Genomic DNA, 57,671 nt, shown 5'->3' on the forward strand with positions numbered 1-57,671 from the left:
CCCTCGGCCAGCGCACCCAGCGCCTCTTTGAAACCGGGCGCGCTACGCACGACGCCGTTTTCCAGCTTGGCAGGATGCAGATCACCGTTGCGATTGGTCGGCGCGATCACCTCGTCACACAGCCGCCCGGCCTCGGTCAGAATTGCCTCGATCATATCGGGCGTGGCCTCGGCGAACAGTTCGGTGTCAGAAACCGGCGCAATCGGCACGACATGATCAAGGATGAAGCGGATATCAGTCACGGGTGAGCGGTAGGTCATCGGGTCTCCTCCGGGGCGGCTTGGCAAAACCCCCGCCCGCGTCTATGTCCTGTCAGGGTTATAACCACCCTACCCGAGCCCCGCATTCCTTCAACCTCAACGCTGCGTCACGATTTCGCCATGAGCCATGAAACCCAGATCCTGACGCCCGATCCTGCGGGTTATGCCGAGGCGGCGCGACTGCTGGCGGCCGGTGAGTTGGTGGCGATGCCGACCGAGACGGTCTACGGGCTGGCGGGCGATGCGCGCAATGATCGCGCGGTTGCGGCGATCTTTGCGGCCAAGGGGCGACCGCAGTTCAATCCGCTGATCGTGCATGTTCCCGACATGGCGATGGCCGAGAAAATCGCTGTGTTTTCTGATGGCGCGCGCGCCTTGGCGCAGGCGTTCTGGCCCGGTCCGCTGACGCTGGTTTTGCCGCTGCGCGCGGGTTGCGGGATCAGCGATCTGGTCACCGCCGGAAACGATAGCGTGGCGATCCGCCTGCCCGCGCATCCTGTGGCGCGCGGCTTGCTCAGCGCATTTGGTGGCCCGCTGGCGGCCCCGTCGGCCAACCCCTCGGGCAAGATCAGCCCGACCACGGCGCGCCATGTGCTGGATGGCTTGGGCGGCAAAATCGCGGCGGTGGTTGATGGCGGCGCTTGCGAAGTCGGGGTCGAATCGACGATTCTGTCGCTTGATCCGCCGCGCCTGCTGCGCCCCGGTGGCTTGCCCGTCGAGGCGCTAGAGGCGGCGCTCGGGCATCCGATTGCCAGCGGTGGCGATGCAGCCAAGCCCAATGCGCCGGGTCAGTTGGTGTCGCATTACGCGCCGGGCGCGCAGGTGCGCATGAATGCCGATGCGGTGCGTCCGGGTGAGGTTTTTGTTGGCTTTGGACCAAGCGCTGAAGCCGATCTGACACTGTCGCAAAGCGGCGATTTGGTCGAGGCCGCTGCCGCCCTGTTTGCGACGCTGCGCGCCGCCGACGCACTGGCCCTCAGCCAGGGTGCAGACTGCATCGCGTTCGCGCCCGTCCCCGATCACGGGCTGGGCCGCGCGATCAATGACCGGCTGCGCCGCGCCAGCGCCCCGCGCGACTAACCTAGATCGTTGCGCCCAGCGTGAAACGATGGATCAGATGAAACCGACCGTCGCGCGCCTCGCCAAACAGGCAGAGATCGGCAATCGGGTGGGGGCGCGTCAGATGCGGCGCGAAATAGGCCTGCGCGATTGGCAGCAGAGCGTCGCGATCTGCCTTACTTAATGCGCCGCTCAGGGTCATGTGCATCTGATATTGCTCCAAAACATACGGATAGCCAAAGCGCGCCAGCAAATCGCACTGTCGCGCGTTCAACCTGTCGGGATTGCGTTTGGCGCGTTGTGCAGGCGTGAGCGGCGCGCGAAATGGGTCAAGCGCCTCAACGACTCGCGCAGCCATCGCCTGCAACGCGCGGACATCGCCAATCGGGCGCAGCGCGAGGAAATCGCCCAAAGCCGCGACCTCCAGCCCGGCCAAGTCGAGCGGGGCCAAATCCTGCGCCAAGCCTGCAAGCTCCGCCCTCACATCCTTGTGCGAAACACCCGCCGCCAGCGCGAAGGGCGCCTTGATCGTGGCGTGAAATCCGTATTTGCGCGGGGCCTCGGTCAGATCGGCCAAGGGGCGCGGCAGCCCGTCAAGCTTGGGATGCGCGCAGGCGATGCCCGCCGCCGCGTCCCAGCCCAGCCAATGCGCCCCCGCCTTGGCCAGGCCCGGCGCGCGCGGCGCATGATAGATTGCATATCGTTGAAATTCCGTCATGACCCTGTTTGACTGCCCCGTGGCCCAGAACCGCGACCCTCACCCAGCCCGCCCTGCAACGCAAGCCCACCGATCGGAGCCAGAGATGACCGACACGATCCTCGCCAATGCCACGCTGGTTTTGCCAAGCGAGGTGATCACCGGCTCGCTGCTGATCCGCGACGGCGAAATTGCGCAGATCGACCCCGGCGCGGGCGTTCAAAGCGGTGCAATAGATTGCGACGGCGATCTGCTGATGCCCGGCCTGATCGAGCTGCACACCGACAATCTTGAACGCCATATCGAGCCGCGCCCCAAGGTGCATTGGCCCCACGCCGCCGCGATTATCGCCCATGACGCGGAACTCGCCTCGGTCGGGATCACGACGGTGTTTGACGCGCTGCGGGTGGGCTCGATTACGGGCAAGAACGCGCGCACGGATTACGCGGAATATGCCCGCCCCTTGGCGAATGAAATCCTTGAAATGCGCGCCTCCGATGCGCTGCGCATCAGCCATTTCCTGCATCTGCGCGCCGAGACCTGCTCGCAAACGCTGATCGCGGAACTGGCGAAATTCGGCCCCGAGGATCGCGTCGGAATCGTCAGTCTGATGGATCACACGCCCGGCGAGCGCCAGTTTCGCGATCTCGACAAGATGCGCGATTATATTTGCGGCAAGCATGGCTTGAAAGAGGGAGATTTCGAGGCCCATGTCGCCGATCGGATTGCACTGAAAAAGCGCCTTGGCGCAGGACATTTAAAGGCCGCGATTGCGGCGGCGGCGCGCTATGGTGCGGTGCTGGCCAGCCATGACGACACCACCGACGAACAGGTTGCGCAATCGCGCGCGCAAGGCGTGCACTTCGCGGAGTTTCCCACCACATTCGAGGCCGCGCAGGCCTGTCGTGATCAGGGCATTGCGGTGATGATGGGCGCGCCGAACCTGATCCGGGGCAGTTCACATTCGGGCAATGTGGCCGCGCAGGATCTCGCGCGCGCCGATCTGCTGGATATCGTGTCGTCTGATTATGTGCCCTCTGCGCTGCTGGCGAGCGCGTTGATGCTGGGCGATCTTTGGGGCGATATGGCGCGCGGTATTGCCACCGTCACTGCCGCCCCGGCGAATGCCGTAGGGCTGGCGGATCGCGGGCGCATCGAGATCGGCAAGCGGGCCGATCTGATCCGGGTGCGCCGGATTTCTGGCACCGGCGCGCTGCGCGGCACTTGGGTCAAGGGCCAGCGCGTGGCCTGAGCGTTATCCGTCGATGCGGATACGCGCGTTGGTGGGGTCGTAGGGGCTGTCTTCGGTCACGACCGCATCCCATTCCTGAAGGAACATCCTGACCTTGAGCTTGGTGCCCGGTTCGGCCAGATCGGGGCGCACATAGCCCATGCCGATCTGCTGCCCGAAGGCGACCGAATAGCCACCCGAGGTCAGCCGCCCGATTTTCTCACCATTGAGCAACAGCGCCTCTTTGCCCCACGGATCGGCGTCAGAAGGGCCATCCATAAGCAGCGTCACGCATTTGGAACGGATACCGGTGTCGAGCATCGCCTGCTTACCGGTGAAGTCCTTGGACAGGTCGATAAAGCGGTCCAGCCCCGCCTCTTGCGGGGTAGCATCACGCCCCAGTTCATTGCCGAAAGCGCGATAGGATTTCTCCTGACGCAGCCAGTTCTGCGCCCGCGCACCGACCAGTTTGAGGTCGTGCTTTTCGCCTGCTTTCAGCAGCAGATCCCAAAGGTAGCGCGACATCTCGATGGGGTGGTGCAGCTCCCAACCAAGCTCGCCCGTATAGGCCACGCGCACAGCGCGCACGGGGCACATGCCAAGTTCGATATTGCGCATCGAAAGCCACGGGAAGCGCTTGTTGGACAGCACCGTTTCGGGCTGCGCATCCTTGACCACCTCGGCCAAGATCGCGCGCGCATTCGGGCCTGCCAGCGCGAAGACGCCCCATTGCGTGGTGATGTCGTGGCACTCGACATACGCGCCGCCCTCTGTGTGGAAATCCTCGATCGACTGGCGCAGGAAATCGCCATCGTAATCGGCCCAAGCCCCTGCGGAGATCAGGTAATATTCGTCCTCGCCCAGCCGCACGATGGTATATTCCGTGCGCGTGGTGCCGGCCTTGGTCAGCGCATAGGTCAGGTTGATCCGCCCCGTTTTCGGCAGTTTGTTGCAGGTAAAGCGATCAAGAAACGTAGTCGCGCCGGGGCCGCGCACGAGGTGCTTGGCAAAGGCGCTGGCGTCGATCAGCCCGGCCGTTTCGCGGATCGCTGCGGCCTCGGATTTGGCATATTGCCACCACGCGCCCCGCCGGAAAGACCGCGAGTCGTGATCGAAGCTGGCAGGCGCATCAAGCGGGCCGTAATAGTTCGGGCGCTCCCAGCCATTGACCTGCCCCATCTGCGCGCCCGCCGCGATCTGGCGGTCGTAATTGGGCGTGGTGCGCAGCGGGCGGCAGGCTTCGCGTTCCTCGTCGGGATGGTGCAGGATATAGACGTGCTCGTAGCATTCCTCGTTCTTGCGCGCGGCGTAGTCTGTGGTCATCCAATTGCCGTAGCGCTTGGGGTCAAGGCTGGCCATGTCGATCTCGGCCTCGCCCTGCGTCATCAGTTGCGCGAGATAATAGCCCGTGCCGCCTGCCGCCGTGATGCCGAAACTGAACCCCTCGGCCAGCCACATATTGCGCAGGCCCGGCGCGGGGCCGACCAGCGGGTTGCCATCGGGCGTGTAGCAGATCGGGCCGTTGAAATCATCCTTGAGGCCGACCTCCTCGGAACTTGGCAGACGGTGGATCATCGAGAGGTATTCTTCTTCGATGCGCTCCAGATCAAGCTGGAACAGATCGGCGCGGAAGCTGTCGGGCACGTCGTAGCAGAACCGCGCTGGGGCATTGCGTTCATACGGCCCCAATATCCAGCCGCCGCGTTCTTCGCGGACATACCATTTCGCATCGGCGTCGCGCAGAACGGGATGTTCGGGGTTACCATCGGCGCGCCATTTCACCAGCGCGGGGTCGGGTTCGGTGACGATGAACTGATGCTCGACGGGGATGGCGGGGATCTTGATGCCCAGTAGACGCGCGGTGCGTTGCGCATGATTGCCGGTGCAGGTCACGACATGCTCGGCGTGGATCTCGATTTCCTCGCCCGACCCGACCAGCCGGTTGCCCTTTTCCACCATCTTTTCCAGCGTCACGACCCATTCCGAGCCGGTCCAGCGATAGCCGTTCACCTGCAGCTTGCGCGCGATCGAAGCCCCGTGCTGGCGCGCGCCCTTGGCCATTGCCTGCGTCACATCGGCTGGGTTGATATAGCCGTCTTGGGGATGAAACAGCGCGCCTTTGAGGTCTTCGGTGCGCAACAGCGGCCAGCGCTCTTTCATCTGTGCGGGCGTCAGGAATTCATGGTGAACCCCGGCGGTTTCGGCCACCGAGGAATAGAGCATATATTCATCCATCCGTTCGTCGGTTTGCGCCATGCGCAAGTTGCCCACGACCGCAAAGCCCGCGTTGAGGCCCGTTTCCGCCTCTAGCTGCTTATAGAAATCAACTGAGTATTTATGGATATGGGTTGTCGCGTAGGACATATTAAACAGCGGCAGCAACCCCGCCGCGTGCCATGTCGAGCCCGAGGTCAACTCGTCGCGTTCCACCAAAAGCGTGTCCCATCCGGCCTTGGCGAGATGATAGGCGACACCGCAGCCAACCGCGCCACCGCCGACGACCAAAGCTTTGACATGGGTTTTCATAGCGGTGACTCCTGCAGGTTGCTTATGCAAACAATGCCCCGTTTCGGCGCGCACGCAATCCGTTACAGCCGACATTCGCGCGACAAAAGCGACATGGGCGCGGGATGATGAAGGGCATGCGAGGTGTCGTTTCCCGCATCGGGAGGGCGCAAAAAGTTCCACCAAAATACGAAAATATTTCCGATCTGCGCACAGGAACTGTTCAGCGACTCCCGTGTTGAGAGCACATCAACGGGCAACGGCGCAGCGACACGCGCCACCGCCCGATAGACTTCTAAAGGGAGAAGATGATGAACAAGCTAGTCACAACCACCGCAATCGGCCTGATGCTTGCACTGCCGGTTTCCGTGCAAGCGCAAACCAGCACCGATGGAACGGCCAAAACGGGCGACGCGCAGGTCAATGTGCAGACCCAAAGCGCCAGCGACATGTTCTTTAAAATGATCCCGCATTCGATCACCGCATCGGGCCTGACCGGCAAACGGGTTTATGTCTCGGAGAAAGACATGAGCACGAGCGAGCCGATCAAAGCCGCCGATCAGGACTGGAATGATATCGGTGAAGTCAGCGATGTCGTGCTTGGCATGGATGGCAATGTGGATGCCGTGCTGGTCGATGTTGGCGGGTTCCTTGGGATGGGCGAAAAAACCATCGCGATCTCGATGAACTCGCTGCGCCTGATCCCCGATGGCGACACGCAAAACGCCTATTTCGTTGTGGTCAAAGGCAACAAGTCGATGCTGAACGATGCGCCAGCCTATGAAGGTAGCATGAGCCAGCAGGTCATGGATTCCAGCGAAACCGAAGCCACTGCGATGGAGAACACGGCTGCAACCGCTGCTTCCAAGGCCAAAGCTGGGATGGAACAGGCCGGCGACAACGCCGAGGCAATGGCCACCAACGCCGCCGAGAAAACCAAGCAGATGGCCTCTGACACGGGTCAAACCGTGAAAAATGCCGCCGATGATGCGGGTGAGGCCACCAAGGACGCCGCTGCGGCAACCGGTTCGGCGATTGATAACGCCGTCGATTCGACTGCCGCTGCCGTTGGCACGGTGGGTCAGGCTGATGCAAAAGACGGCGTGGCGGTCGATATTGCCACGATTGATGCCGACACGCTGCATGGCGAAGGTGTCTACGGCCCCAATGACGACAAGGTCGGCGATATCTCGAAGCTGGTAAAGACTGCTGATGGCCAGATGGAAGGCGTTGTGATTGATGTCGGCGGCTTCATCGGGATTGGCGCAAAACCCGTTATGATCAAGGCTGATCAGTTGACCGTCATGAAAGACGACACCTCGATCACCGTGCACACCGGTCTGACCGAAGAGCAGTTGAAATCGCTGCCCGAATATAAAGAGTGATCGCACCACGCGATGACTTGAACGGCGCGTAAAGCGTTGGATTGCGAAGGCCCCGAGATCGCTCTCGGGGCCTTTTGTCGTGTTACACCATTGCCGGAACGACCAGATCCGGCGGTCGGTGCCCGTCGGCGAAGGTCTTAATATTGATCAGTACCTTTTCGCCCATCTCGACGCGTCCCTCAACCGTGGCCGAGCCCATGTGCGGCAACAAAACGACATTCTTCTGCGCCCGCAAGCGCGGATTGATTTCGGCCCCGTTCTCAAACACATCCAGCCCCGCCCCGCCCAGATCGCCTGCGCGCAAGGCCCGCGTCAGCGCGTTTTCGTCGATCACCTCACCGCGTGAAGTGTTCACGAGCACCGCCCCGGGCTTCATCATTTGCAAGCGGCGCGCGTTGAGCAGATGGAAGGTCGAGGGCGTATGCGGACAGTTCACCGAGATCACATCCATCCGCGACACCATCTGATCAAGGCTGTCCCAATAGGTCGCCTCGAACTCGGCCTCGATATCAGGATGGACCTTTTTGCGGTTGTGATAGTGGATCTGCATGCCAAAGGCGCGCGCACGCCGCGCCACCGCCTGACCGATCCGCCCCATCCCGAGAATGCCCAGCCGCTTTCCGCCGATGCGATGGCCCATAAACGCCGTGGGCGCCCAGCCTTCCCATTGACCGCTTTGCATATGCGCCAGCCCCTCGGGGATGCGGCGCGTGACGGCCAGAATCAGCGCCATCGTCATATCGGCGGTGTCCTCGGTGACGACGCCGGGCGTGTTGGAAACCAAAACCCCGCGTTGGCGCGCCGAGGACAGGTCGATATGATCGACCCCCGCGCCGTAATTTGCGATCAATTTCAAGCGATCACCGGCTTGGGCCAGCATGCTTGCGTCGATCCGGTCGGTAACACATGGCACCAGCACATCGGCGCGTTTCATCGCCTCGACAAGCTGCTCACGGCTCATTTTTGCGTCCTCGGCGCTCAACTCGACCTCAAACAATTCTTTCAGCCGGGTCTCGACGCTATCGGGCAAGCGTCGCGTCACGACAACACTCAGGCGCTCTGCGGGCATGTTGAGCCTCTCCTCTCTTCCAAAGCTGGTCTCTTGGGTGCAAAGTGACGCCCAACGGGGGCAGGCACAAGGCCCTGATCGAGCGAAAATGGCCCGAAGCGACAGTAATGCGTAATTTTATTGCGCAGCCACCGAGAACCATCGGCGGCGCTGGCGTTGCCGGGCAAGGGGCATGAGGCAAATGATGACCAAGGGCACTGTTTTGGCAGCAATTGGCGGTATGGCGATTCTGGGCCTGATGGCATGGAGCGGCAATCGCGCGGCGCAGGCCAATTCCAATGGCGCATCTGTAAGCGCCTCGGCTGAGAGCACGCCCCAGACGGACGCGGCGCAAACGAGCGTAATGACGGCGGACGCAACGATTTCTCCCACGGCACGGCCGATGGCCAAGCCGACACCGCCCGCTGCGCCCCCCTCTGCGCAAGCCCCCGACACGCAAAGCACGATCAAGCTGACCCCGCCCGATCATCGCGGCCCGGTCACGCATTTGCCGCTGCCGCGCTACGTCTCGCTTAAAGGCTCCAAGGGCAATGCGCGGCGCGGGCCATCTTTGTCGCATCGCATCGACTGGGTGTTCACCCATCCCGGTATGCCGCTGAAAGTCACCGCAGAATTTGGCCATTGGCGGCGTGTCGAAGACCGCGATGGTCAAGGCGGATGGATTCACTACACGCTGATTTCTGGGGTGCGCCATGTGGTGATCACCCAAGATATGGTGTCGCTGCACGCCCGCCCCGATGAAAAAGCCGAGGTCGTGGCCAAAGCGCAATCGGGCGCGATTGCGCATCTTGATAAATGCAATAGCGCGTGGTGCGAGATCGACGCAGACGGGGCCTCTGGCTGGTTGCCCAAGACCGATATCTGGGGCGTCGATGCCGATGAGGCGCGTGACTAGTCAAGCGGTTTGCCCTACATCAAAGCCACGCAAACAGCGGCGAAACCGATGGCCTATAGTGAAACAGATACGAAACTGAATGCCTCGGCGGGGCTGGCCTCGGTTGGGGTAGCGGCCCTTCTGGTGGCGCTCAAGCTGTGGGCTTTGTGGCAGACCGGAGCGCTATCCGTGGCCGCGTCGCTGGCCGATAGCGCGGTTGATCTGCTCATCTCGGCGGGGGGGCTGGCGGCGATCCTGTATGCGGCAAAACCCGCCGATGACGATCACGCCTTTGGCCATTCCTCGGCCGAGGATCTGGCGGCTTTGGGTCAATCGCTGGTCATTCTCGCCTCTGCCACGCTGATTGGCTATTCCGCGATCCACCGCCTTATGGCCCCCGAACCCCATCCGCTGAGCGCCCAAGGCGCGGGCATCGTGGTGATGGGGATCTCGGCTTTGCTGACCGGAGGGCTGATCTGGTGGCAAAGCCGGGTCGCGCGCGCCACCGGCAATAAGGTCGTGGCTGCGGATCGGCTGCATTACTTAGGCGACCTTCTGCCCACCTTGGGCGCAATCGGTGCGCTCTGGGTGTCGCGTGCTTTCGGCTGGGGTCAGATCGACAGCATGGTCGCGCTGATCGCCGCTGCCCTGATGATCGCGGGCGCGTTGCGCATAGGATCGGGGGCGTGGAACGCGCTGATGGATCGCGCCGCGCCAAACGAGGTGATCGACGGCATTGCCAAAATCGCACGCGAACATCCCGGTGTGCGTGGCTTTCACGATCTCAAAACCCGAACGGCAGGGGCGCAGATTTTCGTCAATCTACATATCGAGTTGGACGGCGATCAGACGCTGGAACAGGCCCATGACATCGGCGCGGCGCTGAAACGCAAGATCCTGATCGCCTATCCCCAAACCGATGTGATCATCCACAAAGACGTCTGGCGCGGCTAGCGCCGGGGGCGCTGCCCCCGGACCCCCGGAGTATTTCAGGCTAGATGAAAAAACACCGCTTTCATCTAGCCCTAAATACTCCCGCCGGAGGCTCCTGCCCTATCCACCAAGTCAGGCGCCTGGATCAAGCAGACCACGCCCCTTGAGCAGCGGCTCAACCCCCGGCATCCGGCCCCGAAACGCGGTATAAAGCGCATCCGGCGCGCGCGAATTGCCCGCGGACAGGATGAAGTCTTCCAGCTTTTGCGCGGTTTCGGGATCAAACGCGTCGCCCGCCTCCTCAAAGGCTTCGAACGCATCAGCATCCATCACCTCGGACCACATGTAGCTGTAATAGCCCGAGGAATAGCCATCGCCCGAGAAGATATGGCCGAAATTTGGGGTGGCGTGGCGCATCCGGATCGCGTGGGGCAGGCCAATACCCGCAAGTACCTCGGCCTGTTTCGCCATCGGATCGGACGGCGCCGCGCCCTCGTGAAAGGCCAGATCGACGAGGGCCGAGGCCAGATATTCCACCGTTGAGAACCCCTGATCGTAAGTGGCCGCCCCTTTAAGTTTGGCGCGCAAATCCGAGGGCATGGCCGCGCCGGTTTTGTAGTGGCGCGCGTGGCGTTCCAGTACTTCGGGAACGTCCAGCCAGTGCTCATAAAGTTGGCTGGGCAATTCCACGAAATCTCGCGAAACGGAGGTGCCCGAGATGAAGGAATAGGTCACATCCGAGAGCATCTGATGCAGGGCGTGGCCGAATTCGTGAAACAGCGTGCGCGCATCATCATGGCTTAGCAGCGCCGGATCGCCCTTGGCGAAATTGCACACGTTCAGCACGATCGGAACGACGGCGCCGCCCAGTTTCTTCTGGCTGCGAATCGCAGAACACCACGCGCCCGAGCGTTTTGATCCGCGCGCGAAGTAATCCCCCATGAAGACGGCGATGGTTTTGCCGTTGCGCGAAACCTCCCAGCCGCGCACATCGGGGTGGTAAAACGGGCCTTCAAGCGGCGTGAACTCCAGCCCGAACAAGCGGTTAGCGGTGTCAAACGCCGCCCCGATCATAGCATCGAGCGACAGGTAGGGCTTGATCTGGCCCTCGTCGAAATCATGCTCGGCAACGCGGCGCTTTTCGGAATAATAGCGCCAGTCCCAAGGCTCCAGATCGCCGTTCACCCCGTCCGCATGCATCATCTCGGCCAGCTTTGCGGCATCCGCCTCGGCAGCGGCCTTGGCGGGGGCCCAGACGCGCATCAGCAAGTCGCGCACAGCCGCCGGAGTTTTCGCCATTTCGGGTTCAAGTTTATACGCGGAGAAGCTGTCATAGCCGAGCAGTTTTGCGCGTTCTTCACGCAGTTTCAGTATCTCGGCGGCGATGGCGCGGTTGTCGGTGTCCCCGCCATTGGCACCGCGCGCGACCCACGCCTCATAGGCGATGCGGCGCAAGTCGCGATTGGGTGAGAATTGCAAGAACGGCACGATGAGCGAGCGCGACAGCGTCAGCACCGCGCCGTCCTGTCCACGCTCAGCCCCGGCGGCGCGCGCGGTGTCGATCACGAAATCGGGCAGGCCGTCAAGATCGTCTTCCGACATCGGGCGGAACCAGTCGCGCTCATCTGCCAGCAGGTTCTGGCTAAATTGCGTGGTGATCGTGGCGAGGCGCTCTTTGATCGCCTTCATGCGTTGCGCAGGCGCGCCTTGCAGCGCGGCACCCGCGCGGGTGAACATCTGATGGTAGAGCTCCAGCACGCGCGATTGTTCGGCGTTCAGCCCTAAGGTATCGCGGTTTTGCCAAAGCTGGTCGATGCGCGCAAACAGCGCCTTGTTCATCGTGATTTCCGACGAAAACGCCGCCAGTTTCGGGGCGAGATCGCGCATCAAAGCCTCACGCGCGGGCGTCGCATCGGCCCCTGCGAGGTTATAAAATACGCCCGCCACCTTATCCAAAGCGCCGTCGGATTGCTCCATCGCCTCGATCGTGTTGGCAAATGTCGGCGCGTCCGGATTATCGGCAATCGCGGCGGTGTTGGCGCGGGCCTCGCTGAGGGCCGCCTCAAAAGCGGGGGCGAAATCATCGTCGGAAATCTGCGCGAAGGGCGGCAGTTGATAGGGGCCGGTCCCGTCGGTCAAAAGCGGATTGGTCATGGGAGGTCTCCTTTGAGCACAAACTAGGGCGCGGTTGCTGGAAGGGCCAGTGCGCAACCGCGATTGACGCGACTAGACCTTGGGCGCGGCGCAAACCGCACATTCAGGATCGCGCCGGATCGAGATCTGGCGGCTTTCGCCCCAAAGCGCGTCATAAATCATCAACCGACCGCGCGCCGATTGGCCCGCACCCGTGATCTCTTTGACCGCCTCGGTAGCCATCATCGCGCCCACCACACCGGGCAGCGCGCCCACCACCCCCGCCTCGGCACAAGAGGGCGCAAGCCCCGGCGCGGGGGCCTGCGGGAAAACGCAGGCGTAACAGGGGGCGCCCTGAGCGGGATCGTAGAACGAAAGCTGCCCCTCCCATTGCGAAATCGCGCCAGATATCAGAGGCTTGCCTGTCACCACACAGGCGGCATTGACCAGCGAGCGCGTCTCGTAATTGTCGGTTCCGTCAATGACCAGATCATACTGCGCGATCAGTTCGGCGGCGTCTTGCGCGCTTAGGCGGCGCTGATAGGGTAAGACCGCAATATGCGGGTTGAGCGCGGCAATCGCCTTTTGCGCCGAGAACACCTTGGGCAAGCCGATATCGGCGTCGCGGTGAATGACCTGCCGTTGCAGGTTAGAATTGGACACCACGTCATCATCGACCACACCGATCTGCCCCACGCCGGCGGCGGCAAGATACAGCAACACGGGCGAGCCTAGCCCCCCAGCGCCGATCACCAACACCTTGGCGGATTTCAGCTTTTTCTGCCCCGGCCCGCCGATCTCGCGCAGCATGATGTGGCGGGCGTAGCGATCCAGTTCCGCACCGGAAAACTGCCCCGGCTTGGCAGGCGCGACGGTCGTGTCAATCGCACGGGCGCGAATGGCGCGCAGCATCGCGCGATACGCTAAAACCAGCGCAGCGACCACGCCCAGCCCCAGCCAGCCTGCAAGCGACCCACCCAAGGTTTGCCCCAGTGGCGCCAGCCCAGCGACCGGCAGATGCGCGATCACCAAGCCCAGCCATACCAGCGCCAGCATCGCCCAGATCGCGCGCGCCGAGGCCCGCATGAACAGCCCCAAACCAAGGATCGCCGCCAGAAGGATCAGCCCCAGCATCGCCTAGTGCTTTCCAGTGGAGCCAAAGCCCCCCTGCCCGCGCGCGGTGTCTCCCAAAGCCTGCGCGACTTCGAAACGGGCCTGCACCACGGGCGCAATAATCGCTTGGGCGATGCGCGCGCCATGTTCGATCAGATAGGGTTCATGGCCCAGATTGATCAGCAACACTCCGAGCGGGCCGCGATAATCGGCGTCAATCGTGCCCGGCGTATTGGGCAGGCTGATCCCGTGTTTCAGCGCAAGCCCCGAGCGCGGGCGGATCTGCATCTCGAACCCCTCGGGAATTTCAACGCGCAGGCCTGTCGGAATGATCGCGCGTTGCATCGGATAAAGGGTAAAGCCGCTGCCCCGATCCTCAGGCACCAGATTGGCGCGAATATCGGCCCCCGCCGCGCCTGCACTTTCATAGCTGGGCAGCGCAACGGCGGGATCGGCCCAATCCTCGCGCAGAACCTTGATGGTCGGTGTGGTCATCTTGCTCTCCCTGCCCCGCCGTGGCGCTTGGGCTTTGCTGTTGGATGCCTCCGGCGGGAGTATTCAGGGCCAGATGAAAGAGGGATTGATTTCATCTGGCTAAAAATACTCCCCGCGGAGCGGCCCTTGTGGTCAACTCGCACCCAATGCTGCGGCAATGCGCGCCGCCAACCGGCGTGCGGTATCCGCCTTACTCATGCGGTCCCACTGCTCGGCGCCTTTGTCGTCGATTACCGTGACCGCGTTTTCACTGCCGCCCATGATCCCGGTCTCGGGGCTGACATCATTGGCCACGATCCAGTCACAGCCCTTGCGCGCGCGTTTCTCGGTAGCGTGGCGCTGCACATCATGGGTCTCGGCTGCAAAGCCCACAACCAGCGCCGGGCGGCCAGAGGTCATCTGCGACACCTGCGCCAGGATATCGGGGTTCTCGGCGAATGCGAGCGTGGGTAGCGCGCCGGAGCCGTCTTTTTTCATCTTTTTCGATGCGGCGTTTTCCACCCGCCAATCGGCCACGGCAGCGGCAAAGATCGCGGCATCGGCGGGCAGCGCGGCCTGCACCGCCGCTTGCATCTCGCGCGCGGTTTCCACCCGCGTCACCGTCACCCCCGCAGGCGGGGGCACGCTGGCCGGGCCGGTGATAAAGCTGACGCGCGCGCCCAGATCACGCAGCGCCTCGGCCAGCGCCGTACCCTGCGCACCGGACGAGCGGTTGGCAATATAGCGCACCGGATCAATCGGTTCGTGCGTCGGGCCAGAGGTGACAAGAATATGGCGGCCTTTCAGCGGGCCATCCGAGAGAGCAGCCTCAATTGCCGATTTGATTTCAAGGGGTTCCACCATCCGCCCCGGCCCGAATTCACCGCAGGCCATATCGCCATCCGTTGGGCCAGCAAACAAGACGCCATCTGATTTCAACGTGGCAATATTGCGCTGCGTGGCGGCGTGCTCCCACATCCGCACATTCATCGCAGGCGCGATCAAAACGCGTTTGTCGGTCGCCAGCAGCAGCGTCGAGGCCAGATCATTGGCCAGCCCTTGCGCCATCTTCGCCATCAGATCGGCGGTGGCGGGCACAACGACCACCAGATCGGCCGCGCGGCTCAGCTGGATATGACCGATTTCGGCCTCATGAGTCAGATCGAACAGATCGCCATGCGCGACCTCGCCTGCAAGCGACGAAATCGTCAGCGGCGTGACAAACTCGGCCCCCGCACGGGTCAGAACGGGGGTCACCGCCGCCCCCGCCCCGCGCAGGGCGCGGATCAGCTCGGGTGTTTTGAAGGCCGCGATACCGCCGCCGATGATCAACAGGATGCGTTTGCCCGCGAGCATTTGCCCCTCCGCAATAGGTTGATCTTAGGTCTAAGCGGCAGGGCGCATGCGCGCAAGGATCACTTGAAAGCCGCGCAGGGGTCGTCGCGCGGGGTTGGGGGCGTGACGATCCAGTCATCAAAGGGCTGATCGGGGGACGCCGGGGCGTCGGGCGCGGTCTCAATCTGGCCGATGGACACGATTTTTGCGTCTGGATCAAGTTTACGCAGCAGGGCTGGCACAGCGCGGTCGGTGCGCGCATGACCCGAGCCAGCGATCAAAACGACCGGTCCACCAGTGTCTTTATAAGCCTGCTGAACGGTGCGCGCGAAGGCGGCGTCGCGGTAGCGTTGCGCGGCCACCATTCCGGGCAAAAGCTTGACCGGCAGCGCGTTGCAGTGATCTTCCTGCGCCTCGGCCTCAAGCTGTTTTTGCAAGGCGTCGGGATAGGGTTGATCAAGGCCATAGCGCGCGGCATCTGGACCAAAGACCTCGGGCAAAGGCGTGGTCATAGCGCTGCGCACGACATCGCGGGGTTCGGCTGCGCCATAAATACGCGCAGCGCCCAAGGCTTTGAAAATCGGATAATATATCGCGAAATCGGGCCAGCCCGCCTGTTCCCAACCCAAGGCTTGATCCAGCGCTTTTTCGTCCTGCAACAAGGCGGGCGTGATCTTGGCCGCCTGCTCGGGGCTGAGCATCTCGAACACCACCGCTTTGGGCTTGATCGCTGCAACCGCGCGCGCCTGATTAAGGTGATGGGTCGGGTTGTCGTGGATCTCGCCAAGCACGACGATATCGCCGGTAATATGATCCAGCGCATCTGCAGAAATCTCCTCGGCGTGAGCCGGGGAGATCAGTGTCAAGCTAAGCAGTGCTGCCAAAACGCTCTTCATACGAAGAAGCTTTGCACCTCGCCCTGATGACATTCAAGCGATTTGCGCATCTTGCCAAAAGCCTGCGCCTCAAGCTGACGGATGCGCTCTTTGGACAGGCTCAGCTCTTCGCCAAGGCTTTCCAGCGTGCGCGGATCTTCGATCAAACGGCGCTGCGTCACGATGTATTTCTCGCGATCCGTCAGACGTTCCATCGCCTCGCCAAGCCAGTTTTTCATCGTCAAACCGTCATGGCTTTCGGCAACGCTTTCCTCGGGATTGGCGCCCTCATCTTCCAGCGTATCGACCCATTCGCGGCCTTCTTCATCGCTCGATTGCGTGGCGTTGAGCGAGAAATCAGAACCCGACAGTCGCCCCTCCATCATCTCGACATCATGGATCGGCACGCCGATCACCTCGGCGACGCGCATCCGCAATTGCAGGGCGTCAAGCTGGTTGCCCTCTTGCTGGGCCTCGCGCGCCAATTGCGCCTGCACCCGGCGCATGTTGAAGAACAGCGATTTCTGCGAACTGGTAGAGCCGGTGCGCACCATCGACCAGTTGCGCATCACGAATTCCTGGATCGAGGCCTTAATCCACCACACCGCGTAAGTAGAAAAGCGCACACCGCGCTCGGGGTCGAACTTCTCGGCGGCTTTCATCAGACCTAGTGAGGCCTCTTGGATCAGGTCGTTCATCGGCGCGCCGTAGCGGCGGAATTTTGACGCCATCGAGATCGCGAGACGCATGTAAGCGGTCACCAAACGGTGCAGCGCCTGTTCGTCTCGGTTATCGCGCCACGCTCGGGCCAGGGCGACCTCGGTTTCGGCGTCCAGGAATTCCGCGCGCATCGCTTGGCGCGGCAGGGTTTCATCAGTCATACCATCGAGTGCCATTTACCAGTCTCCCCGGGTCTCCCGCCCATTCGGCGCCACGTAAACGCGTAGCTGCATTGCTGACCCAATGTTCATGACATGAAAAGGTTCCTCACGGAATTGTTGGTTTTTGCATGTAACTTTGTGCATCCCAGCCCATTGACGTCACGGTTCTAGGAAAAGTTCTAATTATTCAGACGCCTAACACGGGAATTCACAAAAGCTTGTGTGTGCGAAACCCTAAGCTTGCTCACGTTTTCTTGACGTTCCTGCAAGCTATTGCAACAAATCTCTCGACAGGTTGAGCGCGCGCACTATGGCCAGATGTGCCGAGCTGAACGGTGTCGTGCCATAAGTCCCCGCCATGATGTGAGCCGTCCGGTCCGCATTAACCATTCTTAAACCATAGGTCTTTACCCGTTGTAACAGCGGGGCAAAGGACGGGATCATGGTCGCCAAGACCTACACTGTGGCGTTTGAGGGCGTTGAGGCACGCACGGTCGAAGTGCAATGCGCCCTATCCGAGGGCTTGCCGGGATTTGCCATCGTCGGCTTGGCGGATAAGGCCGTCTCTGAGGCGCGCGAGCGGGTGCGCGCCGCCCTTGGCGCCTTGGCTATCGCGATGCCGATGCAAAAGATCACCGTCAATCTGTCCCCGGCCGACATGCCCAAAGAGGGCTCGCATTTCGATCTTCCGGTCGCGCTGGCGCTGCTGGCCGCCCTTGGGCTGGTGCCGGCTGAGCGCGCCGAGGCGGTGGTGGCGATTGGTGAGCTGGCGCTGGATGGACGGCTTGTGGGGGTGGCGGGTGCGCTGCCCTCGGCGCTTGCCGCAGCCGAAAACGGGCGCGACCTGATTTGCCCGAAAGCCTGTGGGGCCGAGGCCGCTTGGGTTGGCGCGGCTGATGTGTTCGCCCCCGCCACGCTCAGCGAGGCGATTGCCCATCTCAGCGGCCGCGCGCCTCTGGACCCAGCGCGCCCCGGCCTGCTCGAATCGCCTGCCTTGGCGCGCGATCTGCGCGATGTGAAAGGGCAGGAACGCGCGAAACGGGCGTTGGAAATTGCCGCTGCCGGGCGTCACCACATGATGATGATCGGTGCGCCGGGATCTGGCAAATCGATGCTGGCCGCGCGCCTGCCCTCGATCTTGCCGCCGCTGACGCCGACCGAGGCGCTGGAAACTTCGATGATCCATTCGCTTTCTGGACTGCTCGGCGAGGGAGGGATTTCGCGCGACCGCCCTTTTCGTGAACCTCATCACACGGCCTCGATGGCGGCAATGATCGGGGGCGGTCGTGGCGCGCGCCCCGGCGAGGTCAGTCTGGCCCATAATGGCGTGCTGTTCATGGATGAGTTCCCCGAATTTCCCCGCGCCGTTTTGGAAACCCTGCGCCAGCCGATCGAAACCGGCGAAGTCGTGGTCGCGCGCGCCAATGCCCACATGCGCTATCCGTGCCGCTTCTTGCTGATCGCGGCGGCCAACCCGTGCAAATGCGGCTATCTCGGTGATCCATCCCGAGCCTGCTCGCGCGCACCAACCTGCGGCGAGGATTACCTTGGCAAAGTATCTGGCCCGCTGATGGATCGTTTCGATCTGCGAATCGAGGTTCCCCCCGTCGCCTTCAGCGATCTCGACCTGCCCGCCAGCGGGGAAAGTTCAGCCACTATTGCCCAGCGCGTTCAGGTCGCGCGCGATGTGCAAACCGCGCGTTTTGAGGGCCACGCAACCGTGCGCGTCAATGCCGAGGCCGAGGGCGCGCTGTTGGAGGAAATCGCGACGCCCGATGCGCAAGGGCGCGAGATGCTCACGAAAATGGCGGCGAAATTCGGGCTATCCGCGCGCGCCTACCATCGCGTGCTGCGCGTCGCGCGCACGATCGCCGATCTCGACGGCGAGGCCGATGTGCGCCAGCCCCATATCGCCGAGGCGCTGAGCTACCGCATCACCGCGATGGCAGGTTAAGCATCCCCCGCGCCGCGCGGCCCGCATCTTCCAAAGCCGCGCGCGCCTCGGGCAGACGCCCGTCAAAAAACTGCCAGACATGGGGCGCTTTGGGCCAGCTTTGCACCGTGACGTCACTGCCAAAATGGCGCAACCGCTCGGCCATGCGCAGGGAATCATCGCATAGAATTTCCGCCATCGAATGCTGGATTAAAACCGGCGGCGGCGACGGAAACTCGGCGAAAAGCGGTGAAACGGCCGGGTCATCCGCCGCATAATCGCCCCGCGCCATCTCGCTGGATTGCTTGACCCGCGCGCGCGGCAACAGCACTTCGGTCTTGGCGTTGGCGCAAAAGCTCTCCCCCGAACAACTCAGATCGGTCCAAGGAGAGAACGCGATCACCCCGGCAGGCGGGGGGCCCGCCGCGCAAAGCCGAGCGAGCAACAGCAAGGCCAGCCCGCCGCCCGCGCTATCGCCTGCAAGCACAATCCGTTCAGGCGCGTAGCCGATATCCACCAGCCCCTGCCACGCCGCCATCGCATCCTCAAGTGCGGCCGGCAGCGGATGCTCGGGCGCAAGACGATACTTGGGCAGAATCACATCAAGCCCCGAAAGCTGCGACAAGCGTCCCGCCAGACCGCGATACATGAAGGGCGAGCCCGAAATGTAGCCGCCGCCATGTAAATACAGCACGACCGAATCCCGCGCGACCATGCCAACCCGCGCCGACAGACAGGAAACACCGCCGTAATCGGCCTCCATCAGGCAAAGCCCGTCGGGCGGAACAACGGCCCAACTCGACGCGCGCTCCGCCTCCCGACGCGTGCGCAGCGGGTCTTTCAAAAAACGCACCTGCCGTTTCGTAGCATTGCGCAAAATCAGGTTCAAAAAGCTTTGTTGTAGTGACACGTCAACTCCGTTTCGCTTCGATCGCCTCCCAGATTTTGGCAGCGATATTGACCCCGTCAAACCGTTCGAGCTCTTGTATGCCCGTGGGCGAGGTTACGTTAATCTCCGTCAGCCAATCCCCGATAACGTCAATTCCGACGAAAACCTGCCCTTTTTCGCGCAGGACAGGGCCAATGGTTGCACAGATTTCACGGTCGCGCGCCGTGAGCGCAACCTGTTCTGGCCGCCCACCAACATGCATGTTCGACCGCGTCTCACCCGCCGCGGGCACCCGATTGATCGCGCCCACCGGCTCGCCATCGACCAGAATGATACGCTTGTCGCCCTTCGCGACAGCAGGCAGGAATTTCTGCGCAATCAACGGCTCGTTATTGATGCCCATAAACAACTCATGCAGCGAGGACAGGTTGCGATCATTGGGATCAAGACGGAACACGCCTGCCCCGCCATTGCCGTAAAGCGGTTTGAGAATGATGTCGCCGTGAACCTCTTTGAACGCTCGGATCGTAGCCAGATCCCGCGCGACCAGCGTCGGCGGCGTCAAATCGAGAAAATTCAACACCAACAGCTTTTCAGGATAATTGCGCACCCAAAACGGATCATTCACGACGAGCGTGTCGGGATGGATGCGTTCAAGCAGATGGGTGGTCGTTATATAGCCCATGTCAAAAGGCGGATCCTGACGCAGCCAGACCACATCCCAATCGGCCAAATCAACCTCGACCTCGTCCCCGAGTGTGAAATGATTTCCCCGCTCACGACGCACTTCCAGCGGCCAACCCCGCGCCAGAATGCGTCCCTCACGATACATCAAGCGATCGGGCGTATAATAGAACAACTTATGCCCGCGCGCCTGAGCCTCTTCGGCGATACGAAACGTGCTATCAGCGTCAATATCGACCACCGCGATCGGATCCATTTGAATTGCGACTTTCAAGCCCATCAGCGCCCCCTTTGCGTTCCACCCTTGATGCAATGTGGTGCGCGGGGATGCAATCGCAACTCACATTCCGAAATACGCGTTTTGCAGAATTTTGATCTGGCCCTGTTCATCAACCAAAGCCAGATCGAAGCGCACCTTGCGATTACAATTGGCCGGCGCGGGAAATTTCATTAGATATTCCTGCACTGAAACGCAGATGCGCTGCATCTGGCGCGACGAGAGCCGTTGCACCGCGCGCGCATGCGAACGCGACTTCTTGACCTCAACGAAAATCACTGTGTCGCCGTCACGCGCGATCAAATCAATTTCACCACCGTAACGCCCGCGCCAGCGATGCGCGGAAATAGACTGACCGGCATCTTCATACTGACGTGCAACCTGTTCTTCGGCTGCCAGACCGGAATAATACGAAAGCGCGCCGCTCATGACTTTTTCTCCATTTCAAGGGCAGCCTGATAGACCTCCCGCCGGGGTAGACCAAGGGCTTGCGACACCTCGGAGACTGCATCTTTCATGCTTTGGCGCGCCAAGGCGAGTCGCAGCATCTTATCCAACTCTTCAGGCCCAGCAGCAGGCCCGTGCGCGCGATCAACCAGCACGACGATTTCGCCTTTGACGGGCGCGTCTTCCAATCCAAGCGCAATCTCTTGCAACGTGCCACGGCGCACTTCTTCAAAGCGTTTGGTCAATTCGCGGCACAGCGCCGCCTCTCGGTCCTCACCGAACACTCCCACACAATCGTTTAACATCGCATTAACGCGCTTGGGGCTTTCATAAAAAACAAGCGTTGCGGGGATATCGCGGAAGGTGGCCAGCCATTTTTGCCGCGCGGCGCTGGTATTGGGGGCGAATCCCGCAAACAAAAAGCGGTCACTGGGCAGGCCCGAGACCGTCAGCGCCGCCAGAACGGCCGATGGACCGGGCGCGGCATAGACCCGGTAGCCTTCGGCAATCACACTGCGGCCTAGCTGAAAGCCGGGATCCGCGACCAGCGGCGTGCCCGCCTCCGAGGCATAGGCCACCGACTGCCCCTCTTGCAAAGCGTGCAGCAAACGCGGGCGCATCGCCTCGCCGTTGTGGTCGTGATAGGCGATGATTTTGCGCCCCGACAGCGGCACGCCGTGAATTTCCATCAAGTGGCGCAGGCTGCGGGTATCTTCGGCGGCCAAAACATCCGCCGAGCGCAAAATATCAAGCGCGCGCAAGGTGATGTCACGTGCCGCCCCGATAGGGGTTGCGATAAAATGCAACCCCGGCGCGAGCGGCACCAAGCGCCCTTCGCCCGTAACGTCATGTACCTCGGGCAGGATATTGCCGGATTCGTTCTCTTGCTGCATCACCTGCTCCTTGAAGCGTGAGTATCGTTTACTTCGCGCGACGATCCGAATAGGCTTTCGCCAAGCAATTTCCTGCGCATCGAGCCCGAAGGACCTATCATGTTCGCCCTGATCCGTAACACCCGTGCACGCGCGGCACAAATCGTAGCGCTTCTTTCGGCGCTTTGGTTGGCAGCTTGTAACCCCACCGGACCGATGGGCGCCAATAGTGGCCAGCGCATCGACACCTCTGCCCCCGTCACCGTGGCGCTGCTGCTGCCGGGCGGGTCTGGCAAATCGGGCGATGAGACGCTGGCACGCGCGTTGAAAAACGCCGCTGATATGGCTGTGGCCGATCTGCAGGGCGTGCGCATTGACCTGCGCATTTACAACACAGGCGGTCAGCCCGGTCAGGCGGCGGCGATGGCCACCAAAGCGGTTGATGACGGCGCGAAGATCATTCTTGGTCCGGTCTTTGCGCAATCGGCCAATGCAGCAGCCGTTGCCGTGGCCCCGCGCAATGTGAACGTGCTGTCTTTCTCGAACAGTACCGATGTCGCAGGTGGCAACCTGTTCGTGCTTGGACCGACCTTCCCCAACACCGCCAACCGGCTGGTGCGCTACGCCACACGTCAAGGCAAGCGCCGGATCATGGTGGTGCATGAAAATACCGGAGCCGGCGCGGTCGGGGCCGCCGCGATCCAGACCGCGATTTCGCGCAACGGGGGCACGCTCGCGGGCGTCACCAACTACCCGTTCTCGCAGCAAGGTGTGGTGTCTGCCGCGCCCAAGATTGCCGAGCGCGTGAAGGCGGGCGATGTGGATGCACTGTTCCTGACCGCCGATACCGCAGGTGCGCTGCCGCTGTTGTCGCAACTCTTGCCGGAAAACGGTGTGAGTTCACAAAGCACGCAATTCATCGGCCTGACCCGTTGGGATATTCCGCCTGCAACCCTGTCGCTTCCGGGCGTGCAAGGGGGCTGGTTCGCCGAGCCCGACCCCAATCTGCAAGCCCAGTTCGTGCAACGCTATCAAGCCGCTTACGGCAGCGCGCCCCATCCGATTGCCGGGCTTGCCTATGACGGGATCGCCGCCATCGGCGCGCTGATCAAATCGGGCAATTCGAACGCGCTGACGCGCCAGGGGCTGACCCAACCTTCGGGCTTTGTCGGGGTGAATGGCATCTTCCGCTTGTTGCCCGATGGCACGAATGAACGTGGTCTGGCCATCGCGCAGGTGCGCAACGGCCAAGCCGTGGTCATCGACCCTGCACCGCGCAGCTTTGGTGGGGCCGGGTTCTAACCCTCGGCCACACCCTACCCTCGCCCTCAACCAAGGCCCATTCGGGACGTGACCAAAGCCGTGAGCACCGCGCAGACCCCTCCCCTGACCGAGTCCGGGGACCCGCTTCTTCTTCGTGAGACAGGCATCATCGAGGCGCTTGATACCGCCCTTAACGGGGTGCACGAGCCACGCGATATTCGCGCAGCCACGGTGGCCTTCCTAAGCGCCGAACGCGCCCATGCCTGCGCCGCGATCGAGGCCGATTTTGCCACCCATCCCCGGGCCGCCCGCGTCACGGTCGAGGCCTATGCGCAGCTGACGGATGGCATTGTGCGCTCGGTTCTGGAGGTCGCCACGACCCGGCTGCACCCGATTGGCAGCCCGACCGAGGCCGAGCGGTTCTCGGTGTTGGCCGTTGGGGGGTATGGGCGCTCGGAAATGGCACCGCATTCCGATGTCGATCTGCTGTTTTTGACGCCCTACAAGATCACGCCTTGGGCCGAAAGCGTGATCGAATCGGTGCTGTATATGCTGTGGGATCTCAAGCTGAAGGTCGGGCATGCCTCGCGCACGCTGGATGATTGTATCCGGCTGGGGCGCGAAGATATCACCATCCGCACCGCCTTGCTGGAACATCGCTATATCTGCGGCGATGCTGCGCTGGCCGATGCCTTATCTCTGCGTCTGCGCCATGATCTGTTTGAGGGCACGGCGGGCGAATTCATCGAAGCCAAGCTAGAGGAACGTGCCCAGCGCCACCGCCGTCAAGGCGGGCAGCGCTACGTTCTGGAACCCAATATCAAAGAGGGCAAAGGCGGCTTGCGCGATCTGCAAACGCTGTATTGGATCGGCAAATATATTCACCATGTCGGGCGCGCGCGCGAGTTGATGGAAATCGGGGCGTTCTCCCCCGAGGAATATGCGACCTTCTACGCCGCCGAAGACTACCTTTGGGCGGTGCGTTGCCATCTGCATCTGATCGCGGGGCGCGCGGCCGATCAACTCAGTTTCGACATGCAGGTCGATGTGGCCGAGCGCATGGGTTACCGCGATCTGGCAGGTCGGCGCGCGGTTGAAGTGTTCATGCAAGACTATTTCCGCCACGCCACAGCGGTGGGCGATGTCACCCGCATCTTCCTGACCAAGCTTGAGGCGCAGCACGTCAAGACCGCGCCGATGTTGCAGCGCATTTTCCGCCGCCGCCGCAAGCTTAAGGCGCCCTACCGCGAGGATACCGGGCGCATCAACGTCGCTGATGAGGCCGCGTTTCTCGCCGATCCGGTGAACCTGCTGCGTATCTTCGAAGAAGCGCTGCGCACGGGCATGTTGATCCACCCCGATGCGATGCGGCTGGTCTCGGCCCATCTCGATCTGATCGACGACAAGATGCGCAGCAATCGCGAGGCGCAAAAGATCTTTCTCGGTCTGTTGCTCAAACACGGCAACCCCGAGCGCGCTTTGCGCCGGATGAACGAGCTGGGCGTGCTGGCCGCCTTCATCCCCGAATTCGAGCCAATCGTGGCGATGATGCAGTTCAACATGTATCACAGCTATACCGTGGACGAGCACACGATTCAGGTGATCTCGACGCTGGCGCAGATCGAGCGCGACGAGCTGATCGAAGAACTGCCGCTCTCGTCCAAAATCCTTGAAGAGGGGATCAACCGGCGCGTGATGTATGTCGCGCTGTTGCTGCATGATATCGGCAAAGGCCGCCCCGAAGATCACTCGATTCTGGGGGCGAGGATCTCGCGCAAGGTGGCTCCGCGTTTGGGGCTGAACGCCGAGGAATGCGAAACCGTGGAATGGCTGATCCGCTATCACCTGCTGATGTCGGATGTGGCGCAAAAACGCGACCTCTCCGACCCGCGCACGATCCGCGATTTTGCCCGTCAGGTGAAGTCGCGCAAACGGCTTGACCTGCTGACCGTGCTGACAGTGTGCGACATTCGCGGCGTTGGTCCGAACGTGTGGAACAACTGGAAAGCGACGCTGCTGCGCAAGCTGCATACCGAAACCGCGCGCGCCCTTGAACATGGTCTTGAGGCCGTCAATCGCGATCAGCGCAGCTCTGAGGCCAAACGCGCCCTTCGCAGCGTTCTGGAACAGTCCGGCGATTGGGATGCCAAGCAAATCCGCGCCGAACTGGGCCGTCATTACGACCCTTATTGGCAATCGCTCAACACCACCAATCACACGATATTTGCAAGGCTGCTGCGCGGGCTGGACGATAGCGAAATCCGCATCGACCTGCACCCCGATGACGATCACGACGCCACGCGGGCCAGTTTCGCGCTGGCCGATCATCCGGGCATTTTCTCGCGTCTGGCGGGGGCCTTGGCGTTGGTGGGGGCGAATGTCGTCGATGCGCGCACCTATACCAGCAAAGATGGCTATGCGACCGCCGTCTTCTGGATTCAGGACGCCGAGGGCCACCCCTATGAGGCGTCAAAACTGGGCCGCCTGCGCAACATGATCGAAAAGACGCTGCACGGCGAGGTCGTCGCACGCGAGGCGCTCAAGGATCGCGACAAGATCAAGAAACGGGAACGCCAGTTCAAGTTCCCGACCCATATCGTCTTCGACAACGAGGGCTCGGATATCTACACCATCATCGAGGTCGACACCCGCGACCGTCCCGGTCTGCTGTATGATCTGACGCGCGCGCTTGCGGCGAATAATATCTCGATCTCCAGCGCGGTGATCGCAACCTACGGGGCGCAGGTGGTGGATAGTTTCTACGTCAAGGACATGTTCGGGCTGAAGCTGCATTCAGAGCCGCGCCAACGGGCCTTGGAAAAGCGGCTGCGCGAGGCGATTGCGTCGGGCTCGAAGCGGGCGGGCAACTAGGATGAAACCGATCCGGCTGGTGCGCGGCTTCCTTACGGTGGGCGGCTGGACGATGGCAAGCCGCGTGCTGGGATTTGCGCGCGACATGATGATCGCGGCCTATCTGGGTGCCGGGCCCGTGGCAGAGGCGTTCCTGGTCGCGTTCTCTCTGCCCAATCTGTTTCGCCGCTTCTTTGCCGAGGGCGCGTTCAACACCGCCTTCATCCCGATCTTCTCGAAGAAACTTGAGGGCGGCGAGGATGCCCAAGGCTTCGCGCGTGAGGCAATGGGCGGGCTGATCACCGTTCTGATCGCGCTGAGTGTGGTTGCGATTGCCGCGATGCCGTGGCTGGTGCTGGCGATGGCGTCGGGGTTCGCCGCGGATGAGCGCTTTGCAATTGCGACCCAATATGGTCGCATCGCTTTCCCTTATATCCTGTTTATCTCGCTCGGCGCGCTCCTGTCGGGCGTGCTCAACGCCGCAGGCCATTTCGCCGCCGCCGCCGCCGCGCCTGTCTTGCTGAACGTGACTTTCGTTGCAGCAATGGTGCTGGCCGACCACTTTGGCTGGCCAATCGGACCTGCGCTGGCTTGGGCCGTTCCCCTTGCGGGCATCGCGCAACTGACGCTGGTCTGGATCGCGGCGTGGCGGGCCGGGTTCAAGATCGTGCCCGCCCGCCCCCGCCTCAGCCCCGACATGAAGCGCCTGATCCGCATCGCAATTCCTGCGATGCTGGCAGGCGGCGTGGTGCAGATCAACCTGCTGGTGGGGCGTCAGGTCGCCTCGCAATTTGACGGCGCAATTGCATGGCTGAACTACGCGGACCGGCTGTATCAACTGCCCCTCGGCGTGGTCGGGATCGCGATTGGCGTGGTGCTGCTGCCCGATCTGTCGCGCCGCTTGCGCGCGGGCGATGTCGCGGGCGGGCGCTATTCCTTTTCGCGCGCCGGAGAGTTCGCGCTGCTGCTCACCATCGGCCCCGCGATTGCGCTGCTGGTGGCGGCGCTGCCCATCGTTTCGGTGCTGTTCGAGCGTGGCCGTTTCACCCACGCCGATAGTGTCGCGACCGCTTGGGCCGTGGCGATTTACGGCCTCGGCCTGCCCGCTTTCGTGCTGCAAAAAGTGCTGCAACCGCTCTATTTCTCGCGCGAGAATACCCGCACGCCGTTCAATTACGCGCTGGTGGCGATGGGCGTGAATGTGGTGATCGCGGTCGGGCTTGCGCCGTTCATCGGCTATCTCTCGGCGGCGGTGGGCACCACGCTGGCGGGCTGGGCGATGGTGGGCCAACTCTGGCTTGGCGCGCGTTCAATGGGCGAAGCCGCGCGGTTCGACGCACGCTTCGCCCGCCGCGTGCCGCGCATCATCATATCGGCGGCCGTCATGGGCGCGCTGGTCTGGGCGATCTGCTGGGCGTTCCCAAGCGCCTTTAGCGCGCCGGGGCTACGCGGGCTGGCGATGCTGGGCCTCGTGATCTTCGGGATGGCGGTCTATTTCGGCACGGCGATCGCCATCGGTGCCGTCAGCGCAGCCGATCTGCGCGGCGCAATGCGCAAAGGCAAAGACGGGATGTAACCCGCTTCCTCTTGATCGAAATATCCCGGGGTGAATTTGCAAAGCAAAGAGGGGCAGCGCCCCCTCTACCGCGCTTACATCCTAACGCTTGCGCAGCCGTTGCAGCGCGCGCGTCATTCCCCCCGGCGCGACGAAAAAGCTCAACGTGAAACCAGACACAAAGCCCACCAGATCCGCGATCCAGTCAGGGCGTGCGCCAAACATCATCGCAAAGATCAACTGGATGCCCATCAGCGCCCCGATCAGCGAAAATGCCCGCATCTGGTTGGCGTTTTCCTGCCCCAGCCGCGTCCACAAGATCCACGTGAATGCGCCGATCAGCCCGTAATCGCCGGGATAGCCGCCATAAAGCCCGACCTCGGTGAACGGCAGCAGGCCATAGACCAGCGCGCCGATCACGCTGGAGCCCATAAACACCACCGCCACGGCGAGATTGGAGAACAACTCGCCCACCATCTTGCCCAGCGCCAGCAAAAACACGAGCACAAAGATCGCCTGCGTCACGCTGGCATGCACGAACGGATAGGTGAACAACCGCAGCACCTGCTGGGGCGGATATTGCCCGGTGTCGATCATCGCGCGCAACACCTGCGGCGAGAACGCAAATTTCTGCAACGCATCGAGTCGCCAGCCCGCGCCTGCCCCGCTTGCAATCAGCCCGGAACTGCCGAGCGCAAAGAACAATTCCGTCGCGATGATCGGCAGCGCCAGCAGCCACACGACGGGCGGCAACGGGTTGATCGGGTGTTCATTATAGCCTTCGTGCATGTGCGCTCCGTTTGGGCGCGGGCTTGGTTGACGCCCCGCGCGCTTTAGCGATAAGCGAGCAGAGCGTGGATTTCCACCCCCGCGGGCTTCCACCCCCCGCATTCTCAGGAGCAGAAGATGACCGAGACCGCCGCCCCCCTCAACGCCAATTTTAAACCCCGGGTCTTTTCCGGCATCCAGCCCTCGGGCGGGCTGACGCTGGGCAACTACCTTGGCGCGTTGAAACGCTTTGCACAGAAACAGGATGAGGGGATTGAGACGATCTATTGCCTCGTCGATCTGCACGCGATCACGGTCTGGCAAGACCCCGAGGCGCTGCGCCGCCAGACCCGAGAGGCGGCAGCGGCCTTTATCGCCTCGGGCGTCGATCCGGCGCGCTCGATCCTGTTTAATCAAAGTCAGGTTTCGGCCCATGCCGAACTGGCTTGGGCGCTCAATTGTGTGGCGCGGCTCGGCTGGATGAACCGGATGACCCAGTTCAAGGACAAGGCGGGCAAAAACGCCGAGAAAGCCTCGCTTGGCCTTTACGCCTACCCCGCGCTGATGGCGGCGGATATTCTGGTCTATCACGCAACGATGGTGCCCGTGGGCGAAGATCAGAAACAGCATGTGGAGTTGACGCGCGATATCGCCGCCAAGTTCAACCATGACTTCAAGGTAGATTTCTTCCCCGCCCCCGAGCCGCTGATCGAGGGCACGGCCACCCGCGTCATGAGCTTGCGCGATGGCACGAAGAAAATGTCGAAATCGGACCCCTCTGATGCGAGCCGGATCAACCTGACCGATGATGCCGACACGATCGCCAAGAAGATCCGCAAAGCGACCACCGACCCGGCGGAACTTCCAGGTGAGATAGAGGGGCTCAAGGACCGCCCCGAGGCGCGCAATCTGGTTAATATCTACGCTGCTCTGGCCGATATGACCCCGGCGCAGGTACTGGGCGAATATGGTGGCAAAGGGTTTGGCACCTTCAAACCCGCGCTGGCCGATCTGGCGGTGGAAAAACTCAGCCCGATCAGCACCGAAATGGCCCGCCTGATGGCAGACCCGACCGAGATCGACCAGATCCTTGGCCAAGGCGCGGACAAAGCCGATGCTATCGCGCGCCCGATCCTTGCGCAGACCTATGACATCATGGGCATGGTGCGCTCGCGCTGAACCGAGCTACGGGGGGCACAAGTTGCCCCCCTACTTTCCCCGCCGGAAAAACCGTGCGCGATCATAGAGCGATTCCAGCCGCTTCATGCGCGTTTCGGTCTGCTCCCATGTCAGCGATTGCACCGCCGCCATCAGCGTTTCGACCAATACCTGCAACGCGACCGTGCTGTCCCACGCGCTTGGAACCTCGATCTGGGCAGAAAAGCGATAGCGCGCATGGGCGGCGGCAGGGCTGACCCAAGGGTCGGTCATCAACACCACCTCGGCCCCCTGCTCTGCCGCCATTTCCACCAGTTGCAGCACGTTGTTTTCATAACGGCGGATGTCGAACACCAACAGCACATCGCCCGCTTGCATCTCTAGCATCGCGGGCGGCCACGCGTTTGACACCGGCTCGAGCAATTCCACACCGGGGCGGATCACCTTCATATGGGTGGTGAAATACTGCGCAATCGGCAGGGTGATACGCCCGCCCGTGGCAAAAATCCGGCGCGCGGGATCAGCCAGCAACGCGGCGGCAGCATCAAATTGCGCGTGATCAATCTGCGCCAATGTCGCCTGCAAATTGCCCAGCACCGCATCGGCAAAGCGGTTCAGGATATGGGTTTCGGGCACGGCCTCGGCCCAGCGGTCATGCTTGGCAAGCGGCGAGACAAGACGCGCCTCCAGCTCGTCGCGCACCGCCTGTTGCAGCCCCGGATAGCCGCCAAACCCCATCTTCTGCGCCAGCCGCACCACCGTGGGTGACGACACCTCCGCCGCCTTCGCCAGCGCCGTCACAGACCCCAGCAGCGCCACCGGATAATGGCGCAGGATATGGCTGGCAAGCTGGCGCTCGGCACGGGTCATGCCCTCGATCGCGCCCGCGATCTGGTCTTCGATGTTTTTCACGGCTGCTGCCAAAATGAGCACTCCTTTGCGAAGGCTGTGCGAACAGATCGTAACAGAAAACGAATTTCTGAAAACATCTTGACATAAATACCCCTCCGAGGCGAGCCTGATTGCAACTTGCAACGAGAATCGTCTTGGGAGAGCGCGGGGCAATGGGGCAGACACCGATCCAGATTGAGGGAGAGGCGCGCGGCGGCGCGTGCGTTTTGGTCTGCGAACATGCCTCGAATGCGATGCCTGAACCATGGGGCGATTTGGGTCTGAGCGACGCCCAGCGTGCCGCCCATATCGCGTGGGATCCCGGCGCTTTGGGCTTGGCGCGCGCACTGGCAGAGCGTCTTGATGCGCCCCTCGCGGCGGCCTGCCAATCGCGGCTGATCTATGATCTCAACCGCCCGCCGCACCATTCAGGCGCGATGCCCGCGCGATCTGAAACGACCGACATTCCGGGCAACCAAAGCCTGACCGCACAAGACAAGCTGGCACGCACCGAGGCGCTATATCTGCCCTTTCATGCGCAATTGCGCGCCCTGATTGCGCGCAGGCTGGCGCGCGGGACGGTGCCCGTGCTGATCACGATCCATTCCTTTACGCCCATCTATTTCGGCCAGCCGCGCGCGGTCGAACTGGGGATAATCCACGATGCCGACGCAACGCTGGCCCGCGCGGTACTGCAACACGCGCAGTCGCAGACCGATCTGGATGCGCGCCTCAACGATCCTTACTCAGCCGCTGATGGCGTCACCCATACGCTCGCGCTGCAAGCTACGCCGATGGGCCTGCCCCATGTCATGCTGGAATTGCGCAATGATCTGATCGCGGATGAGGACGCGCAACAGGCGATGGCCGAAACCCTCACTCCGGTTTTGCAAAACGCAATGGCGCAAATCGCCCAAACCAAGGGGGAGGTCGTCTGATGCCTGCATGGATCTGCAGCTACGTCCGTTTTGTCGAGGCGCTGAACCGCCGCCTCGGGAAAATCGCGATGTATCTGCTGTATGTGATCATGGCGATCATGCTGTATTCGTCGATCACCAAGATCGCCCATATCCCCGCCCTTTGGACGCTGGAAATGGCGCAGTTCACGTTGGTCGCCTATTACATGCTGGGCGCGCCGTGGACCCTGCAGGGCGACAGCAATGTGCGCATGGACCTGTTTTACGCGCGTTTCTCCAAGAAAGGTCAGGCGTGGTGGGATGCGTTCACCGTGTTTGCGCTGATGTTCTACCTTGGGATCATGGTCTATTCGGCGTTCGATTCCACCGTCTATGCCTTTGAATATGGCGAGCGAAACCCAAGCGCGTGGCGCCCCTACATGTGGCCGATCAAGACCATTATCACCGCCGGGTTCTTTCTGATGTTCCTGCAAGCCACCGTTCTTTTGATCCGCGATATCGCGACGATCCGCGGAGAGGAGATCTGATGGATCACAACACCATCGCGCTTTTGATGTTTTCAACGATGCTGCTGATGATGATCACCGGCCAGCGCGTGTTTGGCGCCATCGGCTTTGTCGCTGTGGTTGCCGCCTTTGCCCTTTGGGGGCCGGGAGGCACGCAGATGGGCTTTGGCTCGGTGATGAAGCTGATGAAATGGACGCCGCTGCTGACGCTGCCGATGTTCGTTTACATGGGCTATGTCATGAGCGAAAGCCGCCTCGCCGAAGACCTGTATAAGATGTTTCACGTCTGGTTTGGCCCGCTACCGGGGGGGCTGGCAATTGGCACGATCATGCTGATGGTGATGATCTCGGTGATGAACGGGCTGTCGGTCGCGGGCATGGCGATTGGCGCGACCATTGCGCTGCCCGAACTGCTGCGGCGCAACTATGACAAGCTGATGATTTCGGGTGTTATTCAGGCCGGATCCAGCCTTGGCATCCTGATCCCGCCCTCGGTCGTGCTGGTGCTGTTCTCGCTGATTGCGCGCCAGCCGGTGTCGGAATTGTGGCTGGCGGGTGCAATTCCGGGGCTGCTGATGGCGACGCTGTTCGTGATCTATATTGTGATCCGCTGCCGGTTGAATCCCAGCCTAGCCCCGGCGATGGATGCCGAAGAACGTGCCGCCATCACGATGCGCGAAAAGCTGCGGCTGCTGCGGGCGGGCCTGCTGCCGGTGTTCATTTTCGTAGCGATGATGGTACCGTTCCTGAAGGGCTGGGCAAGCCTGACCGAGGCGTCCGTGATCGGCGCATTGGCCGCCGTGTTCGCCGCAGTCATCAAGCGCCGCTTCACGTGGCAGGTGTTTCAAACCACCACGCGCCAGACGATGCAGATCACCGTGATGTTCATGCTTATCATCACTGCGGCGCTGTCGTTCGGCGCGGTGTTTGACGGGCTGGGCGCGGGGCGCGCAATCGAGGATTTCTTCACCGAAGGCTTGGGCCTTGGCCCGTGGCAGATCCTGATCCTGATGCAGCTTAGCTTTCTGGTGATGGGGATGTTTCTGGATGACACCGCGATGCTGGTGATCGTCGCGCCCGTCTATGTCAGCCTTGCGCGTCACCTCGGCTTTGATCTGATCTGGTATGGTATCCTTTATACGATCACCTGCCAGATCGCCTATCTGACCCCGCCCTTCGGCTATAACCTGTTCCTGATGAAGGCGATGGCACCGCCCGAATTCACCCTGCCGGTGATTTACCGCTCGGTCTTTCCGTTCGTGGGGGTGATGCTGCTGACGCTGATCCTCGTGATGCTCTTTCCGCAACTGGCGCTGTGGCTGCCGCATGCGGTTCTTGGACGATAACCAGAGCCCGGAGCAACCGGGCCTTGTAACCAGCAAGGAGTGAAAGTGATGACAACCAGAAGAAAGTTTCTTACCACCGGCGCGGTGGGTGCGGCAGCGGCCGGGCTGGCCGCCCCCGCCCTCGCGCAAACCAAGCCGATCAAATGGCGGATGCAGACCTATGCCGGGCCTGCACTGGCTGAACAGGTCATCGATAACAGCATCAAGACCTTCAACGAGATCGCCGATGGCGAGATGGAGATCGAGCTGTATTACGCCGACCAGCTTGTGCCCACGTCCGAGCTGTTCCGCGCCATGCAAGCCGGCACGATCGACGCGGTGCAGTCCGATGATGACAGCATGGCCTCGCCCACCGAAGTCACGGTGTTTGGCGGCTATTTCCCGTTCGGGCTGCGCTATTCGCTGGATGTGCCGACGCTGTTCAACGAATGGGGTCTCAACGAGATCTGGGACGAGCAATATTCGGCTGTCGGCGTGAAACACATCTCGGCAGGCTCGTGGGATCCGTGCAACTTCGCAATGAAAGAGCCGGTGAACGCGCTGGCGGACCTGAAAGGCAAGCGGGTGTTCACCTTCCCGACCGCCGGGCGCTTCCTTGCGCAATTCGGCGTCGTCCCCGTCACCATCCCGTGGGAAGATGTCGAAGTCGCACTGCAGACCGGAGAGCTGGACGGCGTCGCGTGGTCGGGCATCACCGAGGATTACACCTCGGGCTGGGGTAAGAACGCGCCCTATTTCCTGACCAACAACATCTCGGGCGCGTGGATCGGGCATTTCTTTGCCAATATGGAGCGCTGGAACGCGGTGCCGCCCAAGCTGCAAACACTGATGAAAACCTGCTTTGATCAGTCCCATTACCACCGCCAATACTGGTATTGGGCCGGCGAGGCCAAGCTGCGTGTGGACGGCACCGAAATGCAGCTTACCACGATTCCCGATGCGGAATGGAAACAGGTCGAAGATGCCGCCCATGTGTTCTGGGATGAAATCGCCGCCGAAAGCCCGCTCAAGGCCAAGGTCGTTGATATCTTTAAGAAATACAACGACACGATGGGCAAGGCAGGCCCGCCCTACCGTTATGGCTAAGTAACACCCGGGGGCGCGTCGGGGGGAATTTCCTCGGCGCGCCCTCTTTCCCCTACGCAGGCCCTTGCCGAGCGCGCCGCCGCGCGGCACTGTCGCGCAGCCTGCTGACCACCCGGAGGATTCCATGCCCGCCAAGTTCTCGTTCGATGCGCTCAAAAAGGCCGTCAAAGCCGAAGAGATCGACACCGTGATCGTCGCCCTGATTGATATGCAGGGCCGCCTTCAGGGCAAGCGGTTCCACGCCGCGCATTTCGTCGCCAGTGCTTGGGAAGAAACCCATTGCTGCAACTACCTGCTGGCCACCGATCTCGAGATGGAAACCGTGCCGGGCTATGAGGCGTCCAGCTGGGAACGCGGCTATGGCGATTACGTCATGAAGCCCGATATGGAAACGCTGCGCCTGATCCCGTGGGTGCCCGGCACCGCGCTTGTGCTGTGCGATCTGCTGGATCATCACGGCACACCCGTGCCCCACGCGCCCCGCGCGATGTTGAAGTCGCAGCTCGCGCGCGCCAAGGCGCTTGGCTTTGATACGATGATGGCGACCGAGCTGGAGTTTTTCCTGTTCGAGGAAAGCTACCCCGAGCTATTTGATGCGGGCTACCCCGACCCGACCCCTGTCGCGCGCCACAATATCGACTACTCGATCCTTGGCAATGCGCGCACCGAACCCGCGCTGCGCGATATACGTAACGCGCTATATCATGCGGGGATTCCGGTGGAATGTTCCAAGGGCGAGGCAGAGCGCGGTCAGGAAGAGCTGAACGTGAAATACGCCGCCGGTCTGGAAACCGCCGACATGCATGTGCTGGTCAAGCAATGCACCAAGGAAATCGCGCAGCAACACGGGCTGTCCGCGACCTTCATGGCGAAATATCACACCGACAAGGCCGGTTCATCGAGCCACGTCCACCAATCGCTATGGAAGGGCGGCAAGAATGCGTTTTATGACGCCGATGCGCCCCACGGCATGTCAGACCTGATGCGCCATTTCCTCGGCGGGCAGTTGAAATACGCCCGCGACATCACCTATTTCCTCGCCCCCTACACCAACAGCTACAAACGGTTTTGCGAGGGGCTGTTTGCGCCCACCAAGGCGGTCTGGTCGCTCGACAACCGCACCGCAGGCTTTCGCATTTGCGGCGAAGGCACCAAATCCGTACGCGTGGAATGTCGCATTGGCGGATCCGATCTGAACCCCTATCTGGCCTGTGCAGCGCTGCTGGCTGCGGGCCTTGCGGGAATTGAGGGCGAAATGGACCCCGGCCCCGAGGCGGGCGGCGATATCTACAAGGCGGGCGATGTGGTCGATGTGCCCAAAGCCCTGCCCGAGGCAGCGGATGCCCTTGAGGCCAGCGAGATGCTGCGCGCCGCCTTCGGCGATCAGGTGATGGCCCATTACACCCACGCCGCGCGCTGGGAAATCCGCGAACAAAACCGCGTCGTGACCGATTGGGAACGTGCGCGCGGCTTTGAACGCGCCTAAGACTTTGCCAATACGCGGGCAAATCGGCCCGCAAGGAGACCCCATGTCAAAAGTGATCGAATGTATCTCGCCCGTCGACGGGCAGGTTTATGCAACGCGTGAAACGCTCTCGCACCCCGATGCGCAAATGATGGTCGCGCGCGCACGTGCCGCGCAACCTTCGTGGGCCGCGCGCCCCTTGGCCGACCGCATCGCGCTGGTTCAGGCGGGACTGGCCGCGCTCAACGAGATGACCGATCAGGCGGTCGAGGAACTCGCCTGGCAGATGGGCCGCCCGACCCGTTATGGCGGCGAATTTGGCGGTATGAACGAGCGTGCGAATTACATGGTCTCGATTGCCGAAGCCTCGCTTGCGCCGATGGTGATTGAGGACAGCGCCACAGCCCTGCGCCAGATCGCGCGCGAGCCGATGGGGGTCGTCGCGATCATTGCGCCGTGGAATTACCCCTATATGACGGTGATCAACTCGCTGGTGCCAGCGCTGATCGCGGGCAACACGGTGGTGCTGAAACATGCCACGCAAACGATGCTGGTGGGCGAGCGGATCGCGCAGGCCTTCCACGCCGCTGGTATCCCCGAGGACGTGTTTCAAAACGTATTTCTCAGCCATGATGTAACCGAGAAACTGCTGGCCGAGCGCGCCTTTGATTTCATCAACTTTACCGGCTCTGTCGGGGGTGGGCGCGCGCTGGAAAAGGCTGCCGCTGGCACGTTTGTCGGCATGGGGCTGGAACTCGGGGGCAAAGATCCGGGCTACGTCGCAGAAGACGCCGATCTGGATGCCGCCGTGGATGGGCTGATGGATGGCGCGCTGTTCAATGCAGGGCAATGCTGCTGCGGGATCGAACGCATTTACGTTCATGAAAGCCTGTTTGACGCCTTCGTGGGCAAAGCGATTGACTGGGCGAGCAAGCTGAAACTTGGCAACCCGTTTGACGCCGACACCACGCTTGGCCCGATGGCCAATAAACGCTTTGCCGAGGTCGTGCGCGGCCAGATCGCGGATGCGATCAACGAGGGTGCGCAGCCGCTGCTCGACCCTGCGATGTTCCCCGCCGATGACGGGGGGGCTTATCTGGCGCCGCAGATCCTGATCAACGTCAATCACGAGATGCGGGTGATGCGCGAAGAAAGCTTCGGCCCCGTGGTCGGCATCATGTCGGTCAAGAATGACGAAGAGGCGATCGCCGCGATGAACGATTGTCAATACGGGCTGACCTGTTCGCTTTGGACCGCCGACCCCGAGCGCGCCGAAACCATTGGCGCGCGGCTGCAAACCGGCACCGTGTTCATGAACCGCTGCGACTATCTTGACCCCGCGCTGTGCTGGACGGGCTGCAAGGAAACGGGTCGGGGGAACTCGCTGTCTGTGCTGGGCTATCACGCGCTGACGCGCCCGAAATCCTACCATCTCAAGAAGGTGACGAAATGAACGCTCCTACTGCGAACTGGTCCTATCCCACCGCGATCAAATTCGGCCCCGGCCGGATCGCGGAACTGGCCGATCACTGCAAATCCGCTGGCATGAGCAAGCCGCTTCTGGTGACCGACAAGGCGCTCTCCTCCCTGCCGATCACCGCCCAAGCCCTTGATATTCTGGACGCAGCCGGCCTTGGCCGCGCCGTATTCAGCGAGGTCGACCCCAACCCGAACGAGGCCAACATGGCCGATGGCATCGCCGTCTATAACGCGGGCGGTCATGACGGCGTGGTGTGTTTCGGCGGTGGCTCGGCGCTGGATCTGGGCAAGATGATTGCGCTGATGGCGGGGCAGAAACCGGGTCTCAGCGTCTGGGATCTTGAGGATGTCGGCGATTGGTGGACGCGCGCGGATGGCGACGCGATCGCCCCGATCATCGCCGTGCCGACGACGGCTGGCACCGGGTCCGAGGTCGGTCGCGCGGGCGTTCTGACCAATTCCGAGACTCACAAAAAGAAAATCATCTTCCACCCCAAACTGCTGCCCGCCGTCACGATCTGCGATCCTGAACTGACCGTGGGAATGCCTGCCTTTATCACCGCAGGTACGGGCATGGATGCGCTGGCTCATTGCCTTGAGGCCTATTGCAGCCCGCATTACCACCCGATGAGCCAAGGCATCGCGCTGGAAGGAATGCGGCTGGTGTTTGAAAACCTGCCCCGCGCCTATGCCACGCCCAATGATCTGGACGCGCGCGCGCAGATGATGTCAGCCGCCGCCATGGGCGCTGTCGCGTTCCAAAAGGGGCTGGGCGCAATCCATTCGCTATCCCATCCGATCGGTGCGGTTTACGGCACCCATCATGGCACGACGAATGCGGTGGTGATGCCGATGGTGCTGGATTTCAACCGCGCTGAAATTGAGGATCGCATCATCCGCGCCGCTGCTTACCTGGGCATTGCGGGCGGGTTTGACGGGTTCAAGGCGCGCATTCTTGCGCTGCGCACCGAGCTGTCGATCCCCGAAAACTTGAGCGCGATGGGCGTTGATCCGGCACGTCTGGATGAGCTGACAGACATGGCGCTTGAAGATCCGTCTTGCGGCGGTAACCCCGTTGAAATGACGCGCGAAAATACCCGCGCGCTATTTGAATCCTGCATGTAGAATATGGGCGGACCCGGCGGCTTAAGGGACGCAATAAGCCGCCGGGTCGCTCACCCGACCGGGGACGAACCGGCCATTCGAATGTAGGCATCAGGCAGCGGGCTTGCTTGCGCCGCCACCTTCGCCCCACCGTTCACAAAGGCGCTGACCACGGCGCCATGCACCTGAATCAAAAGCGCCACATTCGCATCATCGGACCGTTCAACCGCACGCACGCCATCGGGCAAATCGTGCAGCACCAGTTCGACCTTGTCAGCCTGCGCAAAGATTTCGGCAAAGGCCGGATCCCAATGACGCAGCCCCCATTTTTCCACCATGCGCGCATGCATCGCATGGGCATGTTTGCGGATCAGCGCCGCGATCTCGGGATCATCCGAGCGCGTCTCGGCCACGATCCCGTCGGGCGTGTTGGTGACGTTGCGGCTAATCTGGTCGTGATGTTTCAAAAGCGCGTGGAAATCGGCCTGATCGTCGTGATGACGCTGGGCGCGCTCTGGGCCCATGCCGCCACCATGGCCATGCCCCCGCGCGCCACCATGCCCGCCGCGATGACCACCGCGTTTCTGATCGAGTTGGGGCAAATCGTGAGACATCATTTCCTCGCTGCGTTATGTTATCTTATATCGTGCATTCCGCGTAAATCATTCAGACAGATTGCCGCAGCCCCGATGTTCGCCATGTAACGCGCGGCAAGGATGCAACCCTGCACCAAGAAACGCCAATTTTGCGCCCGCGACGCTCGCAAAATCAGGTCACCTCGTCTAGAAATGCCCCCAAGAGACGCGGTTTTGAGGGAAGACGCATGAAACGGATCACGGGTGGTATCGCCAGCGCAGCGCTTTTGGCAGGGATGGGGTTTGCCCAAGCCGCTCATGCGCAAGATCAACGCGCCCAAAATCAACTCGCCTGGAGCATCGGCACCCTTGGCGCCCCCGGCGTGATCGACACCCCGACCGCCGAGACATTCCGCGATGGCGAACTGGTCGCCTCGGTCTCTGGCTATTCCGACAGCCAGCGCGGCAATTTCTCGTTTCAGATGTTCCCGCGCCTGACCGCCACCCTGCGCTTTTCGCGCGAAAAAGGGCTGGGCGTTGGCGGCGATACCCTCAAGGACCGCAGCTTTGATCTGCATCTGCAATTGCTCAAGGAAAAGGGCTGGCGTCCGGCCTTTGCCGTGGGCCTGCGCGATATGTTTGGCGACGGGGTTTACGCCTCGGAATATGTGGTGGCCACCAAGACATTTACCCCGCGTCTGCGCGCGAGTGTGGGTTGGGGCTGGGGTCGGCTTGGCTCTGGCGGTTCGGGGGGCGGCACGCGCCCTGCACCCTCGCTTTCGGGCGGGCTGAACAATGACACCTGGTTCAAAGGGCCGTCCGCGCCCTTCGCCTCGGTGATCTGGCAGGCGACTGACAAGATCGCGCTCAAGGCTGAATATAGCGATGATGACTACGCCGCCGAAACGGCTGCGAACGGGTTTGACAACAAGACGCCGCTGAATTTCGGCGTCGATTACAAGATCAACCAAATCGCCTCGGTGTCGGGCTATGTGCTGCACGGCTCCAAGGTGGGGTTCCAGTTCAACATCGCGCTGGACCCGCGCCAGCCCGCCGCCCCCTCGGGGCTGGAACGTGCGCCGGTTCCGGTCGCGCCGCGCCCCTCGCGCGCCAGCAATCCGCAAGCCTATGCCACCGATTGGGCGCAAGACCCGACCGCGCGCCCCGCGATCCAGAAATCCATCGGCGATGCGCTGATGAAAGACGGTCAGGTGCTTGAGGCGATGAAACTTTCTCCCACCAGCGCCGATCTGCGCATCTCGAATGAAACCTACCGCGCCAATCCCCAAGCCATTGGTCACGCCGCGCGCATCGCAAGCCGCGCCCTGCCCGCCTCGGTCGAGACGATCAAGGTCACCTTGATGGAGCGCGGCATGCCCGCCTCGACGACCACGCTGAAACGCGCCGATATCGAGCGGCTGGAAAACGGCCCCTCGACAAAGATCGCCGCCGTTGCGCAGATCGGGGAAAGCGAGCGCGGCAATCGCGGCTTCACACAGACCCCCGGCGTCTACCCGCGCCTGATGTGGGGCATCGCGCCCTATCTCGAACTGTCGCCCTTTGATCCGGTCGAAGATCTGCACGCCGACCTGGGTGTCACACTCAGCGGGCGCTATGAATTCGCGCCCGGTCTGGTGGTCGCAGGGGCGCTGCGCCAAAAGGCGATTGGCAATCTGGACGACAATCCGAAAACCTCGACCTCAACCGTGCAGCATGTGCGCACCGACATTTACGAATATCAAAAGCACGGCGATCTTACGATTCCCTACCTGACCTTTGCCGCCTACGGTCGCCCCGCCGACAATCTATATTCGCGCGTCACGGTCGGTCTGCTGGAGCAGATGTATGGCGGGGTTTCGGGCGAATTGCTGTGGAAACCGGTTGATAGCCGTTTGGCACTCGGAGCCGAGGTCAACCTCGTCAAGCAGCGCGATTTCGATCAGCATTTCTCGTTCCGCGACTATTCCACAACGACTGCCTTTGTCTCGGCCTATTACGATTTCGGCAACGGGCTGACGGGCGAGCTGGATGTCGGGCGCTACCTCGCGCGCGACTTCGGCGCGACGATTTCGCTGGATCGCGAATTGGCCAATGGCTGGAAAGTCGGCGCTTGGGCGACGCTCACCGATATGTCGGGCAGCGATTTCGGTCCCGGAAAATTTGACAAGGGCGTCCGCCTGACGATCCCGCTGGGCTATGCGACAGGGATGCCCTCGCTCAAGAGCTTCTCGACGACGCTGCGCCCCTATGTCGGCGATGGCGGGGCGCGCGTGGATGTGCAGGGCCGCTTGTATGAAACGCTGGATGGCAGCCAACAAGGTGGGCTGTATCGCGATTGGGGGAGGTTCTGGCGATGAGCCGGAGCGTCCTTGGCGCAACCGCGCTGATCGTCGCACTTGGCGCTTGTAGCCATGACAGCGCAGGCATTCAGGAGAAAAAATCAGGCGGGGTCAAAATGGTGACCTCGGCGCTGGGACAGGTGCTGCCGGGCAAGAAGAAAGCCGCCGAAAATGCGGCCCCACAAGACCCCAACGCGCTGGCCGCCGCTGCGCTGCAATCGCTGCAAGGCCCTGTGATCATGGTCACATTTGAGGCCAACAAGGCCGCGACCGTCGCTGCGATGCGCGGTCAAAACGGCACGATGCGCACCTATCAGACGCCCGATCAGCGCGCCTTCGTGCTGCGCGGCGGGCTGTTGGCAGGCACACGCGGCTTCGGGCGCGATCTGATGTCGGCAGATACCAGTGCCGCCGGGGCGCTGATCCGCGCCGCCAAGGCTGGCACCGCGCCGCGCGTTTATCGCTACCTCGATGGCGATGGCGAGGAACGCCCCCTGCCCGTCTCCTGCACGATCACGCCGGGCGGCACGGTGCAGCGAGGCCCCGTCACCGCCCAGCAGGTTGGCGAGCATTGCGAGGGCTCGGGCGTCACTCTGGACATGAGCTATCTCGTTGCGGGCGGCACGATTTTGGCCTCACGGCAATGGGTTGGCCCAGGATTGGGCTATGTCGCGATCCAACAATTGCGCAACTAAGCCCACAGTTTTCAGCCACATTCCGATACACGAAAGCCCCCGCATCCCGGGGGCTTTTTCGTGTCGCGACACCTGTAAGCAATCAGACATTAAAAAAGACCGAAGCGCATGCGCTCCGGCCTTTTCTAACTTGGTATCGTCCGAACTTAGTTGTTCGACGCTGCAACAGCGACGGCAACCAGCAGAAGAACCGGGATGATGATCCCAGCGTTCGAGGAGGACGACTGCTGAACCACAACGGGCTCGGGCTCGACAACAGGAGCGACATAGCCGCCAGCGAATGCTGCAGAACCGGTGAGGCCGAGGGCCAGAGCGATGGTAGCGATCTTTTTCATGGTAATCTCCGTCATGACCTAGAGGAGCCGCTTACAGTTAGCGGCTTCGAAGGGAGATTTGCATAGGTTCACGGGCTTTGAAAGAATAAACCTCGGGCACGCTGCCCTGCAGCGCAGAACTGTTGCACTTTGGCACAGTTGTGGCGCCAAAACCGCTAAACTAAGGCGCGGCGGCGCGGTCTGGTCGCATAAAACCGTCGGGCACGAGCCGAATTCTGCCAGAAATTTCGCGGATTTGCCCGAATCTTGGCTTCGCGCACCCTATGCGCAGAGAATCACCAAGCCAAAACACGAAACCGCTAAAAAGGTAAATTTTAAGTTAGCGCGAAGTGAGATGCGATGTGGCGTCAGGCAGGGAACGTCCCCGCCCGCCTGAAGCAAATATTCAAACGCCCAGACAATGGCGCATCACCGCCTTTTGCGCGTGCAGCCGGTTTTCGGCCTCATCGAAAATCACCGATTGCGGGCCGTCCATAACGGCGCTCGTGACCTCATCGTTGCGATGCGCGGGCAGGCAATGCATGAATAGCGCGTCCGGGTTGGCATGCGCCATCAACGTCTCGTTGACCTGATAGCCGCGCAGCTGGTTGTGGCGACGCTCTTTGGCGGATTCCGGATCATGCATCGACACCCATGTATCCGTCACGATCAGATCTGCCCCCGCGACGGCCTTGACCGGGTCACGCTCGATCACCGCCTGCACACCTTTGGAGCGCGCGAACTCCAGCCATTCGCCCTCGGGGTCGAGCTGCGGCGGTCCGGTGAAGGTGAAATCAAACCCGAACTGTCCGGCGGCATGCAGGAACGAGGCGCAGACATTGTTGCCATCGCCCGACCACACCACTTTCTTGCCCTTGATCGGGCCGCGATGTTCCTCGTAGGTCATCACATCGGCCATGATCTGGCAGGGATGGGTGCGATCCGTCAGCCCGTTGATCACCGGAACGCTGGCATATTCCGCCATCTCCAGCAGGGTTTCTTCCTCGAACGTGCGGATCATGATCAGATCGACATAGCGCGACAGAACGCGCGCGGTGTCGGCGATCGTCTCGCCATGACCAAGCTGCATATCGCTGCCCGACAACACCATCGTCTGCCCGCCCATCTGGCGCACCCCGACATCGAAACTCACCCGCGTGCGTGTCGAGGGTTTCTCGAAAATCAACGCCACCATCCGCCCCGCCAGCGGCTGCGTGTCATCGGGCGCGCCTTTGGGGCGGTCGCCGCGGGCCTGCTTCATCGCGATGCCTTGGTCAATCATCGCGCGCAGGTCTTCGGGTGAGGTTTTGTGGATGTCTAGAAAATGGGTCATGGGTTTGTCTTTCGTGGCGGCTCGCCGGGGGCTGTCTGCCCCCGGACCCCCGAGGATATTTTGATCAAGAGGAAGATCAGGATTCAAGTTGGGTGGCTGCGGCATCAAGACGTTTCACCGCCTCGGAGAGATCCGCCTCTGAGATATTGAGCGCGGGCAGCAGGCGCAGCACGTTGTCGGCAGCGGGCACTGTCAGCAGGTTTTGATCGTAAGCGGCGGCGACCAGATCGGTCGGGGCGCCCTTGCATTTCAGCCCCAGCATCAGCCCGACCCCGCGTACGCTTTCAAACGTGTCGGGATGGCTTGCGACAAGCCCTTCGAGTTTTTGGCGCAAGAAGCCGGCCTTGGCGTTGACCTGATCCAGAAACGCCGGATCCGAGACGATCTCCATCACCTTGGCCCCCACCGCACAGCCCAGCGGGTTGCCGCCATAGGTCGAGCCATGCGTGCCAGCGGTCATACCGCTTGCCGCGTCTTCAGTGGCCAGGATCGCGCCCAGCGGAAAGCCTCCGCCGATGCCCTTGGCGACCATCATAATATCGGGCGTCACCCCCGCCCATTCATGGGCAAACAGCCGCCCCGTGCGCCCCATGCCGCATTGCACCTCGTCAAAGATCAGCAGCGCGCCGGTGCTGTCACACAGATCGCGCAGCCCCTTGAGGCATTGATCGGGCACCGGACGAATGCCGCCTTCACCTTGGATCGGCTCGATCAGGATGGCGGCGGTTTTGTCGCTGACGGCGGCGTTGGGCGCGTCGTGATCGCCCCAAGGCAATTGCGTGAAACCGGGTAGCAGCGGGCCGAAGCCTTTGACCATCTTTTCGGAATGGGGCACAGCCGAGATCGCACCCGTTGAGCGGCCATGAAACGCGCCGTCAAAAGTGATGATCTCGACCCGGTCCTCGCCCTTGGCCGACCAGTACTTGCGCGCCATCTTGATCGCGAGTTCTGCCGCCTCCGTGCCGGAATTGGTGAAAAACACCGTATCGGCAAAGCTGTGTTCAACCAGCGCATCCGCCAGTGCCTGCTGTTGCGGGATCTGGTAAAGGTTGGAGACATGCCACAGGTTTTGCGCCTGCTCGGTCAATGCCGCCACAAGTTCGGGCGCGGCATGGCCCAGCGCATTCACCGCGATCCCCGCGCCCATATCGAGATATCGGTGCCCCTCTGCCGTTTCCAGCCAAGAGCCAGCGCCTTTGACAAATGCCAGCGGCGCGCGGTTGTAAGTGGGCAAAACAGAAGGGATCATCTGCTGGTCTCCGGGAAAAAGAAGGCCAAGGGGTGCATCAGGCTTAAAGCGCTGTCAACACTCATGGCCTTGGGGTCAACGATTTGGGGATGTGGCAGGTGGCCACGGCAGATCGGACGTCAGGCGCGGTTGCGGCGACGTCGGCGGGCAGCGATATGGCGGCACGGTGTGATCATGGGCGATGCCTTAGGGCGCGCCCTACGCAAAGTAAAGCGGTTTTGCGGTTACGACTTCATCCGGTAGCCGATGCGCAGCCAATACCAGCCCAGCCCCAGCACAACGACCAGAGCGGGCAAAACCACCAACAGCCCCTGCCAAGGCGGCGCATCCGAAACGCCCAAGAATCCGTAGCGCGCGCCGTCGATCAGATAGAACACCGGATTGTAATGCGTCAGGATTTGAAACGCGGGCGGCAAGGCCTTGGCCGAATAAAACGTACCCGACAAAAACGACAACGGCGTGATGATGAAATTGGTGATTGCCGCCATCTGATCAAACTTATCGGCGAAAATCGCCGCCAGAATACCCAAGCCCCCAAGGAACACCGCCCCCAGAACCACCCAGGTCAGCGCCCAGAACGGATGCGCAACGCCTTGAGAAAGCGTGATAAACAGCCCGACCCAAATCACAAACGCCACCAGCAGGGAGCGCGCGACCGCCCCCACCAGATACCCCACCATGATCTCCCACGGGGCCAAGGGCGGCATCAGCGTGTCAACGATATTGCCCTGCACCTTCGCGATCACGATGGAACTGGAGGTATTGGCAAACGCGTTCTGGATCACCGTCATCATCAAGATACCGGGCGCGATGAAATGCAGGAAATCCACACCCATCACCGGCGCGCGCCCCTTGCCGAATGCCAGCGCGAACACCGTCAGAAACAGCCCCGCCGTGATCAGCGGTGCCAGCACCGTCTGCTGCCAGACCGACATGAACCGCCGGATCTCGCGCAGCCCAAGCGTCTGCATGCCTAGCCAATTCACCGCGCCAAAACGGCGCACACCTATATCTTGCATCTCGGCTCTCCCCAACTTACCCGCTCACCTAGCACGCAGATCGACTCTGTCCAACGCGCGCGCCCTTGAAAATCGACCTGCGCGATTGTATCTGTGCCCCTTACCGCTAGAATGTGCCTTGCACGCATCCCTGCGCCCGCCCTTTTCGGGCACCCTGCACAATGAGAGGCTTCCCATGTCCTGGACCGACGAACGCGTAGATCTGCTCAAGAAGATGTGGTCCGAGGGCCAATCCGCGAGCCAGATCGCCAAGGAACTGGGCGGCGTGACGCGCAATGCGGTGATCGGCAAGGTGCACCGCCTTGGGTTGTCCAATCGCGCAGGCGGCGCGGCGGAACCCGCCAAGCCCGAGGCCAAACCCGAAAAGGTTGAGGCCAAGCCCGCCAAGCCCACGCCCGAACCCAAGGTCGCGGAGAAACCCGCCGCTGCTCCGGCAGCTGCGCCCGCCGCTGCTGCGCGTCCTGATCCCGCGCCCGCTCCTACGCCGATGCGCAAGGCGATCATTCCTGCGGGCCAGCCCTTGCCGCCCCAGCCCTCCGCCAATGAGATCGACCCGGCAGCCCTTGCCAAGGTCGGTGAGGTGGAAAAGCACGCCAAGAAGCTAAGCCTGATGGAGCTGACCGAGCGGACCTGCAAATGGCCGATCGGTGATCCCGCGACCGAAGAGTTCTGGTTCTGCGGCCTGCCCAGCCAAGCGGGCAAACCTTATTGCGAGGCTCATGTCGGCGTTGCCTTCCAACCGATGAGTGCCCGCCGCGACCGTCGCCGCTAGGCGACGCAGCGCGGCAAGTCAGGCTGATATCGCGACCGTCGCCGCTAGGCGACGCAGCGCGGCAAATCAGGCGTACACCGCGACCGTCGCCGCTAAGGCGACGCAGCGCGGCAAAATCTAAGCCAATCGCGACCGTCGCCGCTAAGGCTCTGCACTCCGATAGAAAAAGGGCGCCCCGCGAGGCGCCCTTTTGTCATCCTGCGGTGCTGCTCAGAACCGCCGCGTCCAGCCGATCGAGGCCGAGAACTGGTGCATGTCCAGCTCTACCTCGCCACCGGTCATGAATGCCCCCTTGATTTCATGCGGCAAAACGTAATTCACCGCGAAGTCCAGCGTGTCGCGGTCATTGATCTTTTTCGCGCCACCAAAGCTGAAATGGTGCTCCACAATCCCAGGCGCAAAGATGCCCATCGTCACATCATCCTTACCGACCGGATTGCTCGCATAGGCATAGCCCGCCCGCCAGATCATATCCGGGTTTTGCTGCCACTCCGCGCCAAGGCGCACGATCGACACATCATCCCAGCCAAAGCCCGCGCCGCCCGCTGCGCCATACAGCCCGGCGGTCTGCGGATTTCCGACAGCGCCAATGTCGGAGTAAAAGATCTTTTGCAGATCTAGCATCAAGGTCAGATCCGAGCGCGGCTTGAACGCAAGCCCGGCGGTGATCGAGGCGGGAATATCAAAGCTGCCGCCATCCTCGAACAGCCCCGCATATTTGTCGAATTTCGACATCTTGAACCGCGTCTGCCCCGACAGGCCCAGCGTAAGCTGCGGCGAGACCTCGTATTTGATCCCCGCGCGCAAGCCGACACCGGTCGAGAAATCATAACCGCGATTGGTGAAATTTGCCGGATCGACGGAACTGCCTGAAAAAGCCGCAATCCCGCGCGCGGCGAAACGCTGCACGGCAAATGTCGGCGCGATGCCCCAACTGAAATTGCCGTCCTTGCGCCCATAGCCGACCGAGACGAACATCTGCATCAGATCGACGCCTGCCTTGCCGCCGCAAAAGATGCCGGTGCCGCCACCGCAATTAGGGTTGGCCACATCCGGATAGCTCGTGTTCATCCCGCCATTGCCGTAGACCATGAAATTAAGCACGCCGCCCCCGTCCAGCGGGCGGTTATAGCCGAAATTGGGGATCGGGAACCAGTCATGCCCCGAGCGGGTCTCGCCATCGGGCAGAAAACCGGTCCCACTCGCACTAAAACCCCGGCGCGGGGAAAATGCCTCGATCCCGAAACTCATCTGGTGGCCGATATCACCGATATTCGCGGGGTTGATCGCCGCCGACATCGCGTCTTGCGAATAGGCCACACCCGCGCCACCAACGCCGCGCTGCGCCGCGCCATAGGCGAGCGCAAAATAGCCCTCGGTGGCGCTGGCCATCTGTGGCGTTGTGGCCGTCAGGCACACCAAAGCCAGTCCCGCAAAACGGGTTTTCGTCAATTTCGTCATCCTATCCTCCCTTTGGGCCGGATCAGGTGGCAAGTGCGAGTCTCCCTCTCTGCACAAGCCTCCGGCAGCGTCGAAACAACGCTTGCAGATATTCAACTTTACTTATGTGACCTAAGGCAAGCGATTTCTGGCCAAATTACCCGCGCGGCGGTGTCGGGGCTTTTCGCGCGCCCTCACGCAGTCTATATCGCGAGCCATGAGCACCAATCCCCCGACCCTGCGCCCCGATCTGGCCCCGCGCGCCCGCATCACCGACGCCCCCCGCCCCGGCCAGCCGGTGATCGGGATGGTGTCGCTTGGCTGTCCCAAGGCGCTGGTCGATAGCGAGCGCATCCTGACGCGGCTGCGCGCCGAGGGCTATGCGATCAGCCCCGATTACGCGGGTGCGGATGCGGTGATCGTGAACACCTGCGGCTTTCTCGACAGCGCCAAAGCCGAAAGCCTTGAGGCAATCGGCGAAGCGCTAAGCGAAAATGGCCGCGTGATCGTGACCGGCTGTCTGGGGGCCGAGCCTGATTACATCACCGGCGCGCATCCCAGCGTTCTGGCCGTGACCGGACCGCATCAATACGAACAGGTGCTGGACGCCGTGCATGTCGCCGTGCCGCCCGATCCGCATCCTTTCATTGATCTGCTGCCCGCAACGGGCGTGTCGCTGACGCCGCGCCATTACAGCTATCTCAAGATCTCCGAGGGCTGTAACCACAAGTGCAAATTCTGCATCATCCCCGATATGCGCGGCCGTCTGGTGTCGCGCCCCGCCCATGCAGTGATCCGCGAGGCCGAGAAACTCGTCGAGGCGGGCGTGCGCGAATTGCTGGTGATTTCGCAAGACACCTCAGCTTACGGCGTGGATATCAAACACGCAACAGATCGCGGCCACCGCGCCCATATCACCGATCTGGCGCGCGATCTCGGGTCTTTGGGCGCGTGGGTGCGGCTGCATTACGTCTACCCCTACCCGCATGTGCGCGACCTGATTCCGCTGATGGCCGAGGCCCACGCCAATGGCGGCGGCGTGCTGCCCTATCTGGATATTCCCTTCCAGCACGCGCACCCGGATGTCCTCAAACGCATGGCTCGGCCGGCGGCGAGTGCGAAAACGCTGGATGAAATCGCCGCATGGCGCGCGACCTGCCCCGATATCACCCTGCGCTCGACCTTTATCGTCGGCTATCCCGGCGAAACCGAAGCCGAGTTCCAGTATCTGCTGGACTGGATGGACGAGGCGCAGCTTGATCGCGTCGGCTGCTTTCAATACGAAAACGTCGATGGCGCGCGCTCTAACGCGCTGCCCGATCATGTGCCGGATGCGGTCAAACAAGACCGCTGGGACCGCTTCATGCAAAAAGCCCAAGCGATTTCCGAGGCAAAACTGCAAGCCAAAGTCGGCACAACCTGCCAAGTGATCGTGGATAGCATCGACTCCGAGGGCGCCACCTGCCGCACCAAATCCGACGCCCCCGAAATCGACGGCAACCTGTTCATTGACGAGGGGTTCGAGGTGCTCAACCCCGGCGATATCGTGACGGTCGAGGTCGATGAGGCCAGCGATTACGACCTGTGGGGCCGGTTGGTGTGAGGCGCTCGCCAACAAACCGTGCAATTTGCAGCGAACGGCGGGATTGAGCCCATAGTGCCGCTCGCGCTACATCACATGCTGGCGTTGCAACTTCGCCGTTTGCTCGCTGTGTCCCCCGCATCGGAAGGTGTGGTTCTACACAGCCCGATCATACCTCCCTTCTAGCTGTTAGATAAGTGGGTTGCATCCTGCTATCAGATAACAAATGGTTGAAATTGCATATCTTCAGGGGGCTGAGCTTATTCAAAGGGCCAGATTCTTTGGCTTCATGTACATAATTCTTAAAGGAAATATCATGCTTCGCACTCTTCGCAACACTGCAATCTTGTTCTGTGCAACCACTGCGACATCAGCTTCAGCAGAGCCAGCTGGCCCTTCAGCACTCGACTTGGGTGCAATCATTGATGTTGGGGCGGTCAATTCCGAAGCATCAGAAACATCTCCCGCAGCCCCCGAACGCGCAAAGATTGACGTTACTCAATCGCAACCTGACGAGAAGAAATCTCAGGCCACGGGTAAGGGTTTCACGCCGCTAGCAGGTGCCGCTCTAGCTAAAGACTAGACGCCTCAGACCACAGGTCCGGAATCCACGCCGGTCGCAGGCACGGCATTCATCAAGAATGCAAAATGAGAAGCTGGCGCGATAAAGTGCGAGAAATCTTCTATAGCTATCGCCTGTTGAACAATCGAATCTCCAATAGCAGCCGTTCGCCGCATGTGTGCGAATGGCTGCTTCGTCCGCATCCCCCCCCCCTCACGTCAGCCCTTCGGTGTCGATATGCACGACATCGCCGCAATGCTTGCAATGGATCGCATCGGCATCATGCAGGCTTAGCCCGCAGGTCTGGCACTCGTAACGCACCTTGGTCGGGCGAAACAGCACCTGCGCCAGTCGCAAGAACAGCGTCACGCCAAAGATCATGATCAACACCGACAACATCCGCCCCCATTCGCCCTTGGGGGTAATGTCGCCAAAGCCGGTCGTCGTCAGCGTCGTCACCGTGAAATACAGCGCATCGGCGTAATTGTTGATCTCGGGGTTGATGTTTTCCTGCGTGGCATAGATCAGCCCGGTCATCACGAACAAAAATACCGTCAGGTTGATAGCGGCCAGAACGACCTCTTCGTTGCGCCGGAAAAACACGAAATCGCGCCGCAGCCGCGCCATCAGCTGATAGGTGTGCATCAGGCGCAAGGTGCGCAGGATCCGCAGGAACCCAAGCCCCTCGCCCGCAATCGGTGCCAGAAACGAGATGATGGCGATAATATCGGCCCAAGTCGCGATCCGGCCCCAGAACCGCCATTTCCCCCGCGCAATCGCAAAGCGCGCCATGAAATCCGCCACGATCACCACCCCGATCAGCGCATCAGCGATCTCGATCCATACTACATGCGGGAAAAACGAGGTAACGATCACAAACGCAATCGTGCTTAAATCAAACGCCAGCAATGCGTAGCGAAACCGATGCGCCCGCGCGCCATCAGATTCATAGAGCATCCTCAAACTGGCGATCATGGTGCCTCCCCGACAAATCCCTCTGGAAAAACCGATAGCGGGTTTGCGCAGCACTGGCAAAGGTCGCGATCACCGCTTTCACAAACGCTCTTTGACGCCATCGCGACGCGCACCACCCCTTAGCCCCCCTTTCCCTATCCCCTGATTCCGACTAGAACGCGCCCAAACCCCCTATTCTTACGAGGTGCACAATGGCGGCCTATCAATATGTCTATCACATGGATGGTGTCTCCAAGACCTATCCCGGTGGCAAAAAATGCTTTGAAAATATCCACCTGAACTTCCTTCCCGGCGTCAAGATCGGCGTTGTCGGCGTCAACGGCGCGGGTAAATCCACGCTGCTGAAAATCATGGCCGGTATGGACAAGGATTTTCAGGGCGAGGCTTGGGCCGCCAAAGGTGCCAAAGTCGGCTATCTCGCGCAGGAACCCGAGCTGGACGATTCCAAAACCGTGCGTGAAAACGTCATGCTCGGTGTGGCTGCGAAAACCGCCAAGCTGGAACGCTATAACGAGCTGGCGATGAACTACAGCGATGAAACCGCCGACGAGATGGCCGCGCTGCAAGACCAGATCGACGCGGAAAACCTGTGGGATCTCGACAGCCAGGTCGATATCGCGCTTGAGGCCCTGCGCTGCCCGCCCGATGACGCCAATGTCGCCAACCTCTCGGGCGGTGAACGCCGCCGCGTCGCGCTGTGTCAGCTGCTGCTTGAAGCGCCTGACATGCTGCTGCTGGACGAACCGACCAACCACCTTGACGCCGAAACCATCGCCTGGCTGCAAAAGCACCTGATCGAATACAAGGGCACGATCCTCTGCGTCACCCACGACCGTTACTTCCTTGACGACATCACCTCGTGGATCCTTGAACTCGAACGCGGTCGCGGCATTCCCTATGAGGGCAACTACTCGGCATGGCTGGAACAGAAAGCCAAGCGGATCGAGCAGGAGGCCCGTGAGGACAAGGCCAAGCAGAAGGTGCTGGAAAAGGAACTCCAGTGGATCCGCGCCGGCGCCAAGGCCCGTCAGGCGAAATCCAAGGCCCGTATCGCGGCCTATGACAAAATGGCCGATGAGGGGGTCAAGGATCGCGTCGGCAAGGCGCAGATCATCATCCCCAACGGCCCGCGTCTGGGTGGCAAGGTGATCGAGGTCGAGAACCTGAAAAAACACATGGGCGACAAGCTGTTGATCGAGGATCTGTCCTTCTCGCTGCCGCCCGGCGGTATTCTGGGCGTGATTGGGCCGAACGGCGCGGGCAAGTCCACGCTGATCAAGATGATCACTGGCGATGAGAAACCCGATAGCGGCACGATCACCATCGGCGACACGGTCAAGCTCGCCTATGTCGATCAGTCGCGCGACGCGCTGGGGGCCGATCATAACGTCTGGGAGGAAATCTCGGGCGGGGCGGAAATGATCGAGCTGGGCGACGCGCAGGTCGCCAGCCGCGCCTATGTCGGGGCCTTCAACTTCAAGGGCGCGGACCAGCAGAAAAAAGTCGGCCAGCTTTCGGGCGGTGAACGCAACCGCGTGCACATGGCCAAGCTGCTGAAATCGGGCGGCAACGTGCTGCTGCTGGATGAACCGACCAACGATCTGGACGTCGAAACCCTGCAAGCTCTGGAAGCCGCCATCGAAGATTTCGCCGGCTGCGCGGTCATCATCTCGCACGACCGCTTCTTCCTCGATCGCCTGTGCACGCACATTCTGGCGTTCGAAGGCGAGGCCCATGTCGAATTCTTCGAGGGCAACTTCGAGGATTACGAGGCGGATAAAATCCGTCGCTTGGGAGCGGATGCAGCAGAGCCAAAGCGTGTGAAGTATAAGAAGTTTACGCGGTAGCTCTATAATTGTGCTGACGAGTAGGGGTTGCTTCGGCTATAGTCGATGCAACCCTTTATTTTTCTGGTATTAATGATGAAATCGACCAAAGAAAAACACTTTAAGATGGGCGTAATTCAGAGGCTCGCTACTACGTTACAAAACTATGCTTCCTCAGAGTTTGGAGAATATTTCTACTCAGATGAATACTTAGAAGGTCTCGCGAAACAACGCCTTTCAAACGAAACGAAATTGAGAAAATCAATCCAAGCGACGATAGTTTCGGCCTTCGGAATCGCGCTATTCCAACAAATTTCTGGAAACATCACTGCGTGGGGACTTTCGCTCCCCTTACCTTCATTAACAGTATATTTTCTGTGCTTAGTTTCATCAGCCTCGATGCTGGCTCTTACCATTAATTTCATCGACATAATAATAATTGATCGCTTCATCCACGTCCTCGGAAGTAGGCGCGGAATTTATCAATACTCTCTATTCACTCTGAAATACGGCGCGAGCAACCTTTGGGCAAACGCCTTTGCTCCCACATACCTTGGCCTTCGATCAAATATGCTCCAGAAAGTACTTTTTTCGTTGTTTGGGGTGACTTTGCTTCTAGCGGCCTTTTCTCTCTACATCTTTCCCGCCATCATACTGATTTACAAGTTTACTGAAACACCATTGAACCAACTCCCTACCTTCGCAATTTTTATGATTGCAACAAGTGGATTAATTATTGCATCAACATTTGCGCTGGGAGCTTCGTTTCTTATTCGGTTCAAGTTCTCAGAAGCAAAGTTACCCGAACCGTTCTCGCCATTCGTACTCCCAAACGCAAAGCAAATGGGTGACCCTCGCGCATTTCAAATTTCTGCGCGCAAAACACAACGACAATAATCGCCAATGCTTGGTTTCCAACAAATCGTATCCCCCCAGCCCGTGCGACCAGCACGGGCCGCGCCCGACCTCCCCCAAGGGAGGGCGCATTGCGACACCTCCGCAGGTTCAAACGTTAGGGGATGCGGCACGATAAAGTGCAGATCACCAGCGCAGCGAACGCCCACCCGAGGTCGGGCGCGGCCCTTATCGCGCTATCCAAACGCCAGCACCTCGCACGCCCCCTGCGCCGCGACGCGCGATTGCATACTCCCCAGCGCGGTCATGGGCCACAACACACGCCCCCTTCGCAGCCACGGGCCGCGCGTTCGCCGCTGAGGGCGTCCACTGGACGCCCTCCGAGACGCGGCTCACCCTCTCAAAACTCCACCACCTGCACGACCTTCGCGACAGGGCCGCTCGGCACCGCCATCCGGCGCATCGGGGCTGCACCCGGCGCCGCCTTCATCACCGGCTGCACGCTGGGTAAAGCGCGGTAGATCATCGCCAGATGTTCGGGCTTGATGCGCTGACAGTCGCCCTTCTCGTTCCACAACTGGCGCGACACAGGCCCCGCCACCGCGTAGGAAATCGCCTGCGGGGCCACGTCATTGGGTTGCACCTTGCCCGCCGCGATCAGCGATTTGATGGCCTCGGCGGCGATCTCGGCGCTTTCGATAAAGGGCATCTCGGCGGCGGCGGCCTCGGCCGGGGTGGCCTGCCCGTCCAGCGCACATTTGCGCGCCACGAACAGCCAGTCATGCACCATATAGGCGGGCGCATAGCCCCAGGGCGAGAACCCGTTCATCGCCTGCGCCATCTGCGGGATCGAACCGCCATCGGTATACATCATCGCAGGCTCGATCACCTGCACCGTGCCCTTGCCCCCGCGCGTGAAACGCAGCGGATCGGCGGTGGGCACGAAAACGAAGCTGCCATCGCCCAGCCCCCGCTTGCTTTCATCGACCCACATCACGAACAGCGCGCCTTCGAATTTGCCCACCGGGGCGGCCTCGTAATCGACATAGCCACAGCCGGTCAGCGCAAGCAGGGTCAGTAAGGCGCGCATGGTGATCCTCCCCCAGAATTTCCCCAGCGTAACCCGTGCCCCGTCAATCGCCAAACCCGGAATGGCGCGCAAACGCAAAACGCGCGCCGGATCGGGCGCACGTGTGTCTCTGTTATGGTAGAGGCGTCAGGCCGGGTTGGCCGTGAACGAGGCCGAGTTGCCCAGATCCCGCCGCTTCCAGCCCAAGAAGCCAAACACCCCCAACGCCGCCAGCATCATCCAGATCGTGGGCGGCAGCGGCACCGCAGCAGGCGTTTCGACCATCATCGCGATATCGTCAAGCGTGGCATCACCGCTCACCCCGATAAAGTTGCTCGGCGTAAATCCGAATTGGACACCTAGCGATTGGCCCTGATACGACTGCATCAACGCCGTCATATCCGTGCTGAACTGATTAACCGGGGTGCCAGCACTGTTCGTATAGCCGTTCCAAAGCACGTTGTTAACGCTGTCAATAACCGAGACTTGCAACAGCGTATTCGTTAAACTGACAATCGAAGTGCTTCCAACCTGCCAAGCGAATGAAAAAGTTGTCGAAACGACCTGATCGGGCACTGTAAAGAACTGCGTCAGCGTAGAAATGCCCGCATAGCGTGGATCATAGCGAACATCATAGCGCCCGTTCAATGCAGGCTGCCCCCGACCGCGACCGCGATAGATATCAAAGCTTTCGCCGCTACCATTGGACGTCGTGCTCCAGCCACTCAGATTGCCAGTCTCGAAATCCCCATTGGAGATCAAATCGACGCTCAGCGCCTGTGCGGCCCCCGCACTTAACGAACCCGCCAAGGCCAGTGCGCAAATTCCGGTTATGAAACGGCGAAACTTCATGATCGTCGGTCCTACTCATTACTTGTTTAGCCTGTCTCTCAGGAATCACCCCGCGCTGTTCAGACTTTGTTAACGATGATTAAGCGCTCCAATTGCGATCAGATTGGGGCATGGCGGCGGCAACGCGGCGTCATTATTTCGGTCAGTTTCGGGCAAACGCAAAACGCCGCCCCTTGGGGCGGCGCTGCACATAGCATGACATTTTAGGGGATAAAGCGGCTAGCGCGCCCAATCCCAGGGCACGGTGAACTCGCCCAGAACATGGCCCAGCTTGTCCTCGTCGCAATCTCCGGTGGTTGCAACATGCGCCACCAAACCAAGCTTTTTATCCTCGGAAACCGAGATCACATGCGCCGCGACGCCTTTGCTTTCCAGCACCTCATTCAGCACGCGGATGATCGCGCTCTTGCGCAGATCGGGCTTGAAGATCTTGCCCACGGCGGTCTTGGGCAGCTCGTCCATGATCTCCAGATGTTTCGGAACGGCGGCGCGCTCGTGGATGTTTTTCTTGGCGTGTTCCAGCAGTTCCTCGACGCTCACGCTTTGCCCGCCCACCAGCTCGACATAGGCGCAGGGCAGCTCGCCCGCAAAGGCATCGGGCTGACCGATCGCGCCCGCAAAAGCCACCGCCGGGTGGCTAAGCAACGCATCCTCGATCTCGGCAGGGTCAAGATTGTGACCGCCGCGAATGATCAGATCCTTGGCGCGCCCGGTGATCCAGAGATAGCCATCAGGGTCAATCCGGCCCAGATCGCCGGTGCGCAAGAACCGCTCTTCGGCAAACAGATCGTGGTTCTTGTCGGCCTCGGTGTAGGTGGAACCGTCAAACACACCGGGGTTGGCGACGCAGATCTCGCCCACCTCATCGACGCCACATTCATCGAAATCGCCGTTGCGTTTGCGCAGGATCAGCACATGCGTGTAGGGCAGCGGAATACCGACCGAGCCGACCTTTTTCATCCCGTCCACCGGATTGACCGACACCAGACAGGTGGCCTCGGTCAGGCCATAGCCTTCGGAAATCTCGACGCCGGTTGCCTTTTTGAAGCGGTTATACAGCTCGACCGGCAGCGGCGCCGACCCCGACAGCGCCGTGCGCAACGAGGAGATATCGGCATCCACCGGGCGCTGCATCAGCGCGGAAATCGCCGTGGGAACGGTGATCAGGAAGGTGACCTTATAGCGCTCGACCAGCTTCCAGAAGTTGTCAAACACGCCCTCGCCGCGATAGCCTGCAGGCGTCGGAAAGATGACATGCGCGCCACTGGCAATCGCCGACATCAAGATCGGATAGGCCGCAAAGACGTGAAACATCGGCAGCGGGCACATCATCACATCGCTGTCGTCAAACAAAAGCCGCCCGCCAAGCCAGCCGTTATAGATCATGCCGGAATATTTGTGCTGCGCGACCTTGGGCATGCCCGTGGTGCCACCGGTGTGGAAATAGGCGGCGACGCGGTCTTCCTGCACATCCTCGAACATCAGCTTATCGCTGGGCAGTTTCGCGGCCTCGGCGTTGAAATTCATCACCTTTGCAGTGTGCTTGACCTCGACCTTGGGGCGCACAAACGGCACGATCCAGCTTTTGGGCGGGGTCAGGTAGCGGTTGAGATCAACCTCAAGCACGGCCTTCACATTGGGCGCAAGGCTGACGGCCTCGGCGGCCTTTTGCGCGACATCGGTCTTGGGGAAGGGCTTGAGGGTGATCAGCACCTTGGCACCGGTTTCGCGCAGGATCGCGGCGATCTGCTCGGGTTCCAGCAGCGGGTTGATCGGGTTCACGATCCCCGCCGTGGCCCCGGCCAGCAACGCCACCACCGTCTCGGTCGCATTGGGCATCATGTAAGCCACGGTATCTTTCGGCCCGACCCCGAGGTGACGCAGCAGATTGGCGGCCTGT

At 61.3% G+C, this 57,671-nt stretch carries 49 protein-coding genes and 1 pseudogene (1 of these 50 running past the window's edge); 24 read left to right on the forward strand and 26 right to left on the reverse strand.

Going from position 1 to position 57,671, the window contains the following annotated elements; all coding sequences use genetic code 11:
* Nucleotides 1-260 (reverse strand): annotated as a pseudogene (locus DT23_RS12030) (acyl-CoA dehydrogenase N-terminal domain-containing protein); the annotation flags it as partial.
* A 120-nt stretch (nucleotides 261-380) separates the two neighbouring features.
* On the opposite strand from DT23_RS12030, the gene DT23_RS12035 reads away from it, so the two are divergent.
* The gene (locus DT23_RS12035; RefSeq protein ID WP_038131569.1) at nucleotides 381-1,340 is read left to right on the forward strand and encodes an L-threonylcarbamoyladenylate synthase; all 960 of its coding nucleotides are present in this window, start codon (nucleotides 381-383) and stop codon (nucleotides 1,338-1,340) included.
* A gap of 1 nt (nucleotide 1,341) precedes the next feature.
* On the opposite strand, the gene DT23_RS12040 is transcribed toward DT23_RS12035, so the two are convergent.
* Nucleotides 1,342-2,037 (reverse strand): DUF1045 domain-containing protein, encoded by a 696-nt coding sequence (locus DT23_RS12040; protein WP_038131572.1) that lies wholly within the window; start codon nucleotides 2,035-2,037, stop codon nucleotides 1,342-1,344.
* Between the two features lie 85 nt (nucleotides 2,038-2,122).
* Here DT23_RS12040 and DT23_RS12045 point away from each other — a divergent pair, with 85 nt between their 5' ends.
* A complete protein-coding gene (locus DT23_RS12045; protein ID WP_038131573.1) occupies nucleotides 2,123-3,268 on the forward strand; it encodes an alpha-D-ribose 1-methylphosphonate 5-triphosphate diphosphatase in 1,146 nt (381 codons plus the stop codon).
* Between the two features lie 3 nt (nucleotides 3,269-3,271).
* Here the strand turns inward: DT23_RS12045 and DT23_RS12050 are convergent, their stop codons facing one another.
* Nucleotides 3,272-5,773 carry a GcvT family protein gene (locus tag DT23_RS12050; RefSeq protein ID WP_038131575.1) on the reverse strand — a complete coding sequence of 834 codons (2,502 nt, stop codon included), beginning with the start codon at nucleotides 5,771-5,773 and terminating at the stop codon, nucleotides 3,272-3,274.
* Nucleotides 5,774-6,063: 290 nt separating this feature from the next.
* Here DT23_RS12050 and DT23_RS19720 point away from each other — a divergent pair, with 290 nt between their 5' ends.
* Entirely contained in the window at nucleotides 6,064-7,137 is a 1,074-nt protein-coding gene (locus DT23_RS19720; RefSeq protein ID WP_051697260.1) for a PRC-barrel domain-containing protein, read from the forward strand.
* 82 nt (nucleotides 7,138-7,219) lie between these two features.
* Here the strand turns inward: DT23_RS19720 and DT23_RS12060 are convergent, their stop codons facing one another.
* Nucleotides 7,220-8,206 carry a 2-hydroxyacid dehydrogenase gene (locus DT23_RS12060; RefSeq protein ID WP_038131576.1) on the reverse strand — a complete coding sequence of 329 codons (987 nt, stop codon included), beginning with the start codon at nucleotides 8,204-8,206 and terminating at the stop codon, nucleotides 7,220-7,222.
* Between the two features lie 184 nt (nucleotides 8,207-8,390).
* On the opposite strand from DT23_RS12060, the gene DT23_RS12065 reads away from it, so the two are divergent.
* Entirely contained in the window at nucleotides 8,391-9,101 is a 711-nt protein-coding gene (locus DT23_RS12065) for an SH3 domain-containing protein (protein WP_240473603.1), read from the forward strand.
* Nucleotides 9,102-9,149: 48 nt separating this feature from the next.
* Nucleotides 9,150-10,034, forward strand: a complete 885-nt coding sequence (locus tag DT23_RS12070) for a cation diffusion facilitator family transporter (RefSeq protein WP_038131577.1) — start codon at nucleotides 9,150-9,152, stop codon at nucleotides 10,032-10,034.
* Between the two features lie 111 nt (nucleotides 10,035-10,145).
* On the opposite strand, the gene DT23_RS12075 is transcribed toward DT23_RS12070, so the two are convergent.
* The 6 genes from DT23_RS12075 to DT23_RS12100 form a co-directional block, all read right to left on the reverse strand.
* Nucleotides 10,146-12,167: a M3 family metallopeptidase gene (locus tag DT23_RS12075; protein WP_038131578.1), complete on the reverse strand. Its 2,022-nt coding sequence runs from the start codon at nucleotides 12,165-12,167 to the stop codon at nucleotides 10,146-10,148.
* 72 nt (nucleotides 12,168-12,239) lie between these two features.
* Entirely contained in the window at nucleotides 12,240-13,280 is a 1,041-nt protein-coding gene (locus DT23_RS12080; protein WP_038131579.1) for a HesA/MoeB/ThiF family protein, read from the reverse strand.
* A 3-nt stretch (nucleotides 13,281-13,283) separates the two neighbouring features.
* Nucleotides 13,284-13,754 carry a dUTP diphosphatase gene (dut, locus tag DT23_RS12085; protein WP_038131580.1) on the reverse strand — a complete coding sequence of 157 codons (471 nt, stop codon included), beginning with the start codon at nucleotides 13,752-13,754 and terminating at the stop codon, nucleotides 13,284-13,286.
* Nucleotides 13,755-13,886: 132 nt separating this feature from the next.
* A complete protein-coding gene (coaBC, locus tag DT23_RS12090; protein ID WP_038131582.1) occupies nucleotides 13,887-15,089 on the reverse strand; it encodes a bifunctional phosphopantothenoylcysteine decarboxylase/phosphopantothenate--cysteine ligase CoaBC in 1,203 nt (400 codons plus the stop codon).
* 59 nt (nucleotides 15,090-15,148) lie between these two features.
* Nucleotides 15,149-15,934, reverse strand: a complete 786-nt coding sequence (locus tag DT23_RS12095; protein WP_240473604.1) for a ChaN family lipoprotein — start codon at nucleotides 15,932-15,934, stop codon at nucleotides 15,149-15,151.
* Nucleotides 15,935-15,960: 26 nt separating this feature from the next.
* Entirely contained in the window at nucleotides 15,961-16,839 is an 879-nt protein-coding gene (locus tag DT23_RS12100; protein ID WP_081847143.1) for an RNA polymerase factor sigma-32, read from the reverse strand.
* A 427-nt stretch (nucleotides 16,840-17,266) separates the two neighbouring features.
* Between DT23_RS12100 and DT23_RS12105 the strand changes: the two genes are divergently transcribed.
* The gene (locus DT23_RS12105; protein ID WP_038131586.1) at nucleotides 17,267-18,778 is read left to right on the forward strand and encodes a YifB family Mg chelatase-like AAA ATPase; all 1,512 of its coding nucleotides are present in this window, start codon (nucleotides 17,267-17,269) and stop codon (nucleotides 18,776-18,778) included.
* Here DT23_RS12105 and DT23_RS12110 read toward each other — a convergent pair.
* From DT23_RS12110 to rsmI, 4 genes are read right to left on the reverse strand one after another with little or no spacing between them, the layout of a single operon-like run.
* Entirely contained in the window at nucleotides 18,759-19,667 is a 909-nt protein-coding gene (locus DT23_RS12110) for an alpha/beta hydrolase (RefSeq protein WP_038131588.1), read from the reverse strand. The genes DT23_RS12105 and DT23_RS12110 overlap by 20 nt on opposite strands.
* 1 nt (nucleotide 19,668) lies before the next feature.
* The gene (gene gshB / locus DT23_RS12115; RefSeq protein ID WP_038131590.1) at nucleotides 19,669-20,610 is read right to left on the reverse strand and encodes a glutathione synthase; all 942 of its coding nucleotides are present in this window, start codon (nucleotides 20,608-20,610) and stop codon (nucleotides 19,669-19,671) included.
* A gap of 60 nt (nucleotides 20,611-20,670) precedes the next feature.
* Nucleotides 20,671-21,036: a YraN family protein gene (locus DT23_RS12120; protein WP_038131592.1), complete on the reverse strand. Its 366-nt coding sequence runs from the start codon at nucleotides 21,034-21,036 to the stop codon at nucleotides 20,671-20,673.
* Nucleotides 21,033-21,947, reverse strand: a complete 915-nt coding sequence (rsmI, locus tag DT23_RS12125; RefSeq protein WP_081847145.1) for a 16S rRNA (cytidine(1402)-2'-O)-methyltransferase — start codon at nucleotides 21,945-21,947, stop codon at nucleotides 21,033-21,035. The genes DT23_RS12120 and rsmI overlap by 4 nt, the downstream gene beginning before the upstream one ends.
* Before the next feature lie 99 nt (nucleotides 21,948-22,046).
* Between rsmI and DT23_RS12130 the strand changes: the two genes are divergently transcribed.
* From DT23_RS12130 to murJ, 3 genes are all read left to right on the forward strand, one after another.
* Nucleotides 22,047-23,228 (forward strand): penicillin-binding protein activator, encoded by a 1,182-nt coding sequence (locus DT23_RS12130; RefSeq protein ID WP_038131593.1) that lies wholly within the window; start codon nucleotides 22,047-22,049, stop codon nucleotides 23,226-23,228.
* An 84-nt stretch (nucleotides 23,229-23,312) separates the two neighbouring features.
* Complete coding sequence (locus DT23_RS12135; RefSeq protein ID WP_420804690.1) at nucleotides 23,313-26,060, forward strand: [protein-PII] uridylyltransferase; 2,748 nt, start codon at nucleotides 23,313-23,315, stop codon at nucleotides 26,058-26,060.
* 1 nt (nucleotide 26,061) lies between these two features.
* Nucleotides 26,062-27,615, forward strand: a complete 1,554-nt coding sequence (gene murJ / locus DT23_RS12140) for a murein biosynthesis integral membrane protein MurJ (protein ID WP_038131594.1) — start codon at nucleotides 26,062-26,064, stop codon at nucleotides 27,613-27,615.
* A gap of 81 nt (nucleotides 27,616-27,696) precedes the next feature.
* Here the strand turns inward: murJ and DT23_RS12145 are convergent, their stop codons facing one another.
* Nucleotides 27,697-28,383, reverse strand: coding sequence for a rhomboid family intramembrane serine protease (locus tag DT23_RS12145; RefSeq protein WP_038131596.1), 687 nt, complete (start codon nucleotides 28,381-28,383; stop codon nucleotides 27,697-27,699).
* A gap of 117 nt (nucleotides 28,384-28,500) precedes the next feature.
* Between DT23_RS12145 and trpS the strand changes: the two genes are divergently transcribed.
* A complete protein-coding gene (trpS, locus tag DT23_RS12150; protein WP_038131598.1) occupies nucleotides 28,501-29,541 on the forward strand; it encodes a tryptophan--tRNA ligase in 1,041 nt (346 codons plus the stop codon).
* A 30-nt stretch (nucleotides 29,542-29,571) separates the two neighbouring features.
* Here the strand turns inward: trpS and DT23_RS12155 are convergent, their stop codons facing one another.
* A complete protein-coding gene (locus DT23_RS12155; RefSeq protein WP_038131817.1) occupies nucleotides 29,572-30,444 on the reverse strand; it encodes a MurR/RpiR family transcriptional regulator in 873 nt (290 codons plus the stop codon).
* A gap of 140 nt (nucleotides 30,445-30,584) precedes the next feature.
* Between DT23_RS12155 and DT23_RS12160 the strand changes: the two genes are divergently transcribed.
* The 7 genes from DT23_RS12160 (at nucleotide 30,585) to DT23_RS12190 (ending at nucleotide 38,335) form a co-directional block, all read left to right on the forward strand.
* The gene (locus DT23_RS12160) at nucleotides 30,585-31,349 is read left to right on the forward strand and encodes an N-formylglutamate amidohydrolase (RefSeq protein WP_051697261.1); all 765 of its coding nucleotides are present in this window, start codon (nucleotides 30,585-30,587) and stop codon (nucleotides 31,347-31,349) included.
* Nucleotides 31,349-31,855 carry a TRAP transporter small permease subunit gene (locus DT23_RS12165; RefSeq protein WP_038131600.1) on the forward strand — a complete coding sequence of 169 codons (507 nt, stop codon included), beginning with the start codon at nucleotides 31,349-31,351 and terminating at the stop codon, nucleotides 31,853-31,855. Before DT23_RS12160 ends, DT23_RS12165 begins: the two co-directional genes overlap by 1 nt.
* Nucleotides 31,855-33,180, forward strand: a complete 1,326-nt coding sequence (locus tag DT23_RS12170; RefSeq protein ID WP_038131601.1) for a TRAP transporter large permease — start codon at nucleotides 31,855-31,857, stop codon at nucleotides 33,178-33,180. Before DT23_RS12165 ends, DT23_RS12170 begins: the two co-directional genes overlap by 1 nt.
* 48 nt (nucleotides 33,181-33,228) lie before the next feature.
* A complete protein-coding gene (locus DT23_RS12175; RefSeq protein ID WP_038131603.1) occupies nucleotides 33,229-34,266 on the forward strand; it encodes a TRAP transporter substrate-binding protein in 1,038 nt (345 codons plus the stop codon).
* A 124-nt stretch (nucleotides 34,267-34,390) separates the two neighbouring features.
* On the forward strand, nucleotides 34,391-35,752 hold the full coding sequence (locus DT23_RS12180) for a glutamine synthetase family protein (RefSeq protein ID WP_038131604.1): 1,362 nt from the start codon (nucleotides 34,391-34,393) through the stop codon (nucleotides 35,750-35,752).
* Between the two features lie 43 nt (nucleotides 35,753-35,795).
* Nucleotides 35,796-37,184, forward strand: coding sequence for an aldehyde dehydrogenase family protein (locus DT23_RS12185; RefSeq protein WP_038131606.1), 1,389 nt, complete (start codon nucleotides 35,796-35,798; stop codon nucleotides 37,182-37,184).
* Complete coding sequence (locus DT23_RS12190; protein WP_038131608.1) at nucleotides 37,181-38,335, forward strand: iron-containing alcohol dehydrogenase; 1,155 nt, start codon at nucleotides 37,181-37,183, stop codon at nucleotides 38,333-38,335. Before DT23_RS12185 ends, DT23_RS12190 begins: the two co-directional genes overlap by 4 nt.
* 50 nt (nucleotides 38,336-38,385) lie before the next feature.
* Here the strand turns inward: DT23_RS12190 and DT23_RS12195 are convergent, their stop codons facing one another.
* Nucleotides 38,386-38,928: a hypothetical protein gene (locus DT23_RS12195; protein ID WP_081847149.1), complete on the reverse strand. Its 543-nt coding sequence runs from the start codon at nucleotides 38,926-38,928 to the stop codon at nucleotides 38,386-38,388.
* 209 nt (nucleotides 38,929-39,137) lie between these two features.
* On the opposite strand from DT23_RS12195, the gene DT23_RS12205 reads away from it, so the two are divergent.
* Together DT23_RS12205 and DT23_RS12210 are read left to right on the forward strand one after the other, a co-directional pair.
* On the forward strand, nucleotides 39,138-41,246 hold the full coding sequence (locus DT23_RS12205) for a YjbH domain-containing protein (RefSeq protein WP_038131611.1): 2,109 nt from the start codon (nucleotides 39,138-39,140) through the stop codon (nucleotides 41,244-41,246).
* Nucleotides 41,243-41,923 carry a YjbF family lipoprotein gene (locus DT23_RS12210; RefSeq protein ID WP_038131613.1) on the forward strand — a complete coding sequence of 227 codons (681 nt, stop codon included), beginning with the start codon at nucleotides 41,243-41,245 and terminating at the stop codon, nucleotides 41,921-41,923. Before DT23_RS12205 ends, DT23_RS12210 begins: the two co-directional genes overlap by 4 nt.
* Nucleotides 41,924-42,069: 146 nt before the next feature.
* On the opposite strand, the gene DT23_RS12215 is transcribed toward DT23_RS12210, so the two are convergent.
* From DT23_RS12215 to DT23_RS12230, 4 genes are all read right to left on the reverse strand, one after another.
* Nucleotides 42,070-42,258: a hypothetical protein gene (locus DT23_RS12215; RefSeq protein WP_038131614.1), complete on the reverse strand. Its 189-nt coding sequence runs from the start codon at nucleotides 42,256-42,258 to the stop codon at nucleotides 42,070-42,072.
* A gap of 385 nt (nucleotides 42,259-42,643) precedes the next feature.
* Complete coding sequence (argF, locus tag DT23_RS12220) at nucleotides 42,644-43,570, reverse strand: ornithine carbamoyltransferase (protein ID WP_038131615.1); 927 nt, start codon at nucleotides 43,568-43,570, stop codon at nucleotides 42,644-42,646.
* A 76-nt stretch (nucleotides 43,571-43,646) separates the two neighbouring features.
* Entirely contained in the window at nucleotides 43,647-44,819 is a 1,173-nt protein-coding gene (locus tag DT23_RS12225; protein ID WP_038131617.1) for an aspartate aminotransferase family protein, read from the reverse strand.
* Nucleotides 44,820-45,043: 224 nt separating this feature from the next.
* Nucleotides 45,044-45,838 (reverse strand): ABC transporter permease, encoded by a 795-nt coding sequence (locus DT23_RS12230; RefSeq protein WP_038131619.1) that lies wholly within the window; start codon nucleotides 45,836-45,838, stop codon nucleotides 45,044-45,046.
* Nucleotides 45,839-46,013: 175 nt separating this feature from the next.
* Between DT23_RS12230 and DT23_RS12235 the strand changes: the two genes are divergently transcribed.
* On the forward strand, nucleotides 46,014-46,610 hold the full coding sequence (locus tag DT23_RS12235; protein WP_038131620.1) for a GcrA family cell cycle regulator: 597 nt from the start codon (nucleotides 46,014-46,016) through the stop codon (nucleotides 46,608-46,610).
* A 210-nt stretch (nucleotides 46,611-46,820) separates the two neighbouring features.
* Here the strand turns inward: DT23_RS12235 and DT23_RS12240 are convergent, their stop codons facing one another.
* Entirely contained in the window at nucleotides 46,821-48,071 is a 1,251-nt protein-coding gene (locus DT23_RS12240; protein ID WP_038131622.1) for an OmpP1/FadL family transporter, read from the reverse strand.
* Between the two features lie 196 nt (nucleotides 48,072-48,267).
* Here DT23_RS12240 and rimO point away from each other — a divergent pair, with 196 nt between their 5' ends.
* A complete protein-coding gene (rimO, locus tag DT23_RS12245; RefSeq protein ID WP_038131623.1) occupies nucleotides 48,268-49,653 on the forward strand; it encodes a 30S ribosomal protein S12 methylthiotransferase RimO in 1,386 nt (461 codons plus the stop codon).
* 205 nt (nucleotides 49,654-49,858) lie between these two features.
* Nucleotides 49,859-50,215, forward strand: coding sequence for a hypothetical protein (locus tag DT23_RS12250; RefSeq protein ID WP_038131625.1), 357 nt, complete (start codon nucleotides 49,859-49,861; stop codon nucleotides 50,213-50,215).
* Nucleotides 50,216-50,407: 192 nt separating this feature from the next.
* Here DT23_RS12250 and DT23_RS12255 read toward each other — a convergent pair whose 3' ends face one another.
* Complete coding sequence (locus DT23_RS12255) at nucleotides 50,408-51,169, reverse strand: potassium channel family protein (RefSeq protein ID WP_038131627.1); 762 nt, start codon at nucleotides 51,167-51,169, stop codon at nucleotides 50,408-50,410.
* 191 nt (nucleotides 51,170-51,360) lie between these two features.
* Here DT23_RS12255 and ettA point away from each other — a divergent pair, with 191 nt between their 5' ends.
* Both ettA and DT23_RS12265 read left to right on the forward strand, forming a co-directional pair.
* Nucleotides 51,361-53,016, forward strand: a complete 1,656-nt coding sequence (gene ettA / locus DT23_RS12260; RefSeq protein WP_038131629.1) for an energy-dependent translational throttle protein EttA — start codon at nucleotides 51,361-51,363, stop codon at nucleotides 53,014-53,016.
* 45 nt (nucleotides 53,017-53,061) lie between these two features.
* Nucleotides 53,062-53,892: a hypothetical protein gene (locus tag DT23_RS12265; RefSeq protein WP_038131631.1), complete on the forward strand. Its 831-nt coding sequence runs from the start codon at nucleotides 53,062-53,064 to the stop codon at nucleotides 53,890-53,892.
* A gap of 358 nt (nucleotides 53,893-54,250) precedes the next feature.
* Here the strand turns inward: DT23_RS12265 and DT23_RS12270 are convergent, their stop codons facing one another.
* The 3 genes from DT23_RS12270 to DT23_RS12280 form a co-directional block, all read right to left on the reverse strand.
* Nucleotides 54,251-54,940 carry a DUF1353 domain-containing protein gene (locus DT23_RS12270; RefSeq protein WP_051697263.1) on the reverse strand — a complete coding sequence of 230 codons (690 nt, stop codon included), beginning with the start codon at nucleotides 54,938-54,940 and terminating at the stop codon, nucleotides 54,251-54,253.
* A gap of 126 nt (nucleotides 54,941-55,066) precedes the next feature.
* Nucleotides 55,067-55,771 (reverse strand): PEP-CTERM domain protein, encoded by a 705-nt coding sequence (locus DT23_RS12275; RefSeq protein ID WP_038131633.1) that lies wholly within the window; start codon nucleotides 55,769-55,771, stop codon nucleotides 55,067-55,069.
* A gap of 219 nt (nucleotides 55,772-55,990) precedes the next feature.
* Nucleotides 55,991-57,671, reverse strand: partial view of an acyl-CoA synthetase gene (locus DT23_RS12280; protein WP_038131634.1) — the 3' portion only. Its footprint extends 212 nt past the window's final position; the window shows 1,681 of its 1,893 coding nt (coding positions 213-1,893); its start codon lies beyond the right edge, outside the window; it ends in the stop codon at nucleotides 55,991-55,993.

This window comes from Thioclava indica, from assembly GCF_000714545.1.
Taxonomy (GTDB): domain Bacteria; phylum Pseudomonadota; class Alphaproteobacteria; order Rhodobacterales; family Rhodobacteraceae; genus Thioclava; species Thioclava indica.

Coding starts and splice junctions, on each gene's coding strand:
- DT23_RS12035 (WP_038131569.1), top strand. CDS start 381: ATGAGCCATGAAACCCAGATCCTGACGCCCGATCCTGCGGGTTATGCC.
- DT23_RS12040 (WP_038131572.1), bottom strand. CDS start 2,037: ATGACGGAATTTCAACGATATGCAATCTATCATGCGCCGCGCGCGCCG.
- DT23_RS12045 (WP_038131573.1), top strand. CDS start 2,123: ATGACCGACACGATCCTCGCCAATGCCACGCTGGTTTTGCCAAGCGAG.
- DT23_RS12050 (WP_038131575.1), bottom strand. CDS start 5,773: ATGAAAACCCATGTCAAAGCTTTGGTCGTCGGCGGTGGCGCGGTTGGC.
- DT23_RS19720 (WP_051697260.1), top strand. CDS start 6,064: ATGAACAAGCTAGTCACAACCACCGCAATCGGCCTGATGCTTGCACTG.
- DT23_RS12060 (WP_038131576.1), bottom strand. CDS start 8,206: ATGCCCGCAGAGCGCCTGAGTGTTGTCGTGACGCGACGCTTGCCCGAT.
- DT23_RS12065 (WP_240473603.1), top strand. CDS start 8,391: ATGACCAAGGGCACTGTTTTGGCAGCAATTGGCGGTATGGCGATTCTG.
- DT23_RS12070 (WP_038131577.1), top strand. CDS start 9,150: ATGGCCTATAGTGAAACAGATACGAAACTGAATGCCTCGGCGGGGCTG.
- DT23_RS12075 (WP_038131578.1), bottom strand. CDS start 12,167: ATGACCAATCCGCTTTTGACCGACGGGACCGGCCCCTATCAACTGCCG.
- DT23_RS12080 (WP_038131579.1), bottom strand. CDS start 13,280: ATGCTGGGGCTGATCCTTCTGGCGGCGATCCTTGGTTTGGGGCTGTTC.
- dut (WP_038131580.1), bottom strand. CDS start 13,754: ATGACCACACCGACCATCAAGGTTCTGCGCGAGGATTGGGCCGATCCC.
- coaBC (WP_038131582.1), bottom strand. CDS start 15,089: ATGCTCGCGGGCAAACGCATCCTGTTGATCATCGGCGGCGGTATCGCG.
- DT23_RS12100 (WP_081847143.1), bottom strand. CDS start 16,839: ATGGCACTCGATGGTATGACTGATGAAACCCTGCCGCGCCAAGCGATG.
- DT23_RS12105 (WP_038131586.1), top strand. CDS start 17,267: ATGGTCGCCAAGACCTACACTGTGGCGTTTGAGGGCGTTGAGGCACGC.
- gshB (WP_038131590.1), bottom strand. CDS start 20,610: ATGGGCTTGAAAGTCGCAATTCAAATGGATCCGATCGCGGTGGTCGAT.
- DT23_RS12120 (WP_038131592.1), bottom strand. CDS start 21,036: ATGAGCGGCGCGCTTTCGTATTATTCCGGTCTGGCAGCCGAAGAACAG.
- rsmI (WP_081847145.1), bottom strand. CDS start 21,947: ATGCAGCAAGAGAACGAATCCGGCAATATCCTGCCCGAGGTACATGAC.
- DT23_RS12130 (WP_038131593.1), top strand. CDS start 22,047: ATGTTCGCCCTGATCCGTAACACCCGTGCACGCGCGGCACAAATCGTA.
- murJ (WP_038131594.1), top strand. CDS start 26,062: ATGAAACCGATCCGGCTGGTGCGCGGCTTCCTTACGGTGGGCGGCTGG.
- DT23_RS12145 (WP_038131596.1), bottom strand. CDS start 28,383: ATGCACGAAGGCTATAATGAACACCCGATCAACCCGTTGCCGCCCGTC.
- trpS (WP_038131598.1), top strand. CDS start 28,501: ATGACCGAGACCGCCGCCCCCCTCAACGCCAATTTTAAACCCCGGGTC.
- DT23_RS12160 (WP_051697261.1), top strand. CDS start 30,585: ATGGGGCAGACACCGATCCAGATTGAGGGAGAGGCGCGCGGCGGCGCG.
- DT23_RS12165 (WP_038131600.1), top strand. CDS start 31,349: ATGCCTGCATGGATCTGCAGCTACGTCCGTTTTGTCGAGGCGCTGAAC.
- DT23_RS12170 (WP_038131601.1), top strand. CDS start 31,855: ATGGATCACAACACCATCGCGCTTTTGATGTTTTCAACGATGCTGCTG.
- DT23_RS12175 (WP_038131603.1), top strand. CDS start 33,229: ATGACAACCAGAAGAAAGTTTCTTACCACCGGCGCGGTGGGTGCGGCA.
- DT23_RS12180 (WP_038131604.1), top strand. CDS start 34,391: ATGCCCGCCAAGTTCTCGTTCGATGCGCTCAAAAAGGCCGTCAAAGCC.
- DT23_RS12185 (WP_038131606.1), top strand. CDS start 35,796: ATGTCAAAAGTGATCGAATGTATCTCGCCCGTCGACGGGCAGGTTTAT.
- DT23_RS12190 (WP_038131608.1), top strand. CDS start 37,181: ATGAACGCTCCTACTGCGAACTGGTCCTATCCCACCGCGATCAAATTC.
- DT23_RS12195 (WP_081847149.1), bottom strand. CDS start 38,928: ATGTCTCACGATTTGCCCCAACTCGATCAGAAACGCGGTGGTCATCGC.
- DT23_RS12205 (WP_038131611.1), top strand. CDS start 39,138: ATGAAACGGATCACGGGTGGTATCGCCAGCGCAGCGCTTTTGGCAGGG.
- DT23_RS12210 (WP_038131613.1), top strand. CDS start 41,243: ATGAGCCGGAGCGTCCTTGGCGCAACCGCGCTGATCGTCGCACTTGGC.
- DT23_RS12215 (WP_038131614.1), bottom strand. CDS start 42,258: ATGAAAAAGATCGCTACCATCGCTCTGGCCCTCGGCCTCACCGGTTCT.
- argF (WP_038131615.1), bottom strand. CDS start 43,570: ATGACCCATTTTCTAGACATCCACAAAACCTCACCCGAAGACCTGCGC.
- DT23_RS12225 (WP_038131617.1), bottom strand. CDS start 44,819: ATGATCCCTTCTGTTTTGCCCACTTACAACCGCGCGCCGCTGGCATTT.
- DT23_RS12230 (WP_038131619.1), bottom strand. CDS start 45,838: ATGCAAGATATAGGTGTGCGCCGTTTTGGCGCGGTGAATTGGCTAGGC.
- DT23_RS12235 (WP_038131620.1), top strand. CDS start 46,014: ATGTCCTGGACCGACGAACGCGTAGATCTGCTCAAGAAGATGTGGTCC.
- DT23_RS12240 (WP_038131622.1), bottom strand. CDS start 48,071: ATGACGAAATTGACGAAAACCCGTTTTGCGGGACTGGCTTTGGTGTGC.
- rimO (WP_038131623.1), top strand. CDS start 48,268: ATGAGCACCAATCCCCCGACCCTGCGCCCCGATCTGGCCCCGCGCGCC.
- DT23_RS12250 (WP_038131625.1), top strand. CDS start 49,859: ATGGTTGAAATTGCATATCTTCAGGGGGCTGAGCTTATTCAAAGGGCC.
- DT23_RS12255 (WP_038131627.1), bottom strand. CDS start 51,169: ATGATCGCCAGTTTGAGGATGCTCTATGAATCTGATGGCGCGCGGGCG.
- ettA (WP_038131629.1), top strand. CDS start 51,361: ATGGCGGCCTATCAATATGTCTATCACATGGATGGTGTCTCCAAGACC.
- DT23_RS12265 (WP_038131631.1), top strand. CDS start 53,062: ATGCAACCCTTTATTTTTCTGGTATTAATGATGAAATCGACCAAAGAA.
- DT23_RS12270 (WP_051697263.1), bottom strand. CDS start 54,940: ATGCGCGCCTTACTGACCCTGCTTGCGCTGACCGGCTGTGGCTATGTC.
- DT23_RS12275 (WP_038131633.1), bottom strand. CDS start 55,771: ATGAAGTTTCGCCGTTTCATAACCGGAATTTGCGCACTGGCCTTGGCG.